Source organism: Tessaracoccus bendigoensis DSM 12906, assembly GCF_900141915.1.
Lineage (GTDB): Bacteria > Actinomycetota > Actinomycetes > Propionibacteriales > Propionibacteriaceae > Arachnia > Arachnia bendigoensis.
In genome coordinates this window covers 1-55,551 of the sequence record NZ_FQZG01000023.1, presented here as the reverse complement: position 1 = coordinate 55,551, position 55,551 = coordinate 1, and the positions used below count along the sequence as shown (strand labels likewise).

The 55,551-nt window shown below is 68.0% G+C and carries 57 protein-coding genes; 30 read left to right on the top strand and 27 right to left on the bottom strand.

All coding sequences use genetic code 11. The features are described 5' to 3' along the window. Positions 1-334: 334 nt before the first annotated feature. From BUC15_RS07840 to BUC15_RS07790, 11 genes are all read left to right on the top strand, one after another. On the top strand, positions 335-1,075 hold the full coding sequence (locus tag BUC15_RS07840; RefSeq protein ID WP_073186962.1) for a hypothetical protein: 741 nt from the start codon (positions 335-337) through the stop codon (positions 1,073-1,075). Then, positions 1,072-1,404, top strand: a complete 333-nt coding sequence (locus BUC15_RS19430; RefSeq protein ID WP_139280153.1) for a hypothetical protein — start codon at positions 1,072-1,074, stop codon at positions 1,402-1,404. Before BUC15_RS07840 ends, BUC15_RS19430 begins: the two co-directional genes overlap by 4 nt. 2 nt (positions 1,405-1,406) lie before the next feature. After that, positions 1,407-2,180, top strand: coding sequence for a hypothetical protein (locus BUC15_RS07830; RefSeq protein ID WP_073186961.1), 774 nt, complete (start codon positions 1,407-1,409; stop codon positions 2,178-2,180). Position 2,181: 1 nt separating this feature from the next. Then, on the top strand, positions 2,182-3,651 hold the full coding sequence (locus tag BUC15_RS07825; protein WP_073186960.1) for a hypothetical protein: 1,470 nt from the start codon (positions 2,182-2,184) through the stop codon (positions 3,649-3,651). Next, a complete protein-coding gene (locus BUC15_RS07820) occupies positions 3,632-5,137 on the top strand; it encodes an SCO6880 family protein (RefSeq protein ID WP_073186959.1) in 1,506 nt (501 codons plus the stop codon). The genes BUC15_RS07825 and BUC15_RS07820 overlap by 20 nt, the downstream gene beginning before the upstream one ends. 172 nt (positions 5,138-5,309) lie before the next feature. Beyond that, on the top strand, positions 5,310-6,617 hold the full coding sequence (locus BUC15_RS07815; protein WP_245787921.1) for an ATP-binding protein: 1,308 nt from the start codon (positions 5,310-5,312) through the stop codon (positions 6,615-6,617). Further along, positions 6,617-8,080, top strand: a complete 1,464-nt coding sequence (locus tag BUC15_RS07810; protein ID WP_073186958.1) for a M23 family metallopeptidase — start codon at positions 6,617-6,619, stop codon at positions 8,078-8,080. The genes BUC15_RS07815 and BUC15_RS07810 overlap by 1 nt, the downstream gene beginning before the upstream one ends. Continuing rightward, entirely contained in the window at positions 8,077-8,613 is a 537-nt protein-coding gene (locus BUC15_RS07805) for an outer membrane protein assembly factor BamD (RefSeq protein WP_073186957.1), read from the top strand. The genes BUC15_RS07810 and BUC15_RS07805 overlap by 4 nt, the downstream gene beginning before the upstream one ends. A 268-nt stretch (positions 8,614-8,881) precedes the next feature. After that, a complete protein-coding gene (locus BUC15_RS07800) occupies positions 8,882-9,322 on the top strand; it encodes a hypothetical protein (RefSeq protein ID WP_139280152.1) in 441 nt (146 codons plus the stop codon). Further along, positions 9,319-10,752 (top strand): type IV secretory system conjugative DNA transfer family protein, encoded by a 1,434-nt coding sequence (locus BUC15_RS07795; RefSeq protein WP_073186955.1) that lies wholly within the window; start codon positions 9,319-9,321, stop codon positions 10,750-10,752. Before BUC15_RS07800 ends, BUC15_RS07795 begins: the two co-directional genes overlap by 4 nt. Before the next feature lie 15 nt (positions 10,753-10,767). Beyond that, complete coding sequence (locus tag BUC15_RS07790; protein ID WP_073186954.1) at positions 10,768-11,328, top strand: hypothetical protein; 561 nt, start codon at positions 10,768-10,770, stop codon at positions 11,326-11,328. A gap of 29 nt (positions 11,329-11,357) precedes the next feature. Here BUC15_RS07790 and BUC15_RS07785 read toward each other — a convergent pair whose 3' ends face one another. Further along, a complete protein-coding gene (locus BUC15_RS07785; RefSeq protein WP_139280151.1) occupies positions 11,358-11,540 on the bottom strand; it encodes a hypothetical protein in 183 nt (60 codons plus the stop codon). Positions 11,541-12,032: 492 nt separating this feature from the next. Between BUC15_RS07785 and BUC15_RS07775 the strand changes: the two genes are divergently transcribed. From BUC15_RS07775 to BUC15_RS07745, 8 genes are all read left to right on the top strand, one after another. After that, positions 12,033-14,762 (top strand): tyrosinase family protein, encoded by a 2,730-nt coding sequence (locus BUC15_RS07775; RefSeq protein ID WP_175558272.1) that lies wholly within the window; start codon positions 12,033-12,035, stop codon positions 14,760-14,762. A gap of 116 nt (positions 14,763-14,878) precedes the next feature. Further along, a complete protein-coding gene (locus BUC15_RS07770; RefSeq protein ID WP_073186950.1) occupies positions 14,879-15,313 on the top strand; it encodes an OsmC family protein in 435 nt (144 codons plus the stop codon). Positions 15,314-15,435: 122 nt separating this feature from the next. Beyond that, the gene (locus BUC15_RS20390; protein WP_217652164.1) at positions 15,436-16,167 is read left to right on the top strand and encodes an ABC transporter substrate-binding protein; all 732 of its coding nucleotides are present in this window, start codon (positions 15,436-15,438) and stop codon (positions 16,165-16,167) included. Next, on the top strand, positions 16,058-16,978 hold the full coding sequence (locus BUC15_RS20385) for an ABC transporter substrate-binding protein (RefSeq protein ID WP_217652163.1): 921 nt from the start codon (positions 16,058-16,060) through the stop codon (positions 16,976-16,978). Before BUC15_RS20390 ends, BUC15_RS20385 begins: the two co-directional genes overlap by 110 nt. Before the next feature lie 42 nt (positions 16,979-17,020). Continuing rightward, complete coding sequence (locus tag BUC15_RS07760) at positions 17,021-17,986, top strand: ABC transporter permease (protein WP_073186949.1); 966 nt, start codon at positions 17,021-17,023, stop codon at positions 17,984-17,986. Continuing rightward, positions 17,983-18,861 carry an ABC transporter permease gene (locus BUC15_RS07755; RefSeq protein WP_217652162.1) on the top strand — a complete coding sequence of 293 codons (879 nt, stop codon included), beginning with the start codon at positions 17,983-17,985 and terminating at the stop codon, positions 18,859-18,861. Before BUC15_RS07760 ends, BUC15_RS07755 begins: the two co-directional genes overlap by 4 nt. Further along, positions 18,858-19,658 (top strand): ABC transporter ATP-binding protein, encoded by an 801-nt coding sequence (locus BUC15_RS07750; RefSeq protein WP_073186948.1) that lies wholly within the window; start codon positions 18,858-18,860, stop codon positions 19,656-19,658. Before BUC15_RS07755 ends, BUC15_RS07750 begins: the two co-directional genes overlap by 4 nt. Then, positions 19,655-20,446, top strand: coding sequence for an ATP-binding cassette domain-containing protein (locus BUC15_RS07745; protein ID WP_073186947.1), 792 nt, complete (start codon positions 19,655-19,657; stop codon positions 20,444-20,446). Before BUC15_RS07750 ends, BUC15_RS07745 begins: the two co-directional genes overlap by 4 nt. Here BUC15_RS07745 and BUC15_RS07740 read toward each other — a convergent pair. From BUC15_RS07740 to BUC15_RS07685, 12 genes are all read right to left on the bottom strand, one after another. Next, on the bottom strand, positions 20,400-21,785 hold the full coding sequence (locus BUC15_RS07740) for a phenylacetate--CoA ligase family protein (RefSeq protein ID WP_073186946.1): 1,386 nt from the start codon (positions 21,783-21,785) through the stop codon (positions 20,400-20,402). The two genes, BUC15_RS07745 and BUC15_RS07740, sit on opposite strands and share 47 nt — an antisense overlap. Then, the gene (locus BUC15_RS07735; RefSeq protein WP_073186945.1) at positions 21,782-22,840 is read right to left on the bottom strand and encodes a PfkB family carbohydrate kinase; all 1,059 of its coding nucleotides are present in this window, start codon (positions 22,838-22,840) and stop codon (positions 21,782-21,784) included. The genes BUC15_RS07740 and BUC15_RS07735 overlap by 4 nt, the downstream gene beginning before the upstream one ends. Before the next feature lie 70 nt (positions 22,841-22,910). Next, positions 22,911-23,165 carry a hypothetical protein gene (locus tag BUC15_RS07730; protein ID WP_073186944.1) on the bottom strand — a complete coding sequence of 85 codons (255 nt, stop codon included), beginning with the start codon at positions 23,163-23,165 and terminating at the stop codon, positions 22,911-22,913. Between the two features lie 94 nt (positions 23,166-23,259). Further along, positions 23,260-23,541, bottom strand: coding sequence for a metal-sensitive transcriptional regulator (locus tag BUC15_RS07725; protein WP_073186943.1), 282 nt, complete (start codon positions 23,539-23,541; stop codon positions 23,260-23,262). A 27-nt stretch (positions 23,542-23,568) separates the two neighbouring features. Further along, positions 23,569-26,367: a heavy metal translocating P-type ATPase gene (locus tag BUC15_RS07720; protein ID WP_084189439.1), complete on the bottom strand. Its 2,799-nt coding sequence runs from the start codon at positions 26,365-26,367 to the stop codon at positions 23,569-23,571. A gap of 95 nt (positions 26,368-26,462) precedes the next feature. Then, entirely contained in the window at positions 26,463-26,768 is a 306-nt protein-coding gene (locus tag BUC15_RS07715; protein WP_139280149.1) for a hypothetical protein, read from the bottom strand. A 95-nt stretch (positions 26,769-26,863) separates the two neighbouring features. Then, the gene (locus tag BUC15_RS07710; RefSeq protein ID WP_245787920.1) at positions 26,864-27,898 is read right to left on the bottom strand and encodes a DMT family transporter; all 1,035 of its coding nucleotides are present in this window, start codon (positions 27,896-27,898) and stop codon (positions 26,864-26,866) included. 12 nt (positions 27,899-27,910) lie between these two features. Continuing rightward, complete coding sequence (locus BUC15_RS07705; protein ID WP_073186939.1) at positions 27,911-30,319, bottom strand: heavy metal translocating P-type ATPase; 2,409 nt, start codon at positions 30,317-30,319, stop codon at positions 27,911-27,913. An 81-nt stretch (positions 30,320-30,400) separates the two neighbouring features. After that, positions 30,401-31,456, bottom strand: a complete 1,056-nt coding sequence (locus BUC15_RS07700) for a type II glyceraldehyde-3-phosphate dehydrogenase (RefSeq protein WP_073186938.1) — start codon at positions 31,454-31,456, stop codon at positions 30,401-30,403. Between the two features lie 312 nt (positions 31,457-31,768). Next, positions 31,769-32,044, bottom strand: a complete 276-nt coding sequence (locus BUC15_RS07695; protein WP_073186937.1) for a heavy-metal-associated domain-containing protein — start codon at positions 32,042-32,044, stop codon at positions 31,769-31,771. Positions 32,045-32,130: 86 nt separating this feature from the next. Further along, the gene (locus tag BUC15_RS07690) at positions 32,131-33,675 is read right to left on the bottom strand and encodes an ABC transporter permease (RefSeq protein WP_073186936.1); all 1,545 of its coding nucleotides are present in this window, start codon (positions 33,673-33,675) and stop codon (positions 32,131-32,133) included. Beyond that, complete coding sequence (locus tag BUC15_RS07685; RefSeq protein WP_226965965.1) at positions 33,672-34,379, bottom strand: ATP-binding cassette domain-containing protein; 708 nt, start codon at positions 34,377-34,379, stop codon at positions 33,672-33,674. The genes BUC15_RS07690 and BUC15_RS07685 overlap by 4 nt, the downstream gene beginning before the upstream one ends. A 350-nt stretch (positions 34,380-34,729) precedes the next feature. Here BUC15_RS07685 and BUC15_RS07680 point away from each other — a divergent pair, with 350 nt between their 5' ends. From BUC15_RS07680 to BUC15_RS07670, 3 genes are all read left to right on the top strand, one after another. Further along, positions 34,730-35,515: a prolipoprotein diacylglyceryl transferase gene (locus BUC15_RS07680; RefSeq protein ID WP_217652160.1), complete on the top strand. Its 786-nt coding sequence runs from the start codon at positions 34,730-34,732 to the stop codon at positions 35,513-35,515. Positions 35,516-35,523: 8 nt separating this feature from the next. Next, positions 35,524-35,955, top strand: coding sequence for a hypothetical protein (locus BUC15_RS19880; protein WP_175558271.1), 432 nt, complete (start codon positions 35,524-35,526; stop codon positions 35,953-35,955). A gap of 146 nt (positions 35,956-36,101) precedes the next feature. Further along, positions 36,102-36,281: a hypothetical protein gene (locus tag BUC15_RS07670; RefSeq protein WP_068752814.1), complete on the top strand. Its 180-nt coding sequence runs from the start codon at positions 36,102-36,104 to the stop codon at positions 36,279-36,281. Positions 36,282-36,383: 102 nt separating this feature from the next. On the opposite strand, the gene BUC15_RS07665 is transcribed toward BUC15_RS07670, so the two are convergent. The 3 genes from BUC15_RS07665 to BUC15_RS07655 form a co-directional block, all read right to left on the bottom strand. Further along, positions 36,384-37,037, bottom strand: a complete 654-nt coding sequence (locus tag BUC15_RS07665) for a DUF305 domain-containing protein (RefSeq protein WP_073186934.1) — start codon at positions 37,035-37,037, stop codon at positions 36,384-36,386. Positions 37,038-37,125: 88 nt separating this feature from the next. Continuing rightward, positions 37,126-38,265, bottom strand: coding sequence for a sensor histidine kinase (locus tag BUC15_RS07660; RefSeq protein WP_217652159.1), 1,140 nt, complete (start codon positions 38,263-38,265; stop codon positions 37,126-37,128). After that, positions 38,262-38,969: a response regulator transcription factor gene (locus tag BUC15_RS07655; protein ID WP_073186932.1), complete on the bottom strand. Its 708-nt coding sequence runs from the start codon at positions 38,967-38,969 to the stop codon at positions 38,262-38,264. Before BUC15_RS07655 ends, BUC15_RS07660 begins: the two co-directional genes overlap by 4 nt. A 123-nt stretch (positions 38,970-39,092) precedes the next feature. On the opposite strand from BUC15_RS07655, the gene BUC15_RS07650 reads away from it, so the two are divergent. From BUC15_RS07650 to BUC15_RS07640, 3 genes are read left to right on the top strand one after another with little or no spacing between them, the layout of a single operon-like run. Next, the gene (locus tag BUC15_RS07650) at positions 39,093-39,395 is read left to right on the top strand and encodes a glutaredoxin (protein WP_217652158.1); all 303 of its coding nucleotides are present in this window, start codon (positions 39,093-39,095) and stop codon (positions 39,393-39,395) included. Then, on the top strand, positions 39,395-40,360 hold the full coding sequence (locus BUC15_RS07645; RefSeq protein WP_084189438.1) for a cytochrome c biogenesis CcdA family protein: 966 nt from the start codon (positions 39,395-39,397) through the stop codon (positions 40,358-40,360). Before BUC15_RS07650 ends, BUC15_RS07645 begins: the two co-directional genes overlap by 1 nt. Next, the gene (locus tag BUC15_RS07640; RefSeq protein WP_073186931.1) at positions 40,357-40,980 is read left to right on the top strand and encodes a peroxiredoxin family protein; all 624 of its coding nucleotides are present in this window, start codon (positions 40,357-40,359) and stop codon (positions 40,978-40,980) included. Before BUC15_RS07645 ends, BUC15_RS07640 begins: the two co-directional genes overlap by 4 nt. A 640-nt stretch (positions 40,981-41,620) precedes the next feature. Here BUC15_RS07640 and BUC15_RS07635 read toward each other — a convergent pair. From BUC15_RS07635 to BUC15_RS07615, 5 genes are all read right to left on the bottom strand, one after another. Then, the gene (locus tag BUC15_RS07635; protein WP_073186930.1) at positions 41,621-42,373 is read right to left on the bottom strand and encodes a cytochrome c biogenesis CcdA family protein; all 753 of its coding nucleotides are present in this window, start codon (positions 42,371-42,373) and stop codon (positions 41,621-41,623) included. After that, on the bottom strand, positions 42,370-42,963 hold the full coding sequence (locus tag BUC15_RS07630; protein WP_073186929.1) for a TlpA family protein disulfide reductase: 594 nt from the start codon (positions 42,961-42,963) through the stop codon (positions 42,370-42,372). Before BUC15_RS07630 ends, BUC15_RS07635 begins: the two co-directional genes overlap by 4 nt. Before the next feature lie 140 nt (positions 42,964-43,103). Beyond that, positions 43,104-44,024 carry a cation diffusion facilitator family transporter gene (locus tag BUC15_RS07625; RefSeq protein ID WP_073186928.1) on the bottom strand — a complete coding sequence of 307 codons (921 nt, stop codon included), beginning with the start codon at positions 44,022-44,024 and terminating at the stop codon, positions 43,104-43,106. Continuing rightward, the gene (locus BUC15_RS07620) at positions 44,021-46,021 is read right to left on the bottom strand and encodes a heavy metal translocating P-type ATPase (protein ID WP_073186927.1); all 2,001 of its coding nucleotides are present in this window, start codon (positions 46,019-46,021) and stop codon (positions 44,021-44,023) included. The genes BUC15_RS07625 and BUC15_RS07620 overlap by 4 nt, the downstream gene beginning before the upstream one ends. Continuing rightward, entirely contained in the window at positions 46,018-46,431 is a 414-nt protein-coding gene (locus tag BUC15_RS07615) for an ArsR/SmtB family transcription factor (RefSeq protein WP_068752806.1), read from the bottom strand. The genes BUC15_RS07620 and BUC15_RS07615 overlap by 4 nt, the downstream gene beginning before the upstream one ends. A 196-nt stretch (positions 46,432-46,627) precedes the next feature. Between BUC15_RS07615 and BUC15_RS07610 the strand changes: the two genes are divergently transcribed. Further along, positions 46,628-47,242, top strand: a complete 615-nt coding sequence (locus BUC15_RS07610) for a CueP family metal-binding protein (RefSeq protein ID WP_073186926.1) — start codon at positions 46,628-46,630, stop codon at positions 47,240-47,242. 184 nt (positions 47,243-47,426) lie between these two features. Here BUC15_RS07610 and BUC15_RS07605 read toward each other — a convergent pair whose 3' ends face one another. From BUC15_RS07605 to BUC15_RS07580, 6 genes are all read right to left on the bottom strand, one after another. Continuing rightward, positions 47,427-47,642 carry a hypothetical protein gene (locus tag BUC15_RS07605; RefSeq protein WP_068752804.1) on the bottom strand — a complete coding sequence of 72 codons (216 nt, stop codon included), beginning with the start codon at positions 47,640-47,642 and terminating at the stop codon, positions 47,427-47,429. Positions 47,643-48,067: 425 nt separating this feature from the next. Then, positions 48,068-49,201 carry a HAMP domain-containing sensor histidine kinase gene (locus BUC15_RS07600; protein ID WP_068752803.1) on the bottom strand — a complete coding sequence of 378 codons (1,134 nt, stop codon included), beginning with the start codon at positions 49,199-49,201 and terminating at the stop codon, positions 48,068-48,070. Next, entirely contained in the window at positions 49,198-49,917 is a 720-nt protein-coding gene (locus BUC15_RS07595) for a response regulator transcription factor (protein ID WP_245787919.1), read from the bottom strand. The genes BUC15_RS07600 and BUC15_RS07595 overlap by 4 nt, the downstream gene beginning before the upstream one ends. A 2-nt stretch (positions 49,918-49,919) precedes the next feature. Then, the gene (locus tag BUC15_RS07590; RefSeq protein WP_217652156.1) at positions 49,920-50,654 is read right to left on the bottom strand and encodes a hypothetical protein; all 735 of its coding nucleotides are present in this window, start codon (positions 50,652-50,654) and stop codon (positions 49,920-49,922) included. Further along, positions 50,651-50,911, bottom strand: a complete 261-nt coding sequence (locus BUC15_RS07585; protein ID WP_068752802.1) for an SHOCT domain-containing protein — start codon at positions 50,909-50,911, stop codon at positions 50,651-50,653. Before BUC15_RS07585 ends, BUC15_RS07590 begins: the two co-directional genes overlap by 4 nt. A 223-nt stretch (positions 50,912-51,134) precedes the next feature. Continuing rightward, entirely contained in the window at positions 51,135-52,313 is a 1,179-nt protein-coding gene (locus BUC15_RS07580) for a YVTN family beta-propeller repeat protein (RefSeq protein WP_217652155.1), read from the bottom strand. A 240-nt stretch (positions 52,314-52,553) separates the two neighbouring features. On the opposite strand from BUC15_RS07580, the gene BUC15_RS07575 reads away from it, so the two are divergent. From BUC15_RS07575 to BUC15_RS07560, 4 genes are all read left to right on the top strand, one after another. After that, positions 52,554-52,886: a hypothetical protein gene (locus BUC15_RS07575; RefSeq protein ID WP_073186925.1), complete on the top strand. Its 333-nt coding sequence runs from the start codon at positions 52,554-52,556 to the stop codon at positions 52,884-52,886. Beyond that, a complete protein-coding gene (locus BUC15_RS07570) occupies positions 52,879-53,919 on the top strand; it encodes a site-specific integrase (protein WP_073186924.1) in 1,041 nt (346 codons plus the stop codon). Before BUC15_RS07575 ends, BUC15_RS07570 begins: the two co-directional genes overlap by 8 nt. 193 nt (positions 53,920-54,112) lie before the next feature. Beyond that, positions 54,113-54,346, top strand: coding sequence for a ribbon-helix-helix domain-containing protein (locus BUC15_RS07565; protein ID WP_073186923.1), 234 nt, complete (start codon positions 54,113-54,115; stop codon positions 54,344-54,346). Then, complete coding sequence (locus tag BUC15_RS07560; protein ID WP_073186922.1) at positions 54,343-54,585, top strand: toxin; 243 nt, start codon at positions 54,343-54,345, stop codon at positions 54,583-54,585. The genes BUC15_RS07565 and BUC15_RS07560 overlap by 4 nt, the downstream gene beginning before the upstream one ends. Positions 54,586-55,551 lie beyond the last annotated feature (966 nt).

Below are 55,551 nucleotides of genomic sequence, written 5' to 3'. Positions count from 1 at the left end.
CCAGATCATCAACGTGCCTGCACGACTGGCCCGTCCACAACGCCGACCCTGGCTCCACCTGCCCGAGCATTGGCCATGGGCACCCCAATGGCTACAACTCTGGCGAAGCGTGTTCCCCTCCACCACCGGGCCACCACTATCAGCCTGACCTGCCCATCCCGCCCCCGCCAGGCCAAACCCAAGGAACCAAACAAAGTGGAAAAGCTGGGCAAACCAGCAGATCCATCACGCCCAAAATCACAACAGCGTCAAAACACCGGGACCATGCCCTCCAGAAACCCGTCCGAAAGCCAATCCACGGATTCAGGCTGAAGGCCGCCTTGGGGGCGCAGCGATGACCACCGCCACGTTCTCGCTGGCTGAGCTGCGCGCCGCCTACACCGCCCTCCACTCCGGCGCTTTCACCACCGACCCGACCCCCGGACCCGAAACGGCCACCGCAGCAGCGATGGCGGAGCTGCCAGCTGCGGCTGAGGTGGTGGTGGGCGTGGTCGGTGTCTCGGGTGGTGTGGGGACCACGACCGTGGCGTTGGCGATCGCCGAGGCCCTCGGCGCCGGCCGCCTGGTGGAGCTCACCGCGCCGCACACCTCGGGGTTGGCGGCCGCGTCGTCGGCTGAACTCGGCCTCGAGGACGGTTGGAGTATCGGGTCCCGCGATGGGCTGCGGCTCGAGCGCCGCACCGACCCCGACGCCACGATCCTCCCCGACACCAGCGCAGGGGTCACGGTCCTGGACCTCGGCGCTTGGGCCGAGCCTCTGCCGGCGGTGTCGGTGTTGGTAGTGGTGGCGGCGTGTTCGGTGCCGAGCGTTCGGCGTCTCAACGCCCGCCTCGACACCCTCGAAGGTGTGCGGGTGGTGCCGGTGATCACCGGTGTCCCGGGAAGGGTGCTGCCCAAGCCGGTCGGTTCGGTGTGCGGGCCGAGGCTGCGCGCCGCGGCAGCGGCCGAGGGGCGGCTGCTGCTGGTGCCGGAATGTGCGTCTCTTCGGGTTGGTGGGGTTACTGCCGATCCGCTTCCTCGTCGGCTGCGGTCCGCGGTCGATGTTATCAAGTCGTGTGTGGAGGAAATTTCATGATCGTTCAGTTCGTAGCCGAGGCCGTGTCTGCGGGTGTGGTGGTGCCTGCGGAGGGGCGGGGGATGGTGTGCCCGGTGGCGCCGGCGGGGGCGCAGGTCCTGGTGGACGAGTTCCTGGGCTGGTTCTCGTGGGCTCTGGTGTGGGTGGCGTTCCCGGCGGGGATCCTGGCGGCGGTGGCGGCGGTGATCATGGGCAAGGTGTTCTCGATGCCGCACGTGTCGAAGGGCGGCCTGATCGGGGTGTTCGTCGTCCTCGGCGCCGCCCTGCTCTACCTCGTGATCCCGGGCATCTTGTCGGGGTTCCTCGGCGACGGCTGCGTTACCCGCTAGCCATGATCCGGCCTGATCGCGCGCACCTCACCTTGCTGGCCGCCGTCACGTCGGTGGCGTTGCTGCTGCTCTCCGGCCTGGGGTTCGCCGTCTACTTCGCCGTCGCTGACGACCCCACCACCCCCACGACGGCGAGGGTCGTCGATTCGCTGCCGGCCGGCGGCGTCTCGATCCGCGATGAGATCGCGGCCGCCCCGATGCTGGAGGCGTCGCCGGCGGACGCGACGGGCGGCACCCCTGCCCTCGGCCCGTTGCCGACGATCAACATTCCCCTGGTTGATCAGGTCGGGGCGGAGGGGATCCCGACTGGCTACCCACAGACGGCGGAGGGTGCGGTGGGGCAGTTGGGGGAGATCCTGGTCTCCGTCCTGGGCTCGATGGATCTGGGTCATGCGCAGCGGGTGCAGCAGTCCTGGTTCGAGGACCCCACTGGCTCGGTGGGGTCGTGGCCGGTGTTGGGGTTGATTCAGTCGTTCCTGACCGCCGGGAAGATGCCGGCAGGTCTGCCACCGGGGGCGTCACTGACGGTGATCCCTTCGGCGGGCCTGGTGAAGGGCTCTGACGGCGACGGCTGGCATGTGGTGTGTGTGTTGGTGGAGATCACCTACACGTTCCGCGACCAGGCCCGCCTGGCCTATGGGCACTGCGAACGCATGACCTGGGTCGACGGCCGCTGGCTGATCGCGGAGGGTGCGCATCCGGTGCCGGGGCCGTCGACGTGGCCGGGCACCGAACTCGCTGTCGCGGCGGGCTGGCTGCAATGGCGGGACGCCTGAGATGTGGGAGCAGATCGGGGAGTTGTTCGGTGATCTGGCCGCGGCGGGGGGTCAGATTGTGGTGGATGCGTGGGTGGCGATCTGCATGGCGGTGTGGGGGGCCGGGTTGTGGGTGATGCGGGCGATCCTGCAGCTGGGGGACTGGTTCCTCACCCCCAACCTCAACCCCGACGGGTCCTCGTCTGCGCTGTGGTCGGTCTACGGCCTCACCCTCTGGCTGGGCCTGTCCCTGGCGCTGATCCTGCTGATCGTGCAGCTGGTCGGCACCGTGCTGCGCCGAGACGCCCTCTCCCTCGCCGCTGCGATGTGGGGGGCGGTGAAGTTTCTGCTGGTGTGCACCCTCTGGTACACCTACGGCGCCGCACTGGTGACCGCGGTCGAGGGCCTCAACACGGCGCTGCGGATCCAGCTGCTGGGGACAGCGGATCTGGGCGAGTGGGAGCCGACGGGTCTGGATTTCACCGAGGGCGTGATGACCGGCACCACCGCCACCGTGTTGTTGCTGCTGGGGTTGGTGTTGTGGTTGGCCGGGTTGGCGCATCTGGTGGTGATGTTGGGTCGGGCGGTGTCGCTGATCGTGATCGCCGCCACCGCACCGATCGCCGCGGCCGGGTTGATGTACAGGCCGTTCGAATCATGGTTCTGGAAGGCGTTTCGCTGGTTCCATGCCGCCGCTATCGCGCCGCTGTTGATGACGCTCATGCTCGGGTTGGGGGTGCAGCTGGCCACCGGCGTCTCGCTGGGGATGGAGGACTCCGGCCAGGAGGCCGTCGCCTTGGCGTTGCCGTCGGTGGTGATGATCGCCGTCGCGGCCCTCTCCCCGGTGGCTCTGTTCCGGCTGTTGGCGTTCGTCGATCCGGGCACCACCAGCGGGGCCTCGTTCCGCGCCGGCCTGGCCGGCACCACCGGCGCATCCTCGGCCGCCGGCCACGCCCACACCGCTGTGACCCGCAGCAGCGGAGGCTCTGGTGGTGGGGGTGCTGCTGGTGCGGGGGAGTCGGCCACCGCGAGCCGTGCCGCCGCGGCGCAGAGCTCCAGCTTCAGCCCTGCCGCGGCGGGGGCCGGCGGCGGCGGAGCCGGGGGAGCCGTGGGCGGCTCCGCTGGCGTTGCTGGGGGTGCTGCAGCCGGCGCGGGTGCTGCAGCTGGTGGGGGAGCGGCCGCTGGTGCTGCTGGTGTGGGTGCGGTGGCTGGGCCGGTGGGGGTGGTGGCGGCGGGGGTGATCCTCGGCGCGAAGAAGCTCGTAGACGGGTTCCAGCAGGTCGGCGCCCGCGCCACCGGGCTGGTCAACGACACCACCTCCGGCATGGGGGCCGGGGACCCGTCCTACCCGTACGACCCGGCAGGCGACATCCGCCGCGCTCCTCATCCGGCGCAGCTCGGCGCCGTCACATCGACCCAGCCGCAGCGTGCGGCGCAGCCTCCTGTGGCTGTGAGAGAAGCGGAGGACCACAATGGCGGCACGAACCTTTGACGCGTTCACCACCCCGAAGGCCGGCGTGATCTGGGGGCTGACCGTCCCCCAGCTGCTGTTCCTGTCGGTGGCGACGTTCCCGGCGTGGATGGCGATCAGCTCCCAGCGCTGGCTGGCCGGGGTCTTGTGGGTGCCGGTGTGGCTCCTGCTGCTGTTCCTCACCGTCGTCCCCCTCGGCGGCCGCCCGGCCGTCGGCTGGCTCGCCGCCGCTACGGCGTTCGCCATCGCCGGCCTGAACGGGTGGCTGACCTTCCGGTCGAAGGCCGCCACCGGAACCCTCCGCGACCTGGACGAGCTGGACATGCCCGGTGCCCTGACCGGCGTCGAGGTCCTCGACGGCCCACCGGTCGGCCTGACCCAGCGCCGGGTCGCGGTGATCAAACACGGCGCAGTGCGGACGTGGGCGATCACCGCCCGGATCGAGCATGACGGGATCGCGATGGCCACCGACGCCCTCTGCAGCCGGTACGCCGATGGCCTGACCGAGCTGCTGGACACCGCAGCCCGAGGCGAGTTGATCTCAGAGATTCACCTGATGGTGCGCGCCACGCCGGATGACTGCACTGAGCGGGAGCTGTGGCTCCGCGCCAACATCACCCCCGATGCACCTGTCACGAGCGTGGCGACGCAGATCGAGCACCTGCGCTGGTCCCAGGCAGGTGTCCGCACCGAAGCGTTCATCACCCTCGTCATCCCCGACAATCGCCTCAGCAAAGAGGCGCGCCACATGGGCGGCGCCACCGATGGCCGGATGAACACCCTCCTCTCCCTGGCCGCCGAGATCGGAGCAGTAGTCACCGGCCCCATGGGCGCCAGAGAGGTGACCTGGCTCACCTCCCCGGAACTCGCGCAGACGGTGCGGCTGGGGTTCGCCCCCGGCGACCGCGCCGGCCTGGTGGCCGCCGCCCACGACGCCAGCGCAGACGCTTCGGTCAACGCTTCCGTGCCGTGGGCGTTGGCCGGCCCGTCGCAGGCGTATGCGGCGGTCCGGCATTATGCGCATGATGCGTGGGCGACGGTTACTGCGACGGTGAAGCTGCCCGAGCGTGGCGCGACGATGGGCGGGTGGGGACACGTGCTGGCCCCAAGCGAGGCTGTGGAGCGGCGGAGTGTGGCGGTGGTGTTCCCGATCGAGAAGCAGTCGGCTGCGGATCGGAAGGCGGCGCAGCAGGAGTTCGGCCAGAGCCTCGGCCAGGGGTTGAAGGACCGGCTCGGGGTCCGCACCGGCGCCAAGGACCACCGCCGGCAGGCGAAACTGGACCGGGTCGAGGTGCAGCTCGCGATGGGCGCCACCCTGAGCCACCCCTACGCCCTCTGCTCCACCACCGTCCCCGCGACCGCGCCGGTGGCGGAGTTCGGACGCCGGCTGGATGCGGCGATCCGCCGCGGCGGCATGGCCCCCCAGCGCCTCGACATGTCCCAAGACCTCGCCTTCGTCACCGCCACCCTCCCCCTGGGGGTCAGCCTCACCACCAGGCACCAGTGATGGCCCGCAGCATCAACCGCCTCCTCGCGGACTTCGGCCACGACCTCCCCACCAAACCCCAGCCCGATGAGCGCGTCCGGCCCGCGAGTTCACCTCCACCCCCTCCTGGCGCGGCCGCCCGGCGAGGGGGGCGGGTTGGGTGGCGTCACGGCCTGCGGTGAAGCGGTACCAGATGACCTCCGACCAGGCCGGAGTGTTCTGGCCCTTCCTCACCGCCAGCCCTCTGCCGCCGACCGGGGCCCCGATGGGCACCGACATGAGCAACGGCGCCACCTTCTACGTCGACCCCCACGGCTGGGTCCTCAACGACGCCATCCCCGTCACCAACCCCAACATCTTCGTGTTCGGGAAACCCGGCCGCGGGAAATCCGCGTGGGTCAAGGCCTTCTTGAATCGCATGTTCGCGTTCGGCTACCAGGCCCTGATCCTCGGGGATCCGAAGGACGAGTACGAGCTGATGTGCCGCCACTTCGGCGTCGAACCCTTCGCGATCGGCCCCGGCATGCCCACCCGCCTCAACCCCCTCGACCCCGGACCCCTCGCCACAAACTGGGGCCAGCTCGACAAGGAGGAGCAGCACCGCAGGCAGGCGATCATCTTCGGTCGCTGGCTCGTCCTCCTCCGCTCGTTGATCGGATCCCAGAGCATCGGCGACAGGAAAGTGGCGGTGGGACCGACAGAGGAACAGGTCCTCAAAGCCGTCCTCGTTGAGCTCACCCACACCACCGACACCCGCGAGCTGCGGCCGATCGTGATCCCGCAGGTCTGGCAGCAACTCCACTCACCCAGCGACCACCTGATCGCCGAGCTCCGCTACCCCGACCGGCACACCTTCCTCGACGACACCCGCCTCCTGCGCGACGCGGTCGCGCAACTGATCTCGGGTGTGTTCGCCGGGATCTTCGACGCCCCCACCACCGTGACCATCGACTGGAACGCGCCGATCCAATCGTTGTCGCTGTCGAGGTTGATGCCGTTGGGTGACGATGCGGTCGGGATGGCGTTGATGTGTCTCAACTCGTGGGGCACCGCCATGCGCCACGTGAGTGGCCGGCGCAGGATCAACGTCCGCGACGAAGTCTGGCGCCAACTGCGCCTCGGAACCGGCGCCGTCTCCTCCTTCGACGCAGATCTCCGCCTGTCGAGGTCGCATGGCGATATTGAGATCGCCAACGCCCACAAACCCTCCGATTATCTCGGTGCGGGGCATGCGGGGTCGCAGGCGCAGCAGATCGCCAAGGACCTCCTCCACCTCGGTGACATCAAGGTCCTCTTCGGGCAGGACGCGGAGGTCGCCGACGACCTGGAGCAGCTCCTCGAGTTGGGGCCGGTCGCCCGCGACATCGTCACCGGCTGGGCCATGGGCGGCAAAGGCCGAGCCCTCATCGCGGTGGGTCCCCGCCTCCACAAGGTCGCGCTCACTCTCCACGCGGATCTCGAACTGCCCCTCACCGACACCAACCAGAAACTGCAGACCTGATGTGGAAGGCACTGGTCGTCATCGGGGCGGCGCTGACGGTGCCGCTGGCGCCGATCCTGGTGTTCGCCGGCGCCCTGGCCGGACCTCAGACAGCGACGCAGACTGTCAGCGCCATGTGCGCAGGCTGGGCCGGAGACACCCCGGCCAGTATCGAGTTGGATGCAGGGCAGATGAACCGCGCCGCCCTCATTTACGCCACGGCCCTCGACACCGGCGCCGGCCCTGCCGGCGCGGTCGTCGGGATCGCCACCGCCATGCAGGAATCGGTCCTCGGCGCCCACCCCGCCTCCCACAACCCGAACTCCGATGGCGACGTCGGCCTGTTCCAGCAACGCTCCCTGGTCGGCTGGTACGCCGACGGCACCACCCAAGCCGAGAACCTCCGCATCTTGGCCGACGACGCCTACCAGGCCCGCACCTTCTACTCCGGGCACACCACCACGGCCGGCTGGCACATCCCCGGCCTCACCGACATCGACGGCTGGCAGCGCATGTCGGTTGCCGAGGCTGCCCAGGCAGTGCAGGTGTCGGCCTACCCCGACGCCTACGCCAAACACGAGGGCCTCGCCCGCACCCTCGTCGCCCTGTTCGCGGGGCAGCCCGCTGGCCTCGCCAACTGCGGCCCGATGGGTCCGAGCCTGGACTGTGCACCGACGGGAATGCCGTCTGAGCGGGGCCAGACCCCTGACGCATTGCGCGTGATGCGCTGCATCCACAGTCGTTGGCCGCAGATCCGATCGCTGCTCGGTGTCCGACCCGGCGACCCGAAAGATCACGGTTCGGGTCGCGCCGTCGACGTGATGATCCCCAACTACTTTTCCCCAGCCGGAATCGCCCTCGGCACTGAGATCGCGGAATGGGCCCGCACCAACGACACCGCCCTCGGCGTTACCTATGTGATCTGGCGCGAACACCTCTGGTCGGTTGCCCGCGCCGACGAGGGCTGGCGACGCTGCGGCCAGGCCGCCTCCTGCTACACCGGCCCCGACCCCTCCGCCGCGCACCTCGACCACGTCCACATCTCCGTCCACGGCACCCAAGGAACCGGCACCAGCGCGGTCGGATCCGGTTCGGTGGTGCTGCCGGTCGACCGCTACCGACTCACCTCCCGCTTCGGGGACACCGGACCCCGGTGGAAGAAGGCCCACACCGGCCTCGACTTCGCTGCCCCCACCGGCACCCCCATCCAAGCCATCACCGCCGGCACCATCACCCGCACCGGCCCAGCCGGCGCCTACGGCAACCTCACCACCCTCACCACCTCGGATGGCACCGTCATCTACTACGCCCACCAATCCGCCATCCACGTCACCGTCGACCAACGCGTCACCGCCGGCACCGTCATCGGCAAGGTCGGAGCCACCGGGAACGTGACCGGCCCCCATCTCCACCTCGAAGTCCGAATCGCCGGCATCCCCACCGACCCTGACCGCTGGCTCCGCACCCGAGGACTCACCCCATGACCCCACACCCAGCCGCCCGCCTCCTCACCGCAGCCGTGCTCATCGCGCTGCTCGTCGGCTGCAGCTCCACGCCGAACCAGCCGCCCACCCCGGTCGAGACCACCGCAGCTCTGGTTCCCTCGCCGGCATCAGTTGGGGAGAGCGACCCGGAGGAAGGATGGGTCGGCGTCGACGAACTCGACACCACCACGCCGATGGCCGACGCGCATCCCCACGACCCGCCCGGGGATACCCAGATCGCGGCCGCGGTCACCGCGGCCAGCACATTCATCGTCGGCTGGTTGACCCTCGATCAGCAGCAGCGCCGTCAACGTCTCGAGGGTGTGGCGGCGGAGGCGCTGATCGACAGCTTCGACGACCCCCGCTTCACCCCCGCCGCCGGCATCCAGCAAGGCCCAGTCCACGTGGTCGACGCCGATCAGATGCAGATCACCACCCGCCACCGCCTCGACACCGGCACAGCCGTCGACGTCACCCTGATCCTCGACCCCGACAGCACACACGGCTGGATCGCCATCGCCATCACCACCTGACAAGCCCACCCAACCGGAACAACAGGCGGCGCGCTGCGCTAGAACGGCAGCCGATGGTAGGTATCCCGGTCCCGCCCCGGCCGGGTAGCGTCCATCAGACACACCCAGAGCGGTGTCGACGTCCATCGACACCATCCAGCCGGAAGCCTCCAGCGACCTCCCATCGCCGGAGGCTTCCGTGCTCCCCGGCCCGTGAACCGGCCGCCCCGCTGCTGTTGTGCTGAATGCGTTCGCGCTGTGGACTGGTCTCGTCCGGGTTCTTCAGGGCATGACAGATTCGCAGAATGAGGACGGCCACGCCTGGACCTGGGAACCCGCCGTCGGCGCCCTCACCCTCGTCGCCCTCCTCGGGGTGGTCGCGCTCCAGGCCGGCCGCAGCCTCACCCTCGCCGCCGCTGGCGCCGGCTGGCACTGGCCACCGTCGGCCGCACTGGTCACCAGCAGCTGGGGCATCCTCACCGGCAACCTCCACGCCGGCCTCACCACCCACGGCACTGCCGCCGTCTGGATGGCATGGGCGATCGCCGGCGCACTGTTCATCGCCGGCCTGACCGCCGCCATCGTCCTTGCGCTGCGCGTCACGGCAGGCCGCCGCTTCAAGGGCATGGCCACCACCGGGCAGGCCGAACAGCTCCTCGGGCTCGGCCGGCTCCGCGCCACCCGGGCCGTGATCCGCCCCGACCTGTACCGGAAGGGCCACCGGCGATGAGGCGTCGGTTTGAGCCGACCGAGGTTGGGTGGCGGATCGGCACCAGCAAGGTCCCGGTCGGGGTGCAGCTGTGGCAACCATGGGACCGCACCGCCGGCGTCATCGGACCCCAAGGCTCCGGCAAGACCCTCGACATCCTCACCCCCGCCCTCCTCCAAGCCCCCGGCGCCGCCCTTGTCACCCTCACCAAACCCGACGACCTGCTGCTGACCCTCGCCGCTCGCCAAGCGAAGGGCCCTGTTGCGGTGCTCGACCCGTTCGGTGCCGCGCCAGGGCTGCCGGAGCTGATCTGGGACCCGATCGACGGCTGCGTCGACGCCACCGTGGCCGAGAAGCGCGCCAAAGCGTTCTGCGTCGGCACCCTCGGCAGCGGGGGAGACGGGGCCGATTCCGCCGCCCGCTTCTACGCCGCCGAAGCCGCCAAAGTCATCCAGTGCTACCTCCACGCCGCGGCGTTGGCCGGCTACACGTTGAACGACGTCCTGGAATGGTCCGCCAACCCCCGCACCGCCACCCTGCCCTCGGAGATTCTCCGGTCGCATCCGATGGCGGAACCGAACTGGTCCGGCCTCCTCGCCGGCGCGGTCAGCAACACCGATGAGCGCACCGCCGGCAACACCAAATCCACCGTCGACCAAGCACTGGCGCTCTTCGCGACTAAGGATCGCCGGGAACGCTGCGTCCCCAGCGACGACCGGCCGGCCGTCGACATCGCCGACCTCATCCGCAGACGTGGCACCATCTACCTGCTGGGCCGAGAGGACCCCTACGTCTCCGCCTCACCGCTCATGACCGCCGTCGCCGAACACGTCCTCGACACCGCCCTCCAGCTCGGCCACGAGAGTGGGTTCGGCCGGCTGTGTCCGCCGATGCTGGCCTGCCTCGACGAACTCCCCTCCACCGCACCACTGCCGACGCTGGCGACCAGGATGGCGAACGAGCGGGCGTTGGGGATCTCGTTCATCTGGGCCTCCCAAACCTGGGCCCAGCTCACCCGCATCTTCGGCGAGCAGCAGGCCCGCGCGATCAAGGACCTCACCAACAGCCTGATCATCTTCGGCGGCTCCAAAGACGCCGGGTTCAACCGCGAGATCAGCGACCTCCTCGGCACCCGCCGGATCACCCGACGGAATCAACAGCACGGTCAGCATGGCTCGATCTCCACCCACGGCGAAGACACCCCCGTCATCCGACCCGAACAACTCCGCGAACTGCCCACCCGCACCGCGCTGGTGGTGGCCGAGAACGGGAAGCCGATCCTCGCCACCCTCCACCGCGCCATCGACGGCAAACCCGGCAAACGCCTCCTCGACCAGCAGCACGCAGCACGCCGGCTCATCACCAACACCCCCGACGCCCGCCTGATGAGCCCGGGGGAGAGAACCGCCATGGCGCACTCCTACGCCCGCCAACTCGGCCTCACCGACTGAAGGACCTGAATCGCTATGGCTCAGCTACTGCCGTTTCCCGATCTCACACAGCGCATGCTCGCCGCCTACATCGACCTTGCAGCTTTCGCCCGCGGGGGAGAGGCCGCTGAGGAGATCATGGCCACAGGTGAGATCCTGCCCAGGATCTGGGACATCACCACCATCGCCGACCCGGAACTGCGCTGGGACTGCTGGACGTGGCTCGACGCGTTCGTGCTCTGGCTCAACTCGCAGCACGCCTGGTACTCCGCCGACCACACCCCCGCCTGCTGGCCCGAGCACCCACCCCTGGTCCGGGAACTCGGCACCCTGGCGTTCCTAAGATTCCAGGCCGGCGAAGCCACCGGGCCGCTGCCGTTGGAGGAGTGGCACCGCTACGCGCTGCCCGGTTACCTCGACCGGACCCGGGATCAGCGCCGCGCCTGTGAGGAGAAGCACCAGCCCTGGCCCGGCCGCGCCGCCCACACCCGCCACGCCAACGATGACGCCGCGGCCCGGCGCCTTCGGCTGTTTCGGGACGATTGCGACCTGACCTCCGACGACGGTGAGGAGTCGGTCACCCTCAGGGCCCTCTAGAGGCGTTCGGTCGCGCTGAGGGGAGAGGGCTATAGCTCGATGGTGGAGATCCTGTCGCCGCTGACCCAGCCCACCAGTAACTCACCGTCCTCGACCCGCACCACCTGCCCTTCCCAGCGGCCGGCGGTCTTGCGGCGGTCAACCACCAAGGCAGGGCAGGTGCTGTCGAGCCAAACATGACGCACCCGCTGATCGTCGAGAACCCTTGGCATTCGTCCGAGACGATCGCCGAGAGACCCAAACTCAGATCGCTTCATGGTCATGGTGGGACGGTACGCAGCAGTGCCGACATCTTCAGCGCTAGACGAGTCCTCGACACACAGGGGTCGCGATTCGCCTGCCTACCTCCGAGACGGCAAGCGCTAGCAGCACATGACCGAGGGGTGCCACGACAAGATCGCACAGCGACAATCCGCGATGGCCGAGGCCTACCGTACGGTCGTGGACCGCCGCCCATTCCTGTCGCGCCGGCTGACCTACACGCGGACGGCTGCCCCCCTTCACCCCGTAGGGAAGGCGTTGAGGTACCGCTGGGTCCACTTGCTGCCCCAGCCCCTCCACTAGGTGGAGCGATGTGAACCCGACGATCGGAGTTACACGGTCCTGAGGACTTCGGTGGCGGTGGCCATTCTGCGTATCACCGCGGCTGCGACGGTCTCCTCTTGTGGTGTCAGGTCCATTCGGTCAGGTGAAGAGGGTTCATGATGGCTCATCCGGTTCGGCGCAATATTGCCCATCTCTCGGCTTCGGAGCGTCAGGCGTACGTCGACGCCGTGTTGCAGGCTGATCTGCACGCGTTCTCAGACGGAGTTTCCTACTGGGACAAGCAGGACCAGATCCACCAGGCGACGCACAACCACGGTGACAACTCCTTCATCCCGTGGCACCGCGAGCTGGTCAACCGCTATGAGGCGCTGTTGCGGCAGTCCAACCCGGACGTCGCGTTGCACTACTGGGACTGGACCGAGGACCCTCGGACCGCCTCAGACGGTCAGGGCGGCACGGTTGACCTGACCGATCCGTCCCTGTTCGGGACGTTCAGCGGCATGTTGAATGGTGCGTTGGCGAGTCTCCACAACGGTGGCGTTCTGCCTGGCAGCCGGGAGGACACCGGTGATCCGGCCGATCCCCCTCAGTCGGTGCAGCGGTCCGCATCGGTGGGCAACCCGGCCCTGGCCTCGGATCAGGTCATCCTTGATTCCAGCAACGGGATCGCCCAGGCGCAGCAGTGGACTGCGTTCCGGGTGGCCCTTGAGGGGGCCCACGGCTTCGCCCACGGCTACATCGGCGGGGACATCGGCGGTCAGCACCAGGCGTTCGAGGATCCGTTCGTGTTCCTGCTGCACTCGAACGTGGATCGGTTGTTCGCCCAGTGGCAGACCATTCCCGGTCAGGACTGGCGCCTCGATCCGGGCCAGGTGTACGGGGACCAGGCCACCACCACCGGAGAGGGTGGCATCCAACACCCGCTGCAGCCATGGGACGGCACTGTCCCGTTCGGGGCGCCCATGGAGCCGTGGATCGGCGCCTCGCCCCTGATCGAGGTGAAGGACTGCCGTCATCCCTCGGTCGTGCGACCACCGTGCTACGACACGCTGCCGCTCACCGTGGAGCAGATCGCGCCGATACCGCCTGCCGCGCTGAGCTTCGTCGATGTTGTGGAGCAGTTGCCGACTGCCCGTGCGCTACGGCTCCGGGTGCGCGGATGCGAGACGGTCACCGCCGCGGCGTCGGTGACCTCCCCGTTCACGGTGCTGTCCGCCTCGGTCACCTCTCCCGAGACCAAGGGATTCGGGGTGACCGACCTGCTGGTATGGGTGCTGTACACGCCGGGTTCGGCCGGGACGGCGGATACGGGAACGTTGACCGTGACTGTGTCTCCCACCGGTCAGGAGTTCACGGTGCCGATCACGGCCACGGTGGTGCCGAACCCCAGCGTGGCCACGTCGCTGGTGTTGGACACCTCGGGCAGCATGAGCCTGCCATCGGGGTTGCCCAGCAAGGACCGGATGGGAGTCCTGCACGACTCCGCGCCACTGTTCGTCGCCCTGCTCGACCCGACTGACGGGGTCGGGGTGGTGCGGTTCGACACCGACGCTGCCCCAGTCACCGCCGTCGTCGACGCCGGGCCCACCATCGGTGGGGCGGGACGACTTGCCGCCCTGAACGCGATCTCGACCACGGCCACGAACCTCGCCGGTATGACGGCCATCGGCGACGGCCTGGAAGCTGCCGCCGCGCAGCTCGCCCCCGTCGCCGCAGGCTACGACTCGACCGCCACCATCGTGTTCACCGACGGCAACGAGACCGCCGAACGCACCATCGAGCAGGCTTCCGCCTCGGTCAACAGCCGCGTGTTCGCCATCGGCCTGGGAACCGCCGACCAGCTCAACCCCGGCGCCCTCTCCGACATCGCCAACGGCACCGGCGGATACCTGCTCCTCACCGGCAACCCCGGCGTGGACGACCAGCTTCTCCTGCAGAAGTACTTCGCGCAGGTCCTGGCCGGGGCCACCAACGCCGCCATCGTCGTCGACCCGACGGGAGTCGTCCCCGTCGGCGGGAAGGTGATCGTCCCGTTCCAGCTGACCGACGCCGACATCCGCACCGACGTCCTGCTCCTCGGCGACCTGACCGCGGTACTTCGGGTCGAGATCATCGCCCCCGACGGAACCAGCCTCACGGCCGGCGCCGGCGCCGACGAGACACTCGGCGACGCGTTCAGGGTCCTCCGGGTCGTGCCCGCCGACGTCCTCCCCGCACCTGCCAGGGCGGCGGGCCAATGGCAGGCGGTGCTGACGGTCGACGAGGGTGACCTCAAGAACCGGCTAGCCAGGCTGCGTAAGGAACTGAGCCAGATTGAAGGCGGCGACCAGGTGTTCAAGCGCACTCTGGGGGCCGTCGACACCCACGGCGTCCCGTTCACTCTCAGCGTTCAGGCCCGCAGCGCGCTGCGGATGACAGCCGCGCTCAGCCAGCAGTCACGGCTCCCCGGTCACCCTGGGCGGCTCGAGGTAACCCTGACCGACAGCGGAGTGCCCCTCTCGGGGCGTGCCGCCGTTCACGCCGGTGTGACCTCACCGACCGGCATCACGTCGACGGTGACCTTGGCCGGGGCCGAACCGGGCCTGTACCGCGGCGAGATCCCGACCTCGGTCTCCGGGGTCTACCGGATCCTGGTCAGCGCCGCCGGCGCCGACCTCCGCGGAACCCGATTCACCCGCGAAGAGTTACGAACCTTGGCCGTCTGGGCCCGGGGCGACGACAGACCACCGGTTGTCACCCACCCCGGCACAGGGGCCGGCACGTCGGGCATCGACGTCTGCGGGCTGCTGCTATGCCTGCTCCGGGACGACAACATCCGCGACCTCCTCAAACGCCACGAGGTGGACCCCGACGTCATCACACGCTGCGTCAAACGAGCGTGCGGATGAGGAGCGACTCATCAGTGCTCTGAGCCAACGCGAGGTGGCGGGCGGAGGATGAGCGAGTAAGAGCCTTCAGCCCCGTTGGCCGGAAGTCCTAGGCTGTGCGGGACGAAGGAGGACTAGTGATCGAAGAGACCCGTCGCCCCGCTGCTGTGCAGGTGAGGCGCTTGAGTCATCTGAGTTTCGAGGCCCGGAACGAGCGCGGGGGCACTGTCTCTATCGGGAGCGGAGATAGCAGCGAGTTCACCCCGGTGGAGCTGTTGATGGCGGCGATCGCCGGCTGCGGGGCGATCGATGTAGATCTGATCACGCATCGTCGCTCCGAGCCGGACTCGTTCAATGTCGACGTCCAGGCATCGAAGGTGAAGGACTCCACAGGGAACCGGCTGGAGGACATCGAGGTGACTTTCAGCGTCACCTTCCCGGAGGGCGAGGACGGGGATCGCGCACGCCTCCTGCTGGGGCGCGGTATTCAGCAGGCGCATGATCGGCTGTGCACGGTGTCGCGGACCATCGAGCTCGGCACCCCTGTCACAATGAGGGGCTCCGACGTCTGAGCTGAGGGCGGCACGTCGTCCGCCTGCGGCGAAATCGATCTTCACAAGGAATGATTCTGCCTCCGCGGGTGTTGGCAGTCGTGCGAGGCAAAGCTCGCGAGCCATACCGGAAGGACCTTTTAATGAATCACCCACGTCACATCGTGCGAGCCCTGGCAGGGATGTTGGCCGCCGGCCTCATGCTGACAGGGTGCGCCAGTCCTTCCGCTAACGAGACAGCCAGCGTCGACTCGTCGTCCGCGGGCAGCGCCCCGGCGGCGTTCGACGCGGAGGCGTCGATCGAGATCGGGTCCCTGTACGAGCCCAGCAACCTCAGCAACGTCGATGCGGGCGGTCAGGGTGTGACCGAGGCCTTCAACGGCAACGTGTACGAGTCGCTGATCAAGCTCAACGACGACGGCTCGCTGACCAATCTGTTGGCCGAGGACTACCAGGTCAGCGACGACGGCCTCACCTACACTTTCACCCTCCGGGAGGGGGTCACCTTCCACTCCGGGAAGGAGCTCACCTCAGCCGACGTGAAGGCCAGCTTCGAGAGGGTCACGTCCGAGGCGTCCCAGGCGGCGCGCAAGAGCAGCTACGCCGTCGTCGAGTCGGTGGCCACCCCGGACGACCAGACGGTCGAGTTCACGCTGAAGGACCGCTCCATCTCGTTTCCCTACCTGATGGCCTACGTGTGGATCGTCAACCCTGACCTCGCCGACGCCAAGACCGAGGCCGACGGCACCGGTCCCTACGTGTTCGATGAGTGGCAGCGGGGCAGCACACTCAGCATCGTCCGCAACGACGACTACTGGGGCGAGCCGGCGAAGAACGCGCGCGACGTTCCACTACTTCACCGACGCGAGCGCTGAGTCGAACGCGCTGCTGACCGGCGAGATCGACCTGGTCACCACGATCCAGAGCCCCGACGCCCTGACCGCGTTCGAGGGCAACGACGACTTCCAGATCAGCGAGGGCACCTCCACCACGAAGGAGCTGCTGGCGTTCAACGACCGCGTGGTCCCGTTCGACGACGCCCGCGTCCGTCGCGCCGTGTACTCCGCCGTCGACCGCGACAAGCTGCTGGAGTCCATCTGGGCCGGCCGCGGCCAGCTCATCGGCTCCATGGTGCCCCCCACGGACCCGTGGTACGAGGACCTGACCTCCCTCAACCCGTACGACCCGGAGCTGTCCAAGCAGCTGCTCGACGAGGCGGGCCTGGCCGACGGCTTCACGTTCACGCTGCAGACGCCCAACTACGACCCGCACCCGGCCGTGGCCGAGTTCCTGAAGTCCGAGCTCGCGAAGGTGGGCATCACCGTCGACATCAAGGTGATCACCGCCGACGAGTGGTACTCCGTGGTGTTCAAGGAGCGGGCCTTCGAGGCCACCCTGCAGGAGCACGTAAACGACCGCGACGTGGTCTGGTACGGCAACCCGGACTTCTACTGGGGCTTCGACAACGCCGACGTCCAGCGTCTCGTGGGCGAGGCCGAGCAGGCCGCCACCCCGGAGGAGCAGGCCGCCAAGCTCAAGGAGGCCAACACCATAATCGCCACGGAGGCGGCCAGCAACTGGCTCTACCTCTACCCGCAGATCGTGGTGGCGAGCAGCGAGGTCTCCGGGTTCCCGGTCAACGGCCTGAACTCGCAGTTCTACGTGTACAACATCACCAAGGCCTGAGTGGCTTGAGCCGCGCAACACAGGAGGGCGGTGTGCCGGACCATGGGTAGTTACCTGGCCCGGCGCGCCGCCTTCCTGCTGATGTCGTTCGTCTTGGCGATGCTGCTGATCTTCGTCCTGCTGCGGCTCCTGCCCGGCGATCCGGCTAACGCGCTGCTCTCCGTCGACGCCACCCCGGAGCAGATCGAGGCCGCCCAGCAGCAGGTGGGCTCCAACCTCCCCGTCCACGAACAGCTGACGCAGTGGGTCGGAGACGTGCTGCGACTCGACCTCGGCACCTCGTTCATCTCCGGCACCCCCGTGCTGCCCGACATCGTGTCCCGGTTGGAGGTGACGCTGCCGCTGACCCTGATCTCCTTCGCCATCTCCGTGCTGCTGGCCAGCGTGATCGGGTACGTCGCCGCGGCTCGGTCGCACACGCGGCTCGGCGTCGCCGTGACCGCTGTGGCGCAGCTCGGCATCGCGGTGCCCGTCTTCTGGATCGGGATCCTGCTCGTGTGGCTGTTCGCGTTGGAGCTTCGGTTGTTCCCCTCCGGGGGGTTCCCTCGCGAGGGCTGGGCGGACCCGCTCGCGGCGCTGCGCTCCCTCTTCCTACCGGCCACCACGATCGTGATCGTCATGACCGCCTCGCTGGTGCGCTACGTCCGGTCGGCCACCCTCGATGTCCTGGAGAGCGACTACCTCCGCAACGCGCAGGCGTTGGGCAGCGGCTTCGGCGAGGCGTTCCTGCGCCACGGGGTCCGCAACGCCTCGGTGCCTGTCATCTCGATCCTGGGGATCGAGCTCGCGTCCACACTGCTGGGCGCCGTCGTGGTGGAGAGCGTGTTCACGCTGCCCGGGTTGGGGAGCATGCTGACCAAAGCCATCGCCCAGCACGACTATCCCAGCATCCAGGGGATCCTCCTGGTGACAACGTTCTTCGTGCTGATCGTCGGTTTCGCGGCCGACGTGGCCCAGCGCTTCGTCGATCCGCGACTGCGGTCCAGCCTCTCCGGGGCGCACGCGTGAGCGCCGGGATCGAGATCCGCAGCGCACTCCCGGAGCCGATCGCCCCGGCCCCGGCTCGACGGCGGGGGCTGCCGGTGAGCCTCCTGATCGGCCTGGTGCTACTGGCGGCAGTGGGGATCATCGGCGTCGTCTCGCTCCTTTGGCTGCCTTACGACCTGGCCGACACCACCGGCGGACGCCTCGAACCACCCGGACCTAATCACTGGTTGGGCACGGACAAGCTCGGCCGCGACACCGCCAGCTTCGTCATGGTGGGCACGAGGATTGCACTGACGGTCGGTCTCAGCAGCATGGCGATCGCGATGGCGATCGGCGTCATCGTCGGCCTGATCGCCGCGTTCGCCACCGGCTGGGTTGACGACGTGCAGTCCTCTCTCCTGGACGTGGTGATCGCCTTTCCCACCCTGCTGCTCGCGATGTTGATCGGCGCCATGCAGGGCGCCAGCCTGACCTCGGCGGTGGTCTCGATCGGATTGGCAGCCTCGGCGGTGGTGGCGCGACTCACCCGCATCCTGGCCAAAGGGCTGCTGCGGCGGCAGTTCGTCACCGCTGCCCGCACGTCGGGCACCAGTTGGCTGCGTATCGTGTTCATCCACCTGCTGCCCAACATGTGGCCCACGCTCGTGGTGACCGCCGCGCTCATCTTCGGCACCGCAGTCCTCGCGGAAGCGAGCCTCTCGTACCTCGGACTCGGGGTCCCACCACCGAACTCGTCGCTGGGCCGCCTGCTGCAGGGCGCGCAGAGCACCGTCCTGACCGCCCCGTGGGGCGCCGTCGCCCCAGGCGTGGTCATCCTGGTGATCGTGCTGGGGGCGAACTCCCTGGCCGACGGCCTACGCGAACGCTTCGATCCGACCCGACGGGAGCGCAGATGACCATCGAGGTCGAGGACCTCACCATCACGGTCGCGGGATCCGGCAAACGCGTCGTCGACGCCATCTCGTTCAGCCTCGACCCAGGCGAACGGATCGGGATCATCGGCGAGTCCGGCTCCGGAAAGTCAGTCACCACCCTGGCGCTGCTCGGCCTGCTGCCCCGGTCACTGACGGCCTCAGGATCCATTCGCGTCGACGGCACCCAGATCATCGGAGCCTCCAAGAAGCAGTTGCTGGAAATCCGGGGACGCCGGATGGCGAAGATCTTCCAGGACCCCTCAACCGCGCTCGACCCCCTCACCCGAGTCGGCGAACTCATCGCCGAGCCCCTCCGGCGGCACCAAGGGCTCCGCGGCCATGAGCTGAACGCCGCCGTCGAGCGGGCGTTGGCGGAGGTAGCGCTACCCGACACCGAGCGGCTGTCGCGGGCGTTCCCCCACGAAATCTCTGGCGGACAAAGGCAGCGCGTCGCCATCGCGATGGCTCTGGCCTGCCGCCCGGCGATGCTGATCGCCGACGAACCGACCACCGCCCTCGACGTCACCGTCCAGGCGGAGATCCTCGACCTCATCCGTCGACTCTGTGTCGATCATGGGATGGGGCTGGTGTTCGTCTCCCACGACATCGCCGTGGTCTCACAGACCGTCAGCCGCGCCCTGGTCATGCAGGGAGGCCAGATCGTTGAACGGGGTCCGATCGATCAGATCGTCCACGCACCGACCGACCTGTACACGCTCCGGCTCGTCGGCAGCGCCCGCGCACTCGACGAGGCACTGACCACGGGGAGGGTCTCGTGACCACGCCATTACTGCTGGCCTTCGAGTCCGTCGGCTTCACCTACCACGGCGCCACCGACCCCGCCCTCAACCGCGTCACTTTCGCGCTGCCCCACGGCGAAAGCCTCGGGATCGTCGGCGAGTCGGGCTCAGGCAAATCCACCGCACTGAAACTGCTGCTCGCGCTCCACCAGCCCACCGTCGGCCGCGTCCTGTTCGACGGGGCGGAGCTGAATGTGCGGGACCGCCGCCAGGTGCGCGAGCTGCGCCAAACGGTTCAACCCGTGTTCCAGGACCCCTACGCCTCACTGGACCCAAGGATGCGCGTCGACAGGATCGTCGCCGAGCCGCTGCTGTCGCTGGGCATCGGCGGAACCGCGGCCCAGCGGCGTGCCCGAGTGGCGGCCGCGATCGAGGAGGTGGGCCTGGACGTCGACACCCTCGCCCGCTACCCCCACGAGTTCTCCGGAGGCCAACGGCAACGGATCGCCATCGCGCGAGCCCTGGTCACCGACCCGGCCGTCCTGGTGGCCGACGAGCCGGTCAGCGCCCTGGACGTCACCACCCGCATCGAGGTGATCGAGCTGCTGGCCCGACTCCGCCGCGAGCGACAGTTGAGCATCGTGATGGTCTCCCACGACATGAGCGTGGTCGCGGCCCTGTGTGACACCACGGTGGTCCTCAAGGACGGTGAGGCCATCGAAGCGGGAGAGACGATGTCGATTCTGAACGACCCACAGGAGGCTTACACGCGCCAACTGATCAACGCGATCCCTCGCCTCCCGGCCGCTCCTGCTTCTGGCCGATGATGAGGGGGGCCTTGCCGAGCGGGGTGCGGGCAAGGCCCTGAACTGCGGTGATGTCGACGTGGATGTCGTCGCTGACGCCGGCGGCTGCGAGGCCGGCTCTGAGTCGGCGGGTGATCTGGTGCAGGTCCACCTGTCGGTCAGGGTCCACGATTCGTACCGTGATCCCCTCGGTGGTTTGTTGGACCTGCCAGCCGTGGACGGCTACCGGTTCGAGGGCGTCGTGAAACAGGCCAGGCTGAACGCGCACGGGTTCTCCGGTTCGGCTGTGCATGCGGAGGGTCGCTTCGGTGCGGCCAGCGACGGTGTCCAGGCACCTGAACGGCAGTCCGCACTTGCAGGGTTCGGTGGCCAGCCGGATCGAGTCGGTCAGTTCGTAGCGGATCAGCGGCAGGGTGCGGCTGAACAGGACGGTGGCCAGGAGACGGTCGGCCAGTTGGCCGTCGGGGACGGGCCGGTAGGCGCTGTCGACGGGTTCGATGATGACGAAGTCCTCGTACAGGTGCATCGAGCCGTGGCTGCAGGTCGACGCGATGGTGGCGGTTTCGGTGGCGGCGTAGGTGTCGATCACCTGGACGCCCCAGGCGTCGATGGCAGCCCGCCGCGCTGGAGGGAGTTGCTCTTCGGAGGCGGTGATCACCTTCTCCGGCGCGATGTGGAGGTTCCCGGCGGTTTGGGCTTCGGCCAGTGGCGTCAGCATTGAGGCGTAGCACACCAGTAGTCGGGGCTGGAATCTGTTGAGCGCCTCGACCAGGGCCTCGATGGGCTGTGTGGCGTCGAGTCGGAGGGTGGGGGCCAGGGGGTTGCGCAGGGAGGCGCCGACAACCGCTGACTGGTGGGCGGGGTTGCGAGTGGACACGATCGCGGTCGGCACAGGTCGACGCGGGCCGACCTTCACCTGGGCCCAGTCGTTGACCCGCGCGTAGGAGGAGAGGATGCGGATCCATTCGCGACGGTTCCACACGAAGACGCCCCGTTGGCCGGTTGAGCCGGCAGTGGCCGCTGTCCACCACCGACCCTGCCAGGGCTGTCCGGGATCACCACCCAGGGATTCCAGATCCTGCAACCGGCGGGTCACCGAATCGAGGCGAAGCACCGGAGAGGTCACCAGCCGGTCCCACTGCGCCATCAGCTGCGTCTTGGTCAAGGGCGGCAGCTGCGCCAGCGATGCCGACTGCATGCCGCGATGCTGGTCGGCATAGAAGGGCGAGTGGCGGCCGGCATGGTCGCGCAGACGCGCCAGCATCCGCTGTTGGTAGGTGTCGAGCTGGGTGCGGGTCCATCGATCATGCCGGTGGGTCCTCGCACGGGTCACCAGCAGCTCCCCGAACAGGGCTGTCATCGCCGGCCCCTAACAATGACGGGCTCCGGGACAGTAGGGGTTCCACCTGCGCCGACGTATGTCGAGGCCGCTTCGGTGGCCCTGGCCACCGCTCGCAGCAGTGCCCCGAATCGGTCCATGCCTTCGGCAACGTATGCCGCGTGGAACTCGAGTCCCACGGTGGCGCCGAAGACGTCGCCGGCTCCGACTGGGGCCAGTTCGTCGGCGACTGGTTGCGTCGGGATATGTGTTGCGGTGCCGTGGTGGCAGAGGGTGGCGCCGCGTGGTCCTTGGGTGACCACGAAGCCGGTGTCCCGCGCGGCGTCGTTTGCTGACCAGCGTGTGGCCTTGGCGAGGGCGTCGGTCAGGTCGTCGTCGGAGAAGACGACGAGGTCGAAGCAGGACCACGTCGCGGCCTCATCGTCATCGATGTCGCGACGCAGCACCTGCCGGTAGACGTCGTGGGTCGTGGGGCCGCTGGTTCGCATCAGGCCTTGGGCCAGGAGCACGCGGACGGGGGGTCTGTCCTGGCGTGCCGCGGCGATGGTCTCGATGTCGTCGGTTCGATCACGGTCGGGGACCAGTGGGCAGAAGTAGAGCAGGTCGAAGGCCCCCCCAAGAGGCTGGCACGCGATGGGCTGGAGTGGGCGGTCGGCGGGGCGCCAGTACTGGACTCGTTGCTGGTCGGCGACGCGCTCGTTGCTGGTTCGCCTGGTCGGCTCGACCACGTTCCTGTAGGACAAGGAGCGCTGGCCGGAGGGTCCCCGGTCGCAGGCGAACTCGTCGAGGAAAGGAAGCAGATCCGAGGCGTAGGGGCCGCTGACCACGGGGCGCAGCCCATGCTCCAGCCGAAGGTGCCGGGCGATGAACAACGTCGGTGACCCCCACGTCGAGGCGAGGGCCTGCCTGCCCACCGTGTTGTGGTCGATGCAGAGATCGCCGATCACGATGACCGGGGAAGGCCCTCCGTGCGAGGTCGCCTGGGACGGGTGGGCTGACTGGACAGATGCCGTGTGCAGGTCCAGTTGCCGTGCGTGCGTGTCGCCAGACGGGTGGATGCCGTGGGTTCTGGTCACTGATGCCCCCTTGCCTTCAGCGTTCGCTGGGTCTCTGTGGTGGGGTCGGATCCTACGCCGCGGCCAGGGGTCAGTGGCGGTGCCCGGCGCCTGGGCGGCCGTGCATGAGCAGCATCATGCCTGCGCAGAGGAGGCCTCCGATCAGGGCGCCTGCGCCGCCTCCGCTGAACAGGGACCACAGCCCGAAGCCGATCAACGGTAGGCACATCAGGAGCATGTGCCACACGTGGCCACCATGGCCTTGGTGCTGCTTGGCGGGGCCGGTGGCCGCGGGTGGGGCGTCGGGGCCGGTGTCGGTGGGGCGGTGGTGGCTGTGGAGGCTCATGAGCCGGGTTCCTCTCGTTCGGGTGCTGCTTCCACTGTGCGGGGTCCGGATTCAGATCCGATCCGCGGCCGGTCAACCTCTGATCAAGAACGGTTCAGCTGCGGACCAGGCGCGAGATGGCTGTGGAGGCCTCGGCGACCTTGGCGTCCCGGTAGGCGGGGTCCGGGGAGTCGATGGCCTGGGTGAGGCAGTGGCGGAGGTGGTTGCCGACCAGGTCCAGGGCGACTGAGCGCAGCGAGCCGGTGACTGCTGAGGTCTGGGTGAGGATCTCGAGGCAGTTGGCGTCCTGGTCGACCATGCGGGCGATGCCACGGATGTGGCCTTCGATCACCGCGAGTTGGCCGATGAGTTCCTGACGCTGTGGGTTGCTGGTCATTGTCCTGGACCTGGTCTGGTACGGCGCCTAGTGGTGGTGCGGGGCGGGGGTGGGCTCGTGGTGGTGCTCGCCGTCGGTGTGGGGGTGTCCGTAGCGGGCGGGGTCGGCGTCGAAGGCTTCGGCGCAGTGGGTGGAGCAGAAGTAGATCGTGGTCTCGCCGATGGTGCGGGTGGCGGCCGCGGTGGCGGGCTTGACCTTCATTCCGCAGACGGGATCGATCTGGGCGGTGGCGGTGGTCTTCTTGCCGAACATGGGGGTGTCCTTTCCGGTGGTGTGGTGCTGGGTGGTGGGGGTTTCGCCGCCGATTTCGACGACGGGGGTGACGGGGGTGACGGGGGTGACGGGGGTGGGGGTCTGGTCGATGGGGTGTGGTGCCCAGCGGCGGAGCCGGTTGGCGTTGGTGACCACCGACAGTGAGGACAGGGCCATGGCTGCGGCGGCGACCATGGGGCTGAGCAGGATCCCGAAGACGGGGTAGAGCAAACCTGCGGCGATGGGGATGCCGAGGGTGTTGTACAGGAACGCGAACACCAGGTTCTGTTTGATGTTGCGCATAGTGGCCCGCGACAGGTCAACGGCGGTGACCACCCCTGACAGGGCGCCGGAGATCAGGGTGATGTCGGAGGATTCGATGGCCACGTCGGTGCCGGTGCCGATCGCGGAGCCGACGTCTGCCTGCGCGAGGGCGGGGGCGTCGTTGATGCCGTCGCCGACCATTCCGACGATTTTGCCTTCGTCCTGGAGGCGTCGGACTTCGGCGGCCTTGTGGGCGGGCATCACTTCGGCGACCACGCGACGGATCCCGACCTGGGAGGCGATCGCGGCGGCGGTTGCCCGGTTGTCGCCAGTCATCATGATGACCTCGATGCCGCGTGCCTGGAGGGCCGCGACCGCGGCCGGGGAGCCGTCCTTGATGGTGTCGGCGACCGCCACGATTCCCGCGGGGAGCCCGTCGACGGCCACCAGCATCGGCGTCTTGCCCCCTGCTGCGAGCGCGTCATGCAGCGGCTGCAGCGTGTCGGTACTGATGCCATTTTCGTCGAGAAGTCGCCGGTTGCCGACCAGGACGTCGTGGCCGTCGACGTGGCCGCGGACGCCTTGCCCGGTGACCGAGTCGAAGTCAGTGACCTCGCCCAGGGTGAGACCGCGGTCGGTGGCGCCGGTCACGATCGCCGCCGCCAGGGGGTGCTCGGAGCTGTTCTCGATAGCGGCGACCCAGCCGAGGAGCTGGTTCTCATCGAACGCTGCCACGGTGGCGACGTCGGTGAGGGTCGGTACACCCTTGGTGATGGTGCCGGTCTTATCGAGGATGATCGCGTCAAGCTTGTGCGCGGTTTCCAGTGCTTCAGCGGAGCGGATCAGGATGCCGTGTTCGGCTCCCTTGCCGGTGCCCACGGTGATCGACATCGGGGTCGCGAGCCCCAAGGCGCAGGGGCAGGCGATGATCAGGACCGAGACCGCGGCGACGAGCGCGAACACGAACACCGGCGGGGGACCCACCAGCAGCCAGATCGCCAGCGTCCACACCGCGATGATGATCACGACCGGGACGAAGTAGCTGGAGACCTTGTCCACGAGCCGTTGGATGGGGGCCTTCGAGCCCTGGGCCTCACGGACCAGTTTGATGATCTGGGCGAGCATGGTGTCGGAGCCGACCTTGGTGGCGACATATCGCAGTGCCCCGGTGGCGTTGATGGTGGCGCCGATGATGGTGTCGCCGACGGTCTTGGCCGCAGGGATGGATTCGCCGGTCACCATCGACTCGTCGACCGCGGAGGATCCGTGGATCACTTCACCGTCGACGGGCATCTTCTCCCCGGGACGGATCACGATCACATCGCCGACGACGACGTCCTCGACCGGGATCTCCAGTTCGGTGTCGTCGCGCAGGACCCGGGCGGTGCGGGGCTGGAGGCCGATCAGTTTGCGGATGGCCTCACCGGTGCCGGCCTTGGCTTTGGTTTCCAGGAGCCGGCCGAGCAGGATCAACGTGATGATCACACCGACGGCTTCGAAGTACACCTGCCGCAACTCCTCAGGCAGGAGGCCGGGGGCGAAGGTGACCACCAGGCTGTAACCGAACGCCGCGACAGTGCCCAGCGTGATCAGCGAGTTCATGTCCGCGGTGCGGTGCGACAAGGCCCGCCACCCGACGCGGTGGATCGGCCACCCCGACCACAGCATCACCGGCGCAATCAACGCCAACTGCAGCCAGGGACTCATCAAGATCTCAGGCACCCAGGTGGCGCCGAACAGTTCGACGGCCATCACCGCGATCAGCGCCGGGGCTGTGAGGATCGCGCCGATGGTCACCCGCCGGGTCAGGTCCCCGATCTCCGCGGCCCGCTCCGCCTCATCGTCATCGGCGCCGTCGGTCGACAGACCCGTCGCCGCCGGGGAGGCGGTCGTCTGCGCATGATGCTCCGGTGCGGTGGTGGGGGTGGGTGCGGTGTGGGGGTCGCCGGTGACGCGGATCAGACCGGAGACCATGTTCATGCCGCATGCGAAGCGGAACTCGCCGGCCTCCGTGGGCGTGAACTCGACGGCGGTGGTGCGGTACGCGGGAAGGCTCGCGTTGACCTTGAAGTCCGACATCACAACTCGCGAGGTGCACTCACCGCCCTCTCGGCGGTCGAACATGATCCGCACCGGCATCCCGGGACGCACCCCGTCGATCACGCCGGGGTTGTAGCCGCCGTCGACGGTCACATCGATCACCTGAACACCGTCCTCGATGCGGACTTTCCCGGCCCGTTTCGGGCCAAAGAAGAACCACAACAGCAGCCCGGTCAGGACCACCGCCCCACCTATGACCAGCCAGAGCATCACAATCTCCACTTCTTCTCGACTCCCACCCATTACCCTGGGGGGGTATAACTCGAGGGTAGACCCAGGAAGGTTCGGAAATGACCCAGAGGGGGTCAGGCTTCGGTCAAGATTTCCCGGCCGTCGTCCACAGGGACTGTGGTGAGGGCAAGTCGGTGGCGGGACCCGGGTCGGGGGCGGCGCCGGCGTCGGGTCAGTTCGAACCCGGAGCGGTCGAGGGTGGCTCGGACCTGCGAGCTGGTCACGGCGCCGGCCGGCGCCAGCGTCAACAGCGACTCGCCGTGCGGCTCCAAATCCATGCCGACGGTGTGCACCCCGGGCAAGGCCCGGACCGCGTCCACAGCGCTGATCATGCAGCGCCAGCAGCTGAGCCCGCGCACCCCGTAAATGGCCTGTGTCATCGTCGCCACGTCGAATCACCCTCTCTTCTCTGGTCGGTTTCGCGTGTCCAGGTCGATGGTGCCCCCGGCGATGTCGGGAACCGGTCTGGGTGTGGTCAAGATCCCGACAAGACCCGGCCAGGTGGGCGGATCTTCACTGCACCCTGTCCGGGTCCTACTCGTTGCTCAGGTGACTGGCCGTGTGGCTCACCAGTCGGCGGGGCCGACAGCCGTCGGGTGCGTGGGGGCCCGGCGGGTGGTCGAAGAGCGATCCACATGGCCGCCAGCACAGCGAGGAGCCCGACGGCGGTCCATCCGCCCGGTCGCTCGCCCAGTGCGACGGAGGCCAACGCGATACCAAGGACCGGAGTCAGGAACGTCCACGCCGTCAACGTGTCGAGCCGGCTGCGGCGCGCCTCGGCGAACCACGCCACGGTCGTCGCTGCGGTACCAACCAGGGCCAGGAACGCCAGCGAGAGGGTGAAGCGGGGACTCCATAGGATCACCGGCGAGCCCTCCACGGCCGCGGCGAGCATCATCAGTCCAGCCGCGCCAATCAGCAGGTGCCACGCGGTGGCCGTGACCAGATCCAGCCCGGTCAGCCGCCGGGAGAGCAGGGTGCCGGCGGTCACGGCGGCGGCTGACAGGAGCGACAATGCCGCCCCGCTGCCCCCGCCACCGGGCAGCGCAACGGCGACCAGCCCGGCGAAGCCGACGACCAGGGCGGCCGAAGTCCGGGGGGAGAGCCTCTCGCCGTAGAAATACCAGGCGGGGAGGAGGATCAGCAGGGGCTGGGCGTTGGCTAGCACCGCGGCGGTCCCGGTCGCGCCGCCGGCGACCCCGCCGAACATCGCGGCGAATGCCACTGTGACGTTGACCAGGCCTAGGACCGTGATGAGTCCCCAGGCGCGCCAGCCACGGGGGACAGGGCGGTGCCAGGCGGCGCCGAGGGCCAACAGGGCCGCCCCGGCGATGAGGGCCCGCAACGCGGCGAACCACAGCAGGGGCGCGTCGCGAAGCCCCCACTCGATCGCCACGAAGCACGCCCCCCAGGCCGCTGTGATCCACAGCATCCGCAACGCCTTCGGCCGCCGGGTTTCTTCGGCCACCGCTCCGGTCGCCGAAGCGGTGAGGCCAACAGGGACGTCCACGCCCACCCCCGGTCAGCGGATGCCGGACGGCACTGGAGCGGTGGGCTCCGGCTCCCGGACCTGGCCTTGCGGCGCGGCCGGGGCCTGCTGCGCGGGCAGCCTGAGCTGTTTGAGCAGCAGGGCATTGACGGTGACGATGACCGTGGAGCCCGACATCGACAGGGCGGCGATCTCTGGGCGCAGCATCAGGCCGAAAGCGGGGTAAAACACCCCGGCGGCGATCGGCAGCGCGAGGACGTTGTAACCGATGGCCCAGGCCAGGTTCTGACGCTCCTTGCGTACGGTTCCCTTGCCGATGCGCAGTGCGACGGAGACATCCAAAGGGTCCGAGCGCATCAGGACGATATCCGCGGTCTCGATTGCCACGTCCGTCCCGGCACCAATCGCGATACCGATGTCGGCCTGGGCCAACGCAGGCGCGTCGTTGACGCCATCACCCACCATCGCGACCGTCTTCCCGGCCTGCTGCAACTCGGCGATCTTGTTCGCCTTGTCCCCGGGCAGAACCTCGGCGATGACGGTGTCGATGCCGAGCTGGTCAGCGATACGTAGAGCGGTGGCCTCGTTGTCGCCGGTCAGCATGACGACCTCGATCCCGGACTCGTGCAGGGCGGCGACAGCGGCAGCAGCAGTGTCCCGCGCGGCGTCGGCCAATGCGATGACACCAACCGCGCGCCCATCCACCGCGACGAGCACCGCGGTGCGCCCCGATGCGGCCAACTCGTCACGGCTCACGGCCAGGTCGCCGAGGTCGACGTTCTCCCGGACCATCAGGCGGAGGTTTCCCACCAGGACACGTCGCCCGTCGACGGTGGCGGTTGCGCCGTGGCCCGGGACGTTGAGGAACTCGCTCACGGAGAGCACGGGCACGCCGCGCTCGGCGGCTCGGCGGTCGATGGCGCGGGCCAGGGGGTGCTCAGACTCACGTTCGACGGCAGCGACCAAGGCCAGCATCTCATCCTCGCCCATCCCCGCCGCGACAACGTCGGTGACCTCAGGCTCCCCCTTGGTCAGGGTGCCCGTCTTGTCCATCACCACCGTGTCGATCCTCGCCATCCCCTCGAGGGCGGTGGCGTTCTTGAACAACACTCCCCGCTTGGCGCCCATCCCGGTACCGACCATGATCGCAGTCGGGGTCGCCAGACCGAGAGCGTCGGGGCATGTGATCACCACGACGGTGATGGCGAAGAGCATCGCCTGTGCCACGCCGACGCCGGCGAGCATCCATACCGCGAAGGTGACGGTGCCCCCGATGAGGGCGACGAACACCAGCCAGAACGCGGCCCGGTCGGCCAGGCGCTGGCCCGGGGCCTTGGAGTTCTGGGCCTCCTGAACCATCTTGACGATCTGCGCCAACGCGGTGTCCGCGCCGACTCTCGCGGCGCGGACACGCAAGGTGCCGGTGGTGTTGATCGAGGCACCGATCACGTCCGCGCCGGGCGCCTTCTCCACCGGCATGGACTCTCCCGTCACCATCGACTCGTCGACTTCGGACTCCCCCTCCTCCACCACCGCATCGACTGGGATCTTCGCCCCCGGCCGTACCAGTAGCAGGTCACCGGTGACGACTTCGGAGGTCGGGACCTCCACGGGCTGACCGTCCCGGAGCACGACTGCCTGGGAGGGCGCGAGTTCGAGCAGCGTCCGCACAGCGTCGGTCGCGCCGCCACGAGCCCGCATCTCCAGCCAGTGCCCGAGCAGGACGAAGGTGGTCAGGACCGTGGCGGCTTCGTAGAAGACCTCACCCCCGCCGGTGAACGTGACCACCAGGCTGTACAACCAGCCCGCCCCGACCCCGACCGCCACCAGGACCATCATGTCCAGCGTTCTCGCGCGGAGCGCCCGGAAGGCGCCGTCGAAGAAGATCCACGCCGAGTAGAACACCACCGGAAGGGACAAGATCAGCGAGAAGACGTCGTCGCGCAGCCCGAAGGGTGCCGGCACGGTGAACCCCAGGACCTCTCGCCCGATCGGCGACCAGAACAAGATGACCACCGACAGGACCGCGGCGACCAGGAGCCGGTTGCGCATGTCGCGCACCATGTCCACCATCGACCCACCGTGCCCGCCGTGGCCCATCACCGCCTGCGCGGACCCGCCAGCCTCATCCTCACCGCCCCCGTGGCCGGTGTGCATTTCGTGGCCGATGTGGGGGTCGGTCGGGACTGGTTCCGTCATGGGGTGGCAGATGTGGCCCGGTACCGACTGACCGGTGCAGTGATAGCCGCAGTCGTTGACCCAGCCGACCAGTTGGGCGACCGAGGTCTGGTTCGGGTCGTAGGTGACCGTCGCGGTCTGGGAGACAGCGCTGGCCTCGACGGCCAGCACGCCGGGTACCCCTAGTAACGTCTTCTCGATCACTGATTCCGAGGTGGCCCAGTGCAGGCCACCGGCCTCCAGGACCGTGGTTTGACTCTTCATGATCGGGTCTTCCTTTCAGGCCGCTTGGCCGACAGGTCGTGCGCCGACGGGCTCGGCGGATGCCTGCCCGTCCGTCGGGGCTCAGGCCGTCGTCGCCCGGACCGGGGCGGGAAGGAACTCCCGGCGCATCCCCAGGGCCTCGTCCGTCATTTTGATCGAGGTGGAGCCGTCGGTCACGGTGCCGGCCAGTGCGCGTATGGCATCGATGGTCTCGGGGACGACGATGGCCTCGTTGTAGACCTGATAGGTGAGGTAGGCCTCGTCTCTCTCGACGGTCAGGACGTCTTCCCACAGGGCGACCTCCCACATGTCCCCCCGCGGCCGGCCCAGGTCGCGCATAAGTTCGACCGTTGTGTTCAGGGCAGTGAGACCGTCGGCCATCCGGATGAATGCAATCCGGGGTGCGGCCCGCAGCGCCTCTAGGACCTCCTCGCGGCTGGCCGGTCGGTTCAGCTGCAGGGTCCAGTAGTGGTTGTGTGTCTGGGTGTGGGCGGCCTTCGCCGCCATGGTCACCACATCCAGGTTGGGCAGGACTGTACGGGCGTCGGGGCCCTGGTGGGACGGGATGGATCCCTCGGGGACCATGGTGTTCATGATGCCGCCATGGTGAGACTCGCCCGGGTCGGTGGCCCGGCGGATGAGCACCCCGCGGGCGCGGGCGAGGAGGTCGGCGTCCTGCAACGCGCCGAGGACGCGCACGATGCTGGTGGTGTTGCAGGACACCACCCGGGTGGAGTCCCGGCCGAGCGCGGTGGCGTAGTTGGCCTGGGCGACAAAGGAATGCCCGGTGGTGGCATGGGACTCCCCACCCTGGAATACGGCCTTGACTTGGGCGGCCCGGTAGGCCTGCAGGTTGGTGGCGGCGACCTTCTTCGGGGTGGTATCCACGACCACGTCCACTTGGTCGAGCAGATCAGGCAGTGTCCCAGCCAGGGGCACCCCGGCCGACTGCATCGCGGTGCGCGCGTCGTGGGTGGCCGCGAACACATCTATGCCGAGCCCGGCTGCAGTCCGTACGTGCCAGTCCGTGGCGATGTCCGCCACCCCGACGAGGTCCATGTCCGGCATTGCCCGGACGGCGTCCGCGACCCGCTTGCCGATCACTCCGTAGCCGTTGACGGCAACCTTGATATTCATAACAGCCTCCAGTGCTTGTTTCGTGTCGTGTGTTCTCTGAATCTTGGGTCGTGGTCGATGGGTTCGGCCGGTGAGGGTCAGGCGGCGCGCTATCGGCAACTCCTTGGCTGCCGATGATGGTGACCAGCTCACTACGGTGGTGGACGAGAAGGCCCCACCGCCCCACCTATGACCAGCCAGAGCATCACAATCTCCACTTCTTCTCGACTCCCACCCATTACCCTGGGGGGGTATATGTCGAGGGTAGACCCGGGAAGGTTCGGAAACGACCCAGGGGGGGTCAGGCTTCGGTCAAGATTTCCGGGCCACCGCTCACAGAGGCGGCGTGGAGCGGTGTCGGACCCCGGGGCGGGGGCGGCGCAGGCGTCGGGTCAGCTCGAATCCGGAGCGGTCGAGGGTGGCTCGGACCTGGTCGCAGGTCACGGCTCCGGCCGGGGCCAGGGTCAGCAGCGACTCGCCGTGCGGCTCCAGATCCAGGGCGACGGTGTGCACCCCGGGTAGGGCGCGGACTGCGTCGACGGCGCTGATCATGCAGCGCCAGCAGCTGAGTCCGCGCACCCCGTAGGTGGTCTGTGTCATCGTCGTCACGTCGAATCACCCTCTCTTCTCTGGTCGGTTTCGCGTGTCCAGGTCGATGGTGCCCCGGGCTGTGTCCGGGACTGGTCTGGGTGTGGTCAAGATCCCGACAAGACCGGGGTCGGGCCGCGCGTGCTTCCTATGGGCACCGGTTTTGTGGTGCTTGTGCGGGTGCTGAACATGACCACGACGACTGAAGTGAGCCCGAGGATCCAGACCGCGGCGATGAGGAGGCCCCCCGTTTCGTCGAAGGTGTCGGTGAGGCCGGTGTCGATGAGGACGCGGTAGGGCCCGTAGCCCGGGAGGAACGCTGCGGCGCCGGGTGGTTCCAGCCGCAGCATCGGGCTCTGCGTGATACCGAGATCCAGGAAAGGGATGACGAATGCGATCAGTACTCCCGTGACGCGTCCAAGGAGGAATCCGAGGCACATCCCCAGCAGTGCGTAGACGGCTCCGATCAGTAAGGTGCCGGCGATGAATCCCGCCCATTGACGGGCCGTGAACACCATGGCCGTGATTGTCAGGGATGCGGCCGCTGCGACGAGGACCGCGGCTGCGACCTCCTTGATGCGGCCGACCAGCAGTGCGGATCGGCGCATCCCGGCCTGGACCAGGCGGCGATCCCCATCACGGTTGTTGAGGGCGATGAACAGCCCAGCCACGGCGGCCAGCGAGGCCACCGCGATCGGCGCCATGGTTCCGGTGTGCGTGTCGGGCAGCCAGAACCGCATGTCGACCTCCTGCCCGCCGTCGATCACCCGCATCACGGAGAACCGCTCTTCGGTGATCAGTTTCGACAGCCAGATGAAGATCACCGGCACCGTTACGAGGAGGACCCAGAGGGCTGGGTTGCGTCGGTACTGTCGCATCCCCATCCGGAAGCTCTTCCCGACTTGCCCCGCCCAGCCCGGTCGATGCGAGCCGTCCGGGTGCCGAGCGTTGCGTGTCGCGCGCGTCAGGAGCAGTCCGCTCGACAGGAGGGCTCCGCCGACCCACACCAGTGCGATGGCGAGGTCGCCGAGGTTTCCCCCATGGCCCAAGGGCAGGTCCACCATCCACAGTGTGACGAAGTGGGTGGGCATCCAGCGGGTGATCTGCACCCGGTCGGGCGAGGTGAGCGCCGGTCCGAAGAACACGTCGAGGATCCAGACGAGCAGGATCACCACCGTGCCGTTGACCTGGTCCGTGACGACCGATCCGACCGCGGCGCCGATCCCGACGTAGATGACGGCGAACATCATCGTCCCGGCCGCGACGCGGAGCGGCTCGTCCACTGCGGTGCGCAGGAACAGCGTCGCCAGGGCCGCTGTGGAGGCCAGTGCAGCGATCAGCAGGCCGGTCGACATTCTGGCGACAACGAGGGCTGGGGCGGGGAGGCCCGCCAGGACCAGACGACGGTCCGCCGATCTCGCCTGGCCAACCTGGAAGAACATCGCCAGCGCCGCCAGGAACGCGGCGGCCCAGCCGGTGGTCGCGGTCTCGACTGCCCGGCCAGTGCCGCCCAGCAGTTTCGCGGCATCGGCCATCGGTTCCGCGGCCACCCACACGAACACGACCGGGATCAGAATCAGGACCACCAGGTTCACCGGGTTGCGGCCGTAGTCCAGGAGGAATCGGCGGGTCAGCACCCCGACCGCGGTCATTTCGGGGTCGCCTTCCCGTCACGCAGTTCGATGATGCGGTCGAACCGCGCCTCGTCGGCGATGAAATGACTGATCACCAGCACTGCCCGCCCGGATGAGCGCCCGCGCGCGACGAGCTCCCAGAACCGAAGATAGGTGTCCCAATCGAACCCGGCATAGGGCTCGTCCAGCAGCAGGACCGCCGGGTCCGGTAGCAGAGCCAGGGCAAGATTCAGTTTCGCGAGGGTGCCCCCGGAGAGCCGGTCCGCCCGCTCGTGCGCGTATCGCCCAAAGTCAAGTTCCTCGTACAAGGTTCCCTGCGCCCGGAGCCGCTCATCCCGGCTCATCCCGTAGGCCACCGCGAATAGCTCGAAATGTTCATCGCGCGTCAGGCGCTCGAACACCACCGGACGCTGCGGACAGTACCCCAAGGCCCCCTGCAGCTCCACGGCGCCGGCGTCGGCTGCCAACCCCCCGACCAGGATCTGCATCAGCGTCGATTTGCCTGATCCGTTCTCCCCGACCAGCCCGACGACCTCGCCGCGGCTCAGCGACAGTGACACACCGTCGAGCACATGGTTGCGCCGCACGAACGGCCACAGCCCCTGACGATAGGTCTTGGAGATCGCGGTCCCCGCGAGGACCACGTCCGCTCGAACGCCATCAGAAGAGGCGCCGCTTGAACCCATGTCGATCACCGCCTTCGAATCCCATGTGACTTTCACGCACCCGCCAGTGGGCTTCGCCAGACCGCCACAAGGGCCCATTCCTCAACGACCCGAGCCGTGGTGTGTCGGGTGACCCGTGGCGGCGCCACGACACCCCCAAGGGGTATGTCATCAGGGTAGGCACGCTCTAGTGCGGAGATCACCGTCAGGGGGTCAGGCTTCGGTCAAGTTTCCGGGCCTTACGGCCGCGACACCTCGTCCGGGCTGGGGACGGGGATCTTGACCAAACCTTGTCCGGGTCCTGCTCGTTGCTTGACGTGACCGGTTCAGACTGGGCACTGAGGCCGCGCGGTCACGTCGTGCGCCTGGAACTTCTTTGACGATGGGAGTGGGCTGTGTGGCCTGAGGTGTTCTCGATATTTGGTGTAGGGATCCAGTCCTATGGGCTGAGTAAGGCGCTGGCGCTGCTGGTCGGCGCGTATCTGCTGGGTCGAGCGTTCACGCGGATCGGCTACGACAAGGACTTGGCGCACTCGATCGCGTTGTGGGCGACAGTGTGGGGATTCGTCGGCGCCAAGGTGTACTACCTGATCGCGAACTGGGACAACCTCAGTTGGCACCTGTTCGGCGGCTCGGGGTTCGTCTGGTACGGCGGCCTGATCGCGGGGGCGATCGCGGTGATCGTGATGACCCGACGCCACGACCTCCCCCTTGGACGGGTGGCGGGCGCGATGGCGGCCCCGCTCTCGGTGGCCTACGGCATCGGCCGGATCGGCTGCTTCCTCGCCGGTGACGGCACGTACGGCACACCCACCGACCTGCCCTGGGGGATGGCGTTCCCCAACGGGGTGGTGCCGGTGAACGTGCCGGTGCATCCCGTCCAGCTGTATGAGGCCGCCGGCGCCTTCCTGATCGCCGGCATCCTGTGGGCGCTGGGTCGCAGGCTGCGACCGCTGGCCGTGTTCGGGTCCTACCTGCTGCTCAGCGGCGCGGCACGCCTGCTCGCCGAGGTCGTCCGGATCAACCCGCACGTCCTGTTGGGCCTCACCGAGGCGCAGCTGATCGGCATCGTCAGTATCATTCTGGGCGTCGCCCTGATCCTGCGAGACGCCTTCCACCCCGCAGTTGCGCCCTCAGATGCTCCTGTCGGCTCCGAATCGGCCGTCCTTAGCTCTCACCCGGTCGGGAGGTGAGCGGCGCCATGGACACGATCACCGAGCCGGCCACAGCCGTGAGGGGTGGTCGCGGGTTCTGGGGTGCGCTGTGGGCCGGGACCAGGGCCACCGTCGGCGCCCTGATGGGACTGGCGCCGCACGTGATGCATCACATCGGCTTCCTGGCCGGGGCCGCGTTCCTGACCGGGTTCCTCGGCAACTCGCTCCTCTATGTGGTCGGGTTGCTGCTGAGCATCCCGCTGCTGCGACGGCTGCGTCGCCGATTCGGCACCCGGAAGGCCCCCGCGATCGGGGTCGCGGTGTTCACCGCCCTGTTCGCCCTGTCCGCGTTCGTGATCGGGCCACTGTTCAACCCCGCCACCCCCAACCAACCAGACACGCCGTCACCGGCGGCCTCCGCCAGCGCGTCCGGCACCGAGGACCACGAGGGGCACCACAGCGCCTCGCCCACCCCATGATCAACACCACAATGAAATGAAAGGAAACCAAGCACATGTGCAATCACGAGCATGGACACCAGCACGGGAACCAGCAGGAGGCAGGCTGCTGCGGCGGTCACGCCGGCGGCGGTCAGGGTGGGGGCCATCACTGTCAACATGACGTGGTGGCGGGCCCAGGCGACGAGCTGGTCACCTGCACGGTCCGCGGGACCAGCACGCTGAAGTCCACCGCGGAGGCGGCGGGACTGTTCCGCGACGTCGAAGGCCAGCGGTTCTACTTCTGCTGCCGACGTTGCCAGGACCTCTTCGACGCCGAGCATCTCGCCAGCAACCCAGCCGCCTAACCCCGCCAGGTACGGCGTTCGCGCCAACCAGGGCAACCGACGAAGCGCCCGCCCAGCCACAACGGCTGGACGGGCGCCTCATCGCTTGCACGCCTGGGTTGGTCAGAGGCTGGTGAGCATCTCCTGCATCTCGGTGATCTCAGTCTGCTGGTCGGCGATGATCTTCTCCGCCAACATGAGAGCATCCGGGTTCTGCCCCTCGGCCAACTGCTGCTCGGACATCCCGATCGCACCCTCGTGGTGGGCGATCATGGCCTCGAGGAACGCCTGATCAAAGTCGGCGCCGGACATGCCGTCGAGTTGGGTCATCATCTCCTCCTGGCTCATTCCGTTCATGTCCATGCCGCCCATGTCCATGCCGCCATGCCCACCGGGGGAGACATCTTCACCCCAGGCGCTGAGCCAGGCGGTCATCTCCTCGATCTCCGGGCCCTGGGCCTCGGCGATCCGCTCCGCGAGGGCCACGACCTCGGGGGATTCGGCGCGTTCGATCGCCAGCTGAGACATCTCGATGGCGCCCTCGTGATGGATGATCATCATCTGCGCGAACGTGGTGTCCTGGTCGTTGTGGTCGGCGGACACCTCAGATGAGGCGCTCGCCGACGCCGACTCGGACTCAGTGGCCGTGGCGGAGGTGCTGCCTGTCGGGGAGGTGGTCGCCGCGGGGGGAGTGGCGCCCTGGTCCGCGCAGGCCGCCAGGGTGGCCGTCAGGACCAGCCCCGCCAAAGTGGCAGTGATCCGCTTAGTGCGTGTCATGAAAGATGCTCCATTCCTGGCCGACGGGGGCCGCCGGTCCTAACGTCGAGGCTATGAACGATCAGCTCAAGAGCCAACCCGTGTAAGGTCAAGAATCGATCAAGACCCGCTCAGGTGCTGGCGCGGTGGGCAGGTGCAGGGTGAAGATCGAGCCGTGTCCGGGGCCGGGGCTGGCGGCTGTCAGTGAGCCGCCGTGAGCCAGGGCGAGGCTGCGGGCGATGGTCAGCCCGATCCCGGAACCGCCCGCATCGCGGGCCCGTGCCGTGTCAGCGCGGTAGAACCGGTCGAACACCTTGGCGATCTGGTCGGGGGTCAGGCCATCGCCGGTGTCGGTGACCGTGATCACCACCTCGTCCCTGGACTCGCGTGCACTGATGTGCACGATCCCGCCGGCGGAGGTGTGCCGCAGCGCGTTGTCGAGGAGGTTGCCGAGTATCTGACCCACCCGCTGCGGATCCGCTGCGACGGAGCCCGGGTCCGAGTCCGCAGACAACGTGACTCCCTTGGCCTCGTATCGGGTGGCGACGGAGGCGACGGCGGGCTCGATGAGGTCCCAGACCGGCTGGGTATGGGTGTCGAGGGTGAATCGGCCTTCCTCGGCGCGGGATACGTCGTCGAGGTCGGCGGCGATCTTCTTGAGCCGGGCGGCCTGGAGGGTGAGCAGCTGTTGGCTGTCGTGGTCCCAGGGGACCACGTCGTCGATGACGGCCTCCAGCTCAGCGGTCAGGGTGGCCAGGGGCGTGCGGAGCTCGTGTGCCACGTCGGAGAGAAGCCGCCGTCTGCTGGTCTCGGTGGAGTCCAGGCGGCTCGCCATGTCGTTGAATGCGTCGGCGACGGCGTTGAACTCGGGACTGGTCGCGGTGTCTGGGACGCGCGCCTTGTAGTCGCCTGCCTCGACCAGGGCCGAGGCGGCGGTCAGCTGCTCCAGGGGGCGGCGGAGCCGCCTGGTCTCCAGCCAGGCCAGGCCGATAGCCAGCGTGAGTGCCACCACCAGTCCGATGCCCAGCGATCTGACGCCGGCCTCCAGGAACGCCTGCTCCACATGCCCCATCTCGGCGGTTCCGTCCAGGTGTCCCAGTTGCTGCAGGTGCTCGTGGAACAGCGGAGGCCCGACCACCATCGCGACCAGGGCGGCGGTGATCACACCGACCGCCACCACCAGCGCCTGGGTGAGGAAGGTGCGGGTGCCCCACCGCATCCGGCCGACGTAGCCTCTGAGCCGCATCATCCTCCTGCTCCCATCCGGTATCCGACGCCGCGGACGGTGAGGATGTAGCGCGGTTCCGTGGGGGGATCGTCGAGCTTCTTGCGCAGGTTCGCCACATGGACGTCGACGACGTGATCGTCGCCGACCCAGCCGGCGCCCCACACCGCGTCGATGATCTGGCGACGACTGAGCGCCACGTTGGGTCGAGCTGACAGTGCGTCGAGGATGTCGAACTCGGTGCGGGTCAGCCCCACCTGCTGGTCGTCGACCCAGACGTCGCGGCCTTCCGCGTCCACCCGCAGCCGTCCGAACTCGCGCGGCGCGGCCGGCTGTGTGCCGTGGGCCTGGCGGCGCGGGCGTCTCAGCACGGTGTTGACGCGGGCGACCAGTTCGCGGGGGCTGAACGGTTTGGTCAGGTAGTCGTCGGCGCCCACCGACAAACCGATCAGCTTGTCGACCTCGTCGGCCCGGGCGGTCAGCATCAGGATGTAGCAGTCGGAGAACAACCTGATCTGGCGGCACACCTCGATCCCGTCAATGCCAGGCAGACCAAGATCAAGAATGATCACGTCGGGATCCAGCTCCTGCGCCGAACGGACCCCGTCCGGGCCGGTGTAGGCCAGGGACGTGTCAAACCCTGCCTTGTTCAGGTAGGACGCGACGATCCCCGCCAGCGGGCGCTCGTCATCGACCACCAACACACTCGACCTGCGGGGCTCAGCCATACAGCCATTATTGCCACACGCCCACCCGCCAACCTGCCTCGATCGACCTCTCCGGGGGTGTTCTTGGCCGAACCTTGACCCCGCCTGAACCGTTCCCTGATCTACAGGGTTGAGGCTGGAAGGGTGAACGAGATCCCGGCACCTGCCTTGGCGGCCGCCCCGACCGATGTGGTGGACGTCACCCTGGTCACCACCCCGGCCTGCCACTTCTGCGACGACGCCCACCAGCGCCTCCACTCCCTGGACCGCGCAGGACTGCTGCGGCTGACGGCGGTGGAGGCGGAGTCCCCGCGAGGTCAGGCCCTGATCGCCGAGCACCGGCCTGGGAGTTTCCCGCTGACGCTGGTGGCGGGCAGCTTTTTCCACGCCGGCCGCATTCCGCGTGGCAAACTCGCGCGGCTCGTCGACCACCTGGGTGCCCGCTGATGGGCGCCGACCTGCTCAGCGCCGGCGGGATCCTGGCGGCCTTCCTCGCCGGCGGGGTGGCGCTGTTCGCCCCGTGCTGCATCGTGTTCCTCGCCCCCAGCTATCTGGCCGCGGCCGCGAAGAACCGCCGCTGGAGACTGATCCCGCTGACCTTCGTGTTCGCCGCCGGCCTCGCGCTCGTTCTGGTCCCGATCACGATGGGCGTCAGCCTGATCGCCGGCGCCATCGCCAAGTACCACGTCGTTCTCTACTGGGCCGGCGGCCTGTTGATGATCGGACTCGGCCTGCTCGCGTTGTCGGGGGCGATGTGGTCCATGCCGTCGTTCCTCCGCGCCCCCGATACCGCCCGCGGTGACACCGCCACCTTCTTCAGCCTCGGCGTGTTCTCCGGCATCGCCTCCAGCTGCTGCGCACCCGTCCTCGCCGGGGTGATGACCCTGTCGGCGCTGTCGGGCTCGCCCGTGGGTGGGCTGGTGCTCGGTCTGGCCTACGTGTTCGGGATGGTGATCCCGCTGTTCGTGATGGCGCTGCTGTGGGACAAACGGCCCGAAAGGATGCGCCGCCTCCGCGCCAAGCCCATCCGGATCAGCCTGGGGCGCTTCATGCTGGCTACCAACACCGTCAACCTGCTGGTCGCCGTCGGGTTCGTGATCATGGGCATCCTGGTGATCGGCCAGGCCGGCGCCACCGAGATGACCGGTGCCGACGCCCCTCTCGTGGGCATGGGCGCCTGGCTCTCCGAGGTCTTCGCCTGGCTGATCGCGATCACCGCCCCCATCCCCGAAACCGTCCTCGGCCTCGCGCTGCTCGCCCTGGTGGCCGTGTTCGTCGTAGCCACCCTCCGCGACCGCCGACACGCCCAACCAGTGGCCTCGGCCCACGAATGCTGCGACACCGAAACCTCACAGACCCCTGCGCCTGAGGAGACCGGCGCACCGACCATCCCCTCCCAGGAGCCCCGATGACCCCCACCACCACACCGGCACCCTCCCGCCGCGAGCAACTCAAAGCCCGCCAACAGGCCGAGACTCAGCGCGACAAGAGGCGCCGCACCTGGACCCGGATCATCGGCGCACTGGTCACTGTGATCGTCGTGGCCGTCGTCGGCTACGGGCTGTGGACCGCCATCCCCGAGCAGGGCGACACCCAGCGCCTCGCACCCGACTTCACCCTCACCACCACAGCCGGCACCTCAGTGACCCTCAGCGACCAGCGCCCCAACCCGGTGCTGATCTACTTCAACGAAGGCGCCGGGTGCGCCTCCTGCACCATGCAGATGGCCGAGATCGAGAAGAACCCCGGATTCGCCGAGGCGGGCATCGAGGTGCTGCCCATCGTCATGAACAGCGCCGACCAGATCCTGCCCGACCTGCAGCAGTTCGGCGTCACCACCCCCTATCTCCTCGACGACGGGACCGTGTCGAAGGCGTACGACGTCCTCGACAAGGGCATGCACCCCGGGATGCCCGGTCACGGCTTCGTCCTCATCGACGGCGACGGCGTCCAACGCTGGAATGGCAACTACCCCTCCATGTGGCTCGACCCCCAAGAGCTCCTCGACGAGGTCACCACCCGCCTCCAGTGATGCCTTGGGGGTCCACCGGATCAGCCCTGCGGGCGTGGTGCGCTCCAGTTTTCGCGAGCACCACTACGTGAGTTCGCCCGCTGGCTGATCGAGAGGCAGCCGTTGGTGTCCCGGTCAGGGCTCTATGCCAGGCCGGCATCAGCCTGGCAGTCCCAGCCCTGTGTGGCGGCGCAAGTGCCTGTAGGTGTCATAGCTGGGTTGACGGGCAAGTCGGTCCCCTTCCTGCCGTCAGGGCTGCGAGTTCCTAGTAGCAGGGCCCAGCGGTCGTCGGACGCGTCAGCGCACTGGTAGCACTTGAGGAACTCTTTCATTTGGGCGATTCCTTTTCCAGCGCTTCGATGAGGTCCGTGCAGACGCGATGTTCACCTCCTCCTGGCGGAGCTACGCGGGGTAACATCGATCCCTGGGCCGAGGCAGCAAGCTGGAACATCGCTGGATTCGCGGTCTTCGGTGTGGTGGCCTGGTGGCTGGGGCGCCGTCTTCGCATCGCCACGGTCGCCCCCTGACCACGGTGAGCACCGTCCTGGCCATGTGGGTTGGGGTATCACCAACCCGTGGCTCCGGAGGTGAGCCGGCGCCCGAAGCATGGGATCGGAGGTGCTGGCCAACGTGATGAGGGTTTCCTTCGGGTGCCCCATGTTCACAGGATGGTCCCGAATGTTGAGGCCCACTGTCGCAGGTAGGCAACGAGGATGGCCCACAGGCCGGTGACCATGGATATCCCAACCACAATGAGCAGCCCACCACCGGCACGCTGCAGGGCGCGTTGGTGGCGCTTGAGCCACTCGAAATGGGGAACGAATGTGGTGAACGAAGCCGCGAAGGCGAGGAAGGGCAGGCCAAGGCCGATTGCGTAGCAGAAGGCCAGCAGCCCGCCACGGGCGGCCGAGCCCTCGTTGAGGGCGAGGGTGAGAACCACAGACAGGGTGGGGCCGATGCAAGGGGTCCAGCCGAGGCCGAAGGCTATCCCGAGTAGGGGGGAGGCGAGGGCTCCGGCGCGGGCGGTTTGCGGGCGTCGCTGCGCGGGCAGGGGGATCCAGCCGAGGAAGCCCAGCCCCATCAGGATGATCAGGATTCCGGCAGTGATCGTGATGATGCGCTCGTAGGTGAGTAGGACGGCTCCGAGGCCACCCAGGAGGGCCCCTGTGAGGACGAAAACGACGGCGAACCCGAGCACGAATCCCAGGGTTCCCAGGAGCAGGAGTCGTCGGTTGCCGGTTCCTTGAGTGATCTCGTGGGCCCCAAGACCAGAGGCAAACGACAGGTAGCCCGGGAGCAGGGGCAAGACGCAGGGCGAGGCGAAAGAGATGACACCGGCGAGCATGGCGACAGGGATCCCCAGGAGCAGTGACGATGACATCGCTTGGCTTACCCAGGACTCGAGAGGGATCATTCCGCCGCCGTGACGTCTTCGATGATGCCGACCAACGTCGAGGCGGTGGTCTCACCGAGTATCCGTGCAGCGACCCGCCCTTCAGAATCGATGACCAAAGTACTGGGGATAGCCTTGGGTGGAAGCTGCCCGAACTCGAGCAGGAGCGCACCGTCGGGGTCGTAGATGTTGGGGTAGGGGATGTCGAAGGCCCGAACGAACGCCTGCGCCGGGGCCGGGTTGAGGTCGCGGGTGTTTATGCCGATGAACTGCACCCCCGGCAGTTGGGCGGCCGCTTCGACGAGGGCGGGTGCTTCAGACCGGCAGGGGGCGCACCATGATCCCCAAACGTTGAGCACCAGGAGTTGGCCCGGGAAGTCTGCAGTGGTCAGCGGTGCACCGTCCAAGGTTTCCCCGGCCAGCTCTGGGGCCGATCGCCGCTGCTCGGCAGGGACAATGGTCACTGAACCGTCACCTCCTTGAAAACCTGCTGAGTCAAACACTCCCGCCTGGCCCGATCCACTTGAGCAACCGGTCAGGATCATCACGGTGAGGACCAAGGCGAGGTGACTCACCCACCGGGCTGAGGGGTGGCGCCCTGACTGTCTCATGTCTGACCTTCCTTGATTCTCGGCGGTGGATGGGCGCCCTCGGGGAGGTGTGCGATGCCCGATCCTACGTCCTTCCGCCGTGTTCACGGCGTCGACTGCCAGCCTTCGTCGGGGCCAACCGGATTCCCATGAGCGTTGTTTCAGTGGTGTGAGTGGCGTTCCAGTGCGCTATGGGAGGGGGCTTCGATCTGGAAGGTGGAGTGTTCGACGCTGACGCCGAAGTGTTCGGCGACGCAGGTTTGGAGGTCCCGAAGCTTCTGGGAGACGTGCCCCTGCGTGAAGCAGGATTCGTCGACGACGACATGGGCGGTGAGGACCGGTAGCCCGGTGGCGATGGTGGAGGCGTGCAGGTCGTGCACCCCGATCACGTGCGGGACCTGAAGGATGTGCCGGCGGACGTCGTCGAGCTTCAGGCCTCTGGGGGTGGATTCGAGCAGGATCCCCCCGGCTTCCTTGAGGATCGTGATCGCGCGGGGGACGATCAGGGCGGCGATCAGCATCCCGGCGATGGCGTCGATCCGGGTCCATCCGGTGAGCGAGATGACGATCGCGCTGATAATGACCGCCACGGATCCGAGGGCGTCGTTGACCACTTCGAGGAACGCGGCACGCATGTTGAGATTCGCGGCGCGGCCCGCGCCCAGGACAAGCATGGCGACGATGTTGCCGACGAGTCCGACGATCCCGAACACCAGCAGCCCGCCGGCGGTGACCTCTGCCGGGTCGAAGAGCCGACGGACCCCTTCGATGAAAGCGTAGATCCCGACGGCGAGGAGGATCGCGGACTGGGCGCCGGCAGCAAGCACCTCCGCGCGACGGTAACCCCAGGTCCGCTCCGGTGTGGGCGGCCGCAGGGCCAGGGAGGCGGCGATCAGTGCCATCAGCAGGCCGGAGGCGTCAGTGAGCATATGCCCGGCGTCGACGAGGAGGGCGAGGCTGTTGGTCCACCATGCGCCGATGACCTCGGCGATCAGGATGGTGGCGGTGATCCCGAACGCGATCGCCAGCCTGGTCCGGTTGGTCCCCGGATTCGCGTGGGTGTGGTCGTGGGTGTCGCTCATGCTGGGACCATCGCGGGTTCTGACCGACGGATAGGTGCGGTGATCGGGGACAGGGCGGTGCTGCGTCCTGCCCGGATGCCGTTGCCGATCACGAATACCTCCGCGACTTCGTGGACGAGGACGACGGCTGCCAACCCGAGTACTCCGAAGAGCCCGACTGGGATGAGGATCGTGATGAGTGCGATCGAGAGGATCACGTTCTGGAGCATGATGCGACGGGTACGTCGGGCGTGGTCCAGCGCGTGGGGGAGCAGCCGTAGGTCGTCGCCCATCAGCGCCACGTCGGCGGTCTCGATGGCCACGTCACTGCCCATCGCCCCCATCGCGATGCCGACGTCGGCGGTGGCGAGCGCGGGGGCGTCGTTGACGCCGTCGCCGACCATCGCTGTCGAGTGGCCTTCCCGGCGGAGCCGCTCGATGATCGCGGACTTGTCCTCGGGGCGCAGGTCGGCGTACACCTCGCTGATCCCGGCCTCCCGTGCGATGGCGCGCGCGGTTGCGCCGTTGTCGCCGGTGAGCATGACGATGGTGTAGCCGTCCGCGCGGAGTTGCGCGATGACTTCGGGGGCTTCTGGGCGTAGTTCGTCGCGGACGGCGATCGCTCCTACGGGGATGCCGTCGACTTCCACGATGACTGCGGTGGCGCCGGCGTCCTGCATGCGGGTCACGTGCGCGGTCAGTGGGCCGGGGTCGATCCAACCGGGGCGTCCCAGCCGGAGGCTGCGCCCGTCCATGCGGCCGGTGAGCCCGGATCCGACCTCGGCGGTCACCTCATCGGCTGCGCGCACGTCGTCGGCGGCTGCCAGGATTGCGCGGGCGAGCGGGTGTTCGCTTCGCGCCTCGAGCGCGGCGGCCAGGCCGAGTACTTCGGCTGGGCAGTAGCCGTCGGCGGGTGCGACGTCGGCGACGGCCGGCTGGTTGCGGGTCAGGGTGCCGGTCTTGTCCAGGGCGATGGTGCGGACCTTGCCGAGGCTCTCCAGTGCGGCGCCCCCCTTGATCAGGATCCCGCGACGGCTGGCCGCGCCGATGGACGCCACCGCGGTCACGGGAACGGAGATCGCCAGCGCACACGGGGAGGCGGCCACCACCATCACCAGGGCCCGCTGCAGCCACACCGCCGGTTCCCCGAGCAGGAAGCCCGCCATGACGGTCAGGGTGGCGGCGATCAGGATGCCCGGCACCAGGGGCGTGGCGATCCGGTCGGCCAGCCGCTGCGTGTCGCCCTTCCGGGACTGCTCGGCCTCCACGATGTGCACGATCCGGGCAAGAGAGTTGTCCCTGGCCGCGGCCGTGACCTCGACCTCGAGGACGCCGGAGCCGTTGACGGAACCGGCGAACACGGGGTCCCCTGGGCCCACCTCGACGGGCATCGATTCGCCGGTGATGGCGGAGGTGTCCACCGCCGTCCTGCCGGCCCGGATGTCACCGTCGGTGGCCACCCGCTCGCCCGGCTTCACGATCATCAGATCCCCGACCACCAGATCGTCGGGGCTCAGCACCACATCCCGACCGTTGCGCCTGATCGTCGCCTCACGCGGAACCAGACCCAGCAGCGCCCACAACCCGCGTCTGGTCTTGGCCAGCGAGTAGTCCTCCAAACCTTCGGCCAGGGAGAACAGGAAGGCCAGCATCGCCGCCTCCTCGATCTGCCCCAGAGCAGTTGCGCCGACTGCGCCGATGGTCATCAGGAGCCCGACCCCGACCTTGCCGCGCGCCAGCCTCTTCAACGCTCCGGGCACGAACGTCGACGCCCCCACCAGAAGCGCCGCGACGCTCAACACCAGCTCGGCAACCTCCCAGCCCAGCAGTCCGGAGACGAAGCCGGCCAGCAGCAGCACCCCAGAGGCCAGCCCGAACTGGATGTCGCGGACCTGCCACAGATGCTCCACCGCGTCGTCATCATCACTGCTGGCGCCTGCGGGTGCCTCGCACCCGCAGGCGCTCTCGCTGTTTGCGGTGTTCCCGTGTTCGCGTCCGCTGATCGCTGGCCTGTTCATCGCTGGGCCTCCGCCCCGTGGGCCTTCAACAGATCGGGGGAGGGGTTCGTGGTGGTGCCGACCCCATAGTTCGGACACAGCGCCACAGCCTGCCCGCTCGACTCAAGCAGGCGCTCCGCGGCCGACAACATGGCCAGCAGTTCCTGGGCCGCCACCAGCGAGAACACCGACGCGCGTCCCTCCGGCCGCGACGACACGAGGCCGCACTCTCGCAGACACGCCAGGTGGGCGCTCACCGTCGACTGCGCCAACCCGAGATGTGCAGTCAGATCCCGCACCCGATGCTCGCCCAACGTCAGGTGTTGAAGAATCGCCAGCCGCGAAGGATCGGACAAGCCGTGGAAGAAGGCAGCCGCCACCGACAGATCCCCGACTTCAGACACATCCTTGATCGTCTTTGTTATCGTCATGTGACGATGCTAACAGACGAGGATCGTGTCACTTTCGCCCCGCCACCTCGGGATCTTCTTGATCTAATCTTGACTAAGCGTGTGACTAGCGCACTCAGCGATTGCGGCATTCTGGTTGGACGACATGTCCGAAACGGTGCCGCGGTACATCGCGGACACCACGACTTCCTTGAAGACACATAGCTCCTGGAGACCCATGCGCCGCCATCATCTGACCATTCGTATCGCTGTGCCGCTCGCCGCCGTCTTGGCGCTGTCGGCTTGCTCAACCCCGGAGGTTGCCGAGACCCCGCGAGATTCCGTGTCGACGGCGGCGCCGAGCGTCGCGGCGGGGGACGCGGGGGCGTTGCTTGCGGCGCACGGGTTGGTGGGGAAGAGCGGCTCCGAGGTCGTGGAGGCGCTCGACCGGCTCGACGCTCAGCGCCCGCTGCCGCTGGCCGCGTCGGTGCGCTACGACGAGGTACTGCTCAGCGACGGCACCATCGAGGCCTCGATGCCCCTCGACGGTGATGAGTTCTACCTGTCGATCGCGCCGTACGAGACCACCACTCATGAGTGCTACTTCCACAACCTCGGCACCTGCCGAGGGGAATTGGCTGAGGCGGACGTGAAGGTGACGATCACCACCGATTCAGGTGAGGTGCTCGTCGACGAGGACGCGACCACCTACGCCAACGGCTTCGTCGGTTTCTGGATCCCCAAGGACCTCGCGGGCGTCGTCGTCGTCACCAAGGACGGGAAGCGCGCCGAGAGCCGCTTCTCCTCCGACGCTGAGGGCCCCACCTGCCTGACCACCTTGCAGCTTCTATAGTCCTGGGGGTGAGCCCGCCGTGGACGCGCCTGGGGCCATCCCTGACCGTTGGTGAGGTGGTGACAGTGAGGGTTGGTTTCATCGCTCGTCGCGTCCTGATGCGGCGTTGCGGGCCTCGAGTCAGCGGGATCCCCGCCCGGGCTGGGTGCCTGGCGGGGATCGCGTGACGAGCCGACCGATCTGGTCAGGAGGAGTGGTGAGCCTCCATGCCGGAGAATCCCTGATGCATGCCGGGGTTGCGCGTGCCGTCGAAGCCCATGTCTGACTGGGCCATCATGCGGACGTGGCTGGCGAACTCGCGTCCGGTGGTGGGCTCGGCCGCTCCGGCGGTGGCGGCGGTCATCGCGACCACCGCCGCGGCGGCGGTAACGAGGGCAGCGATCTTGCGCGTGGTGATCATGTGGTCTCCTTCATGTCGGTGCCGGTCGATCCGGCCGATAAGACCACTGTCCCGCGACAATGTATAGATCCGTTCAACTATCCCCTCCGCTTTTGATCAAGAAGTCTGAGGGCCTGGGTCCCACGATTCAGAGTGGGGCTTGGGCAGGCGATCGGCGGCGACATCCTGGTGCTTGGCTCAACGCTCGTCGGTGTCTTGTTGCATCTGGGTGAGGAAGTGCTCGCCGCGTGCGGGGTAGGTGCGTGGACTCGGGTGAGCCTACTCTTCGCCAGGGCCAACTCCCGGACGGGCCTGGCCTGAGCTTTCTGGTCGTAGCCACCTGTATCCCAAGCCAGAAGCAGGCGCCTCCTGTCCCTCCACCATGCTGAGCCACTCCACGGGTGGATCAAGGCTCAGGGAGTTGGTGTTGCTAGTTCCGCCTGCCTTCAGTGGCGGGTTCGCCGGGAACCGCTGGCAGGGAGGGTGATCGTGAATCGGGCGCCGGTGCCGGGGCCGGCACTGTCCGCGGTGAGGGTCCCGTGGTGGGCCTCGACGATGGCGCGGGCGATGGTCAGCCCAAGGCCGGAGCCAGGGCTGTCCGCAGCCTTCGCGAAGCGGCGAAAGATCTGCCCCGCTTCGGCCGGGGTGAGGCCGATGCCGGTGTCGGTCACTGTGATGACCGCCGCGTCCCCGGACGGGCTGGGCCGACCGGCCATGGTGACGGTGCCGCCGGCCGGGGTGCAGCGGAGCGCGTTGTCGAGCAGGCTGCCGAGGACTTCCTGGATTCGTTCGGGGTCGACCAGCACGCGAGGAGTGCTGTCAGCGACGGAGGCGTCAAGCCGGACGCCGGCGGACCGGTAGCACTCCGAATGCGCCCCAACGGCCGCGTCGATCAAGCTGGGGACAGGAACGGGTTCGGCGCTGAGGAGCAGTTGACGTTCCTCGGCGCGGGAGACGACCTCGAGGTCGGCGACGAGGCGGCGGAGCCGGGTGCTCTGGGCGGCGAGGGTGTCCCAGGTTTGGTGGTCGGCGGGCAGCACGTCGTCGCGGACGGCCTCGATGGTGGCTTCGATGGAGGCGATGGGCGTGCGGAGCTGGTGGGCCAGGTCGGCGGTGAGTGCGCGGCGGGTGTCCTCGGTGGCCTGGAGTCGCTCGGCCAGCTCGTTAACCGACGCGGCCAGGGTGGCGAACTCGGGGCCCATGCCGGGATCGAGCACGCGGGCGTCCAGGTCTCCGTCCGCCAGTCGACGGCTGGTGTCAGCCGCGTCCCACACAGGAGCGGCGAGCCGGCGGGCCACCACCCAGCTGATTGTTGCGGCCGTGAACGCCGCGGCAGCGATGCCGATCCCCACGGCCACGAGGACGGCGTCCTGAACCGCCATGAGAATGTGTTGGAGGGCGTCTGAGTCGGTCGCGACGCCCGCCCTGTCCAGGTGGAGCTGGAACACCGACGGGGTGACCAGGAGCACCACTACGAGCACTGTGCCGGCGCCGGCCAGGATGACGAGCACGTTGTTGAGGAGGAGTCGGGGGGCCAGGGCGAGTCGTGCCAGTCGCGGCTCCTTTCGGTGGGCGGTCATCCCGGGCCCATCCGATAGCCGACCCCACGGACGGTGAGCACGTAGCGGGCGTCGCGGGGGTCGTCACCGAGCTTGCGACGCAGGTGGCCGACGTGGATGTCGACAAGGTGCTCGTCGCTCGCGGCCGAGCCCGTCGTGTCCTTCCAGACGCGGTCGAGCAACTGTTGGCGGGTGAACACGATGCGGGGACTCCCGCTCAACGCCTCCAGCAGGTCGTACTCGGTGCGCGTCAACGCCACCAGTGAGCCGGCAACCCGCACTTCGCGCGCCGGAACGTCCACCGTCAGGTCCCCGAAGACGCGTGCCTCCGGGGCTTCCTGTGCTGTGGCGCCGGCTGGGGTCCGCGGTCGCCGTAGCAGCGTCCTGACCCGCGCGACCAGTGCTCGGGCGGAGAAGGGTTTGGTGACGTAGTCGTCGGCTCCCACCGCGAGCCCGATGAGCATGTCCACCTCGTCGGCGCGCGCGGTCAACATCAGGACGTAGCAGCTGCTGAACGTCCGCAGCTGCCGGCACACCTCGACGCCGTCCATGCCGGGCAGCCCCAGGTCGAGCACAACCACGTCAGGCTCTGATTCCCGCGCGAGTGCGAGCGCCGTCTCGCCGTCGCCGGCGGTGCGCACGGTGAACCCATCCGTGGTCAGGTAGCCCTCCACCACCCTGACCAGGCTGGGTTCGTCGTCGACCACCAGGACGCTCGGCTGCTTGTCAGAACCCACGCTCAAGCGTCCTCCTCAGCGACGAACTCGCCGTGCCACGTGTGGTACCAGACCGCCCCGGTGGTGGCGTTGACCGACAGCATGCCCACTGTTGTACCGCCCGAGGCGGTGTCGAGGGTGTAGTACCCCGGATACTCCATGGCCGTCCCTGCCGCCGTCTCACCGGCGGCATTTGCCTGCAGCCATCGGTTGGCGATCGTGTCGGCCTCATCAGCGGACATGGCCGCGGTCCGGCTGCCGGTGTTCCACATCATGGCCGGCCCGTACTCGGTGGACACCGCGCCGGTTGCCGGGTCCACGAGCACCTCGGTGGTGGCCTCACCGGAGGCGTCCCTCAACTCGACGTAGAAGTTGTTGGTGAACTGCATCACCTCGCCCGGTATGAGCCCACTGACCGCCGCAGCCTGCGTCGCGCGAGCCCTTGCCTGGGTGATGGTGTCGACCCGGACGCCGTCGCCGGCCAGCCACACCCCGCCGCCCATCATGGAGCCGCTCATCATGGAGCCGCCCCCGGCGCCCATCATTCCGCCCGACGGTCCGACCCACCCGCGACCGTTGGCTCCCATCATCGGACCATGCCCGTCCCAGTTCGGCGCGACACCGGCAGCGCCAGGGTAAGGGCGAGCACCTCCCCAAGCGGCCAAGACCACCGAGCCTACGAACAGCACGCTCGCGACCACCAACACCAGCCACGCCAGCCAGCGTGGGCCGGCCTGAGTCAGGCCCCGCCCAGTCATCGGCGTTCACCCCGGGCCGAGGCCAGCGCAGCCCGCTGCACCTGATACGTCTCGACGTCAATCTCGCCGCGGGCGAACCGACGATCCAGGATCTCCTCCGGCGTCTCCGGCCCGGGCTGCATGCCGCCACCGTAGGGGCGCGTTGGCAAGAGCCTGGTCACCGCCCACACCACCAGACCGATCAGCACCGCCCACAGCAGCACCATACCGACCATGCCGCCCCACCCCATACCGCCAAAACCGCCGTAACCCATCATGTCTATCCTCCTGGACCGAGTGGGTGGTCCCGTGACCACCCGATGCAACAAGCTTGACCGTCACGTGTAAGGATCCTCGCGCCTGCGGAGTAAAGATTCCCTCTACATCCATCCATGCATCGGTTCCGTCACCCCCAATGTCGGATGTGGAACTGCGGGCCGAGAAGCGGCTGCCATTTCGAGGACCGCCCCGTCGATCAGGATGGAGGGTCGCCCAGCCGGGTCAGTGCTCCGCGTGGCCGCCCTCGGCTCCGGTGGCGTAGTCGGGGACGGTGACGCTGGTAGTGGCGGGCCCGGGCGTAGGCGATTGAGGGCTGTAGCTGATGCCGTTTGGCTTGTCGCCCACAGACACAGTCGAGACGGTCTGGTTGGTCGACAGGTCGATCACGGAGACCGTGTCGTCATAGAGGTTGGTCACCCAGGCCCGCTGCCCGGTCGGTTCGACAACCACCCCGTGCGGGCCAGCCCCCGCGGCGATGGTGTCCTCGATGGTCATGGAGGCCGAGTCGATCACGGACACGGTACTGCCAGGGGCGCCCTCGGTTCCCTGGTCGGCCGACAGCAAGCGGGTCCCGTCCGCGGTCAGGTACAGCTGGACCGGCGGCGACGGAACCGACACCGATCCCGTGACCTTCTGCTCCACCAGGTCGACCTTCACCACAGAACTGGACCCGACCAGGCTCACGTAGGCGTACCGCCCGTCCGGTGCGACAGCGACCTGCGGAGGGGAGTCCCCGACCGGGATCGTCGCGGTGACTTCATAGGTGTCAGTGTCGACCACGTCGACAGTGCCCGCTGTGGTGTTGGCCACGACCACCGCCGCACCGTCCGGGGTGGGACGCAGGCCGTGCGGCCCGGCACTGAGGTCAACGGTGGCCCGGAGCTCCAGCGACTCGGCGTCGTAGACGCTCAGCGTGTCATCCCCCGAGTTGGTGACAAGGACCTGCTCACCATCAGGACTAACGACCACATGCGCAGGGCTCACACCGGTCGGAGCGGTCCCCAACAGCTCATACGTCGCGGCATCCAGCGCCACCACAGCGTTGGCGTGACCACTGACAGCCCAGACCGTGCCACCATCAGGGCTCACCTGAACATTGTGAGGACTCTCGATCCCGCTCACCGTGGTCACCACGACACCGGTGTCCGCGTCGATGGCCGACAAGGAATCACCGTCCTCGTTGGCAACCCACACCGTGCCCCGGATCGCCATCGGCTCCTGAGGTCCGGTGCCTCCCTCACCGGCAGCGCCCTCGTCGCTCTGCGTAGCGGCGGCACTGCTCAACGGCGCAGCCGAACCGGCAGCCGGTGCATCCTGCCCACAGGCAGTCAGCGTCAAGGCGGCCATCACAAAGACGGTGAGGAACAAGGGGCGGCGCAGACCGCCGTGGGAAACGAGCACGTGATTTCTCCTAATAACATGTAGAAATGTAGGACCACTATGACGCCTCGTTCGTCTGCCTTCGATGCTCATCCGGTCAAGGTTCCGTCAAGGACACATCGCCTACCCGGGGAAGTCCCGCGAGGCATTGGTTCTCGCTGGGCGGCGGCAAGCCGCTCTACCTCTGACGCACGTAGATCCACCCGCGTATTACATCGGATTATCCAGAGAATCCGATGTAATAACCGGTAGGATCCAGGCATGGCCACCCGACGCCGACACCAACTCGTCACCCGCGATGACGTGCCGCTGCCCCCGTACGAGTGGGGCCACGACCGCTCCGGGGCGAAGTCGGCGTGGGGTGTGAACCTGCCGATCTCTGAGCGTCACGATCTGCAGCTGATGGCCCAGCGCGGCACCGCCGGCCGCTGGACCTGGACGCTCACCATCTACCGCACCGGCAGCACCGATCTGGTGACCCGCATTGCCCGCGGCGTCCAGCCCACCCTGACAGCCGCCAAACCGGCCGCCGAGGCCGCCGCCCGCGCCTGGCTCGCCGAGCAACTCGAGCTACCTGACGAGTCGAATGCCTGAGGGGCACCCAGGGTCCCTGGACAGTGCGGCTGGTCTGGTCGCCGTTGATCATCAGGCGGGGGTGCTGCTGCCGGAGGACCTGTCGTTGGATGCGGCCGAGGCCGCGTTCGCCTCGGCGTCGCGGGCCTCGTCGACGCTGCGCGGGTACCGCTCCGACTGGACCGAGTTCGTCACCTGGTGCCGCGACAACCACCACATCGCGCTGCCCGCCACCGACCTCGCGATCTCCCGCTACATCTCGGCGCTGGCCACCGCCGGCGCGAAGGTCGGCACGATCAGCCGGCGTCTGTCGACGATCCGGTTCGCCCACAAGGTCCGTAACCATCCCGACCCCACCCAGACCGCACGCGTGATCGCCGTCTGGGAAGGGATCCGCCGCCAGCTCGGCGCTCCCCCGGACCAAGCGCGCCCCCTCATGCCCCCGCTCCTTCTCGACGTCGTTGATGCCTGCCCGGCGATGACGAAATGGAAGACCCGCGACGATGAGCCCTCGCTCAGCGGAATCCGGGACCGGGTACTCCTGCTGGTCGGGTTCGTGTCCGCGCTGCGCGCCTCCGAACTCGCCGCCCTCGAGGTCGACCAGATCAAACCCCACGAACGGGGCCTGGTGATCGAGCTCACCCACTCCAAAACCAACCAGACCGGCGACCTTGAGCTCGTGGTCCTCCCCTGGGGCGCCCGCCAGGACTACTGCCCCGTCACCGCACTCCGCAACTGGCTCACCGCCGCCGGCATCACCGAAGGCCTGGTCTTCCGGTCCATCTCCAAAGGCAACCGGGTCAGTGCCCGTGGCCTCTCCCCCGACGGACTGTCCCGCCTGGTCACCCAAGCTGTCACCCGCGCCGGTCTCGACGCCACCGGCTTCTCGGCGCACTCCCTGCGGGCAGGGTTCGTCACCTACGCCGCGAAACGCGGCGCCACCTCCCTGCAGATCGCCAGACAGACCCGCCACAAGGACCTCGCCTCCATCGGCATCTACACCCGCATCGAAGACGCCTGGGAAGAAAACGCAGCCACCCAACTCCCCCTCTGAAGAGGTCGGCGGACTTGATCACGTCGAGCTCGAACCGTCGAGACGTCCACCCGGGTTCCGCCGGAGGCCCCGCGGCTGGCGCACTCCCCCGCACTTCACGCTCATGCCGACGAGCGGACGTCGGGAACTGCCGAGTTGCGCAAAGTTCCAGGGGACGCTTCCCCGCGCTCCCTTTTCGTTATACGATTTGTGCATGGTCAGTGACGAGCAGATCCAGAAGTGGGCCGACGAAGCAGAGGCTGGCTACGACCCGGAGAAGCTGTTGCGGCGAGGACGCGGCCGTCCGGGTCGCGGCGCTGAGCCGTCGCAGGTGATCGCGGTGCGCCTGACGCCCGAGGAGCTCGCCGAGCTGGACGCGGCAGCTGAGCGGGATCACGTGTCGCGCTCGGAGGCGATCCGTCGCGCCTTGGCCGGCTACGCCGCGTGAAGGTTCACCCGAGCGCACTCAAGCACGGCATCGCTCAGGAGGATGCGGTGCAGGCCGCGTACTGGTCGTTGTGGATTGAGCCCCTTGACGAGGATGAGTGGCCGCACCGGGAACTGCGGCTCGGGTTCGATACCGCGGCTCGGTTGCTGGAGACGGTTGTCCTGGTTTTCGAGAGCGGGGAAGAGATGGTCATCCACGCCATGCCTGCCCGCAAGCAGTACTGGGACCTACTGCCATGACTAGCTGGGCACAGAAGCACGCTCGCTCATGCCGCGTTCCCAAGGGTGAAGAAGGCACGCTCAACCAGTCCGGCGCTTGGAACGAGGCGCGGTGCGGCTGGCGGGGACGGACTCCCGGGCTCTACTTGTTCGGTGAGGGGGGATGGTCCATGCTGTAGGCATGAAGAAGCCTTCCCCCTTCCCCGCCCGAATTGCTGTAGCCTTCTTGGCCGCAGCGGGAATCATGCTGACGGTCCCTACCCTCGCCCACTTACTCCTCGGAGGCCCTAACGAGACGCCGTTGGCGTGGTCCAGCCTTTCGCTGGCTTGCACTGCTCTGGCAGCTGTAGCCGGGGTCACGTTGCTGGCTTGGCGTCCGCCGTCTGGATGGGCGACCGTCTTGGCCGTGGGCGTGACGGCTGCGGCGATGACTCTACTTCCGATCAGCATGCTGTGGGATGATCGAGGGTGGTGGGGAGTACTCGTTTTCTACCTTGTGGTCTATGGGGTTTACTTCGCAATCGTCCCGGCTTTGATGACTGCGGCTATCGTGCTCCATGGCCGTCACGGCCTGCGCTTACGCAGGCCGGTGCGCGCTTCGTATTAGCAGGATCGGTGGTTGCTGCGTCCGGCGAGCACTCCATGGTGTTTGCAGCCGGGGATCCGAGAGTCTCTCCAGCCTGAATCCGTGGATTGGCTTTCGGACGGGTTTCTGGAGGGCATGGTCCCGGTGTTTTGACGCTGTTGTGATTTTGGGCGTGATGGATCTGCTGGTTTGCCCAGCTTTTCCACTTTGTTTGGTTCCTTGGGTTTGGCCTGGCGGGGGCGGGATGGGCAGGTCAGGCTGATAGTGGTGGCCCGGTGGTGGAGGGGAACACGCTTCGCCAGAGTTGTAGCCATTGGGGTGCCCATGGCCAATGCTCGGGCAGGTGGAGCCAGGGTCGGCGTTGTGGACGGGCCAGTCGTGCAGGCACGTTGATGATCTGG

Coding starts and splice junctions, on each gene's coding strand:
- BUC15_RS07610 (WP_073186926.1), top strand. CDS start 46,628: ATGCGCCGCCATCATCTGACCATTCGTATCGCTGTGCCGCTCGCCGCC.
- BUC15_RS07590 (WP_217652156.1), bottom strand. CDS start 50,654: ATGACTGGGCGGGGCCTGACTCAGGCCGGCCCACGCTGGCTGGCGTGG.
- BUC15_RS07645 (WP_084189438.1), top strand. CDS start 39,395: ATGGGCGCCGACCTGCTCAGCGCCGGCGGGATCCTGGCGGCCTTCCTC.
- BUC15_RS07570 (WP_073186924.1), top strand. CDS start 52,879: ATGCCTGAGGGGCACCCAGGGTCCCTGGACAGTGCGGCTGGTCTGGTC.
- BUC15_RS07630 (WP_073186929.1), bottom strand. CDS start 42,963: ATGAGACAGTCAGGGCGCCACCCCTCAGCCCGGTGGGTGAGTCACCTC.
- BUC15_RS07740 (WP_073186946.1), bottom strand. CDS start 21,785: ATGACAGCCCTGTTCGGGGAGCTGCTGGTGACCCGTGCGAGGACCCAC.
- BUC15_RS07795 (WP_073186955.1), top strand. CDS start 9,319: ATGAGGCGTCGGTTTGAGCCGACCGAGGTTGGGTGGCGGATCGGCACC.
- BUC15_RS07585 (WP_068752802.1), bottom strand. CDS start 50,911: ATGATGGGTTACGGCGGTTTTGGCGGTATGGGGTGGGGCGGCATGGTC.
- BUC15_RS07760 (WP_073186949.1), top strand. CDS start 17,021: ATGGGTAGTTACCTGGCCCGGCGCGCCGCCTTCCTGCTGATGTCGTTC.
- BUC15_RS07565 (WP_073186923.1), top strand. CDS start 54,113: ATGGTCAGTGACGAGCAGATCCAGAAGTGGGCCGACGAAGCAGAGGCT.
- BUC15_RS07805 (WP_073186957.1), top strand. CDS start 8,077: ATGACCCCACACCCAGCCGCCCGCCTCCTCACCGCAGCCGTGCTCATC.
- BUC15_RS20385 (WP_217652163.1), top strand. CDS start 16,058: ATGAGTGGCAGCGGGGCAGCACACTCAGCATCGTCCGCAACGACGACT.
- BUC15_RS07830 (WP_073186961.1), top strand. CDS start 1,407: ATGATCCGGCCTGATCGCGCGCACCTCACCTTGCTGGCCGCCGTCACG.
- BUC15_RS07815 (WP_245787921.1), top strand. CDS start 5,310: ATGACCTCCGACCAGGCCGGAGTGTTCTGGCCCTTCCTCACCGCCAGC.
- BUC15_RS07720 (WP_084189439.1), bottom strand. CDS start 26,367: ATGCTCTGGCTGGTCATAGGTGGGGCGGTGGTCCTGACCGGGCTGCTG.
- BUC15_RS20390 (WP_217652164.1), top strand. CDS start 15,436: ATGAATCACCCACGTCACATCGTGCGAGCCCTGGCAGGGATGTTGGCC.
- BUC15_RS07725 (WP_073186943.1), bottom strand. CDS start 23,541: ATGACCAGCAACCCACAGCGTCAGGAACTCATCGGCCAACTCGCGGTG.
- BUC15_RS07700 (WP_073186938.1), bottom strand. CDS start 31,456: ATGAATATCAAGGTTGCCGTCAACGGCTACGGAGTGATCGGCAAGCGG.
- BUC15_RS07820 (WP_073186959.1), top strand. CDS start 3,632: ATGGCGGCACGAACCTTTGACGCGTTCACCACCCCGAAGGCCGGCGTG.
- BUC15_RS07705 (WP_073186939.1), bottom strand. CDS start 30,319: ATGAAGAGTCAAACCACGGTCCTGGAGGCCGGTGGCCTGCACTGGGCC.
- BUC15_RS07825 (WP_073186960.1), top strand. CDS start 2,182: ATGTGGGAGCAGATCGGGGAGTTGTTCGGTGATCTGGCCGCGGCGGGG.
- BUC15_RS07655 (WP_073186932.1), bottom strand. CDS start 38,969: ATGGCTGAGCCCCGCAGGTCGAGTGTGTTGGTGGTCGATGACGAGCGC.
- BUC15_RS07785 (WP_139280151.1), bottom strand. CDS start 11,540: ATGCCAAGGGTTCTCGACGATCAGCGGGTGCGTCATGTTTGGCTCGAC.
- BUC15_RS07715 (WP_139280149.1), bottom strand. CDS start 26,768: ATGACACAGGCCATTTACGGGGTGCGCGGGCTCAGCTGCTGGCGCTGC.
- BUC15_RS07690 (WP_073186936.1), bottom strand. CDS start 33,675: ATGACCGCGGTCGGGGTGCTGACCCGCCGATTCCTCCTGGACTACGGC.
- BUC15_RS07620 (WP_073186927.1), bottom strand. CDS start 46,021: ATGAACAGGCCAGCGATCAGCGGACGCGAACACGGGAACACCGCAAAC.
- BUC15_RS07625 (WP_073186928.1), bottom strand. CDS start 44,024: ATGAGCGACACCCACGACCACACCCACGCGAATCCGGGGACCAACCGG.
- BUC15_RS07600 (WP_068752803.1), bottom strand. CDS start 49,201: ATGACCGCCCACCGAAAGGAGCCGCGACTGGCACGACTCGCCCTGGCC.
- BUC15_RS07665 (WP_073186934.1), bottom strand. CDS start 37,037: ATGACACGCACTAAGCGGATCACTGCCACTTTGGCGGGGCTGGTCCTG.
- BUC15_RS19880 (WP_175558271.1), top strand. CDS start 35,524: ATGGACACGATCACCGAGCCGGCCACAGCCGTGAGGGGTGGTCGCGGG.
- BUC15_RS07810 (WP_073186958.1), top strand. CDS start 6,617: ATGTGGAAGGCACTGGTCGTCATCGGGGCGGCGCTGACGGTGCCGCTG.
- BUC15_RS07635 (WP_073186930.1), bottom strand. CDS start 42,373: ATGATCCCTCTCGAGTCCTGGGTAAGCCAAGCGATGTCATCGTCACTG.
- BUC15_RS07775 (WP_175558272.1), top strand. CDS start 12,033: ATGGCTCATCCGGTTCGGCGCAATATTGCCCATCTCTCGGCTTCGGAG.
- BUC15_RS07730 (WP_073186944.1), bottom strand. CDS start 23,165: ATGAGCCTCCACAGCCACCACCGCCCCACCGACACCGGCCCCGACGCC.
- BUC15_RS07660 (WP_217652159.1), bottom strand. CDS start 38,265: ATGATGCGGCTCAGAGGCTACGTCGGCCGGATGCGGTGGGGCACCCGC.
- BUC15_RS07750 (WP_073186948.1), top strand. CDS start 18,858: ATGACCATCGAGGTCGAGGACCTCACCATCACGGTCGCGGGATCCGGC.
- BUC15_RS19430 (WP_139280153.1), top strand. CDS start 1,072: ATGATCGTTCAGTTCGTAGCCGAGGCCGTGTCTGCGGGTGTGGTGGTG.
- BUC15_RS07800 (WP_139280152.1), top strand. CDS start 8,882: ATGACAGATTCGCAGAATGAGGACGGCCACGCCTGGACCTGGGAACCC.
- BUC15_RS07790 (WP_073186954.1), top strand. CDS start 10,768: ATGGCTCAGCTACTGCCGTTTCCCGATCTCACACAGCGCATGCTCGCC.
- BUC15_RS07605 (WP_068752804.1), bottom strand. CDS start 47,642: ATGATCACCACGCGCAAGATCGCTGCCCTCGTTACCGCCGCCGCGGCG.
- BUC15_RS07640 (WP_073186931.1), top strand. CDS start 40,357: ATGACCCCCACCACCACACCGGCACCCTCCCGCCGCGAGCAACTCAAA.
- BUC15_RS07575 (WP_073186925.1), top strand. CDS start 52,554: ATGGCCACCCGACGCCGACACCAACTCGTCACCCGCGATGACGTGCCG.
- BUC15_RS07615 (WP_068752806.1), bottom strand. CDS start 46,431: ATGACGATAACAAAGACGATCAAGGATGTGTCTGAAGTCGGGGATCTG.
- BUC15_RS07840 (WP_073186962.1), top strand. CDS start 335: ATGACCACCGCCACGTTCTCGCTGGCTGAGCTGCGCGCCGCCTACACC.